Genomic DNA, 57,671 nt, shown 5'->3' with positions numbered 1-57,671 from the left:
CTTTTTTGAGCGTTAAAAGCTGTGAGATCATTCTTATACTCGATTATAAGCGTGTCAGAATCGGATGTGGTAAACATTTTTTTTGCTTTACCTTCATATAATAGCTCTCTTTTTTCCATAGAAAGCACCTCCGGCAAAATTGTTATGCTTACATTATCGTGATAGTTTGTTTAAATGTCAATATAAAATTTCCCCCGGAATGAAGAAGGGAATGATACTATGTTAAAAGAGATGGAGGGATATATGCTATCCACTGCGCTCATTTTTGAGGGTAGGGCTGGCGTTCGTATGGGGATAGCAAAGTTTTGCCTCTATGTATGTGCCACCTTATTGACAAGGAGTATTGTTCGCCTTGGTTCGGGTTTTCAACCCGCAGTAGTTGTATTTTCGTCAAAACGATATGAATATGTGTGTTTCGCCTTTTCAGGTATAATTTCTCAGTATGAAGCTGTAGTTATAGCTGACGTACTTCTTAGGTTGGGTCCATTGGGTGGATTGGTTACTGGATAAATCTATATTGATGAGGGATGTTTTTTCGAGGTGTGACATGCCTGAGATCAATTATCCTGAGCTGTAAGTGATCTTTTTTCAATAGATGGCCCGTTGGATTGAGTTTTTTTATAGAGAATCTTGAGTCTTCGAAAAAGAAGAAGCGGAGGGAATTTTCCTAATATGGATCTTTCAAAAATTCGAAACTTTTGTATTATCGCCCACATCGATCATGGTAAGTCTACATTGGCCGATAGGCTCCTTGAATATACGGGAACAGTCGAAGGGCGTAAAATGCGGTCGCAGCTTCTCGACTCCCTTGATCTGGAGCGAGAACGCGGCATTACTATAAAACTGGTCCCGGTACGTATGAACTATCGCGCGTTAGATGGCCAGGAGTATGTTTTAAATCTCATTGATACTCCCGGACATGTAGACTTTACATATGAAGTTTCTCGTTCAATTGCTTCCTGTGAGGGAGCTCTTTTGGTTGTAGATGCCTCTCAAGGTGTGGAAGCACAGACGGTAGCTAATGCCTACATGGCTGTAGATCATAATCTCGAGATCATTCCTGTAATAAACAAGATAGATCTTCCATCGGCTCATCCAGAAACAGTGAAAGGCGAAATAGAAGAGGTAGTGGGCATTGATGCTGAAGATGCTATCCTGGCCAGTGCGAAAGAAGGAATTGGCATTCAGGATATTCTTGAACGGATAGTAGCATTAGTTCCAGCTCCCACTGGGGATGTAGATGGGGTTCTTCAAGCCCTGATTTTCGACTCTGTTTACGATAACTATCGTGGGGTCATTTGTTACGTTCGAGTGATGAACGGTACGCTGGAAGCCGGGCAGATGGTGAAGTTTATGGCTACGGGGTCTATGTATCAAATAGAGGAAGTTGGGGTATTCAAACCACTTCTTGAGCCTGTAGAGAGTCTTTCTGCTGGAGAGGTAGGTTACGTAGTTGCTAATATAAAAACAGTAGCAGAAGCCCATGTAGGAGATACAATTACAGATGGGAATAATCCATGTGCAATGGCTCTCCCAGGGTATAAAAAAGTTAAACCTGTTGTTTTTTGCGGTTTCTATCCGGTAGAGCGAGACGATTATCCTCAGCTTCGAGATGCGCTGGAAAAATTAACCCTCAACGATTCTTCAATTACCTTCGATCCAGAAACCTCTGTCGCATTGGGGTTCGGGTTTCGGTGCGGATTCCTGGGCCTTTTGCATATGGATGTAGCCAAGGAACGGCTGCGCAGAGAATTTGGAGTGGAACTCGTCGCTACAGCTCCCAACGTTGTCTATGAGATTACGCCCCAAAAAGGAGAGCCAATAGAAGCCCATCGTCCCTCGGATTTCCCGGATGTTTCTGAGATAGAAGAGGTGAGAGAGCCTATCATTCGCTTAACGAGCTTTCTTCCTTCAGAATATGTTGGGAAAGTTATGCAGCTCTGCCAAGATAAGCGAGGTACCTTTATCTCTATGGACTATCTCTCTCCAGAGCGGGTACGGTTAGTGTACGATCTGCCTCTGGCTGAATTTATTCTTGATTTTCATGACAAGCTCAAATCTCAGACTCGTGGGTTCGCCTCGCTGGATTATGAATATCGTGGTTTTAAAGCAGCTGACTTGGTGAGGGTAGATGTGTTGATCAACAACGAAGCGGCAGATGCCTTCTCTTTTATATGTCATAAGGATGCAGCCTATCATCGAGGGCAGGCAGTGGTTCGAAAGCTTAAGGAGCTCATTCCACGTCAACTTTTTGAGATCCCCATCCAGGCGTCCATAGGCAGGAGAGTCATTGTTCGTCAAAACGTAAAAGCCCTTCGTAAAGACGTGTTGGCCAAGTGCTACGGAGGAGATATTTCCCGAAAGAGGAAATTACTTGAGAAGCAGAAGGAAGGAAAAAAGAAGATGAAGCAGATAGGAAGAGTATCCATTCCTCAAGAGGCATTTCTAGCCTTCCTTAAAGTGGATGAGGAGGATGAACAATAACATCTTTATCTGTGTATGTGCACGTGCCTTTCTGTGTACGGAAGTGCCCTTATTGCGCATTTTATAGTATATGGGGCAACGAAGGAGAGAAAGAAGATTTTATAAGTGCTCTTGACGTAGAGTTACGAGGGTGGCAAGAGAAGCTGGGGGGCCCCCTGAACGTATCGACACTTTATATTGGTGGTGGAACCCCTACGCTTTTATCTTCGAAGCAGTGGGAGCGTCTTATTGAGATATTGAAGAAACATATCGTTTTCTCCCCAGATGTGGAAATTTCCGTGGAAGGGAACCCAGATTCTTTAACGGGAGAACATTGCTACATATGGAGAGAGTGGGGAGTGAAACGGGTAAGTCTTGGTGTCCAGAGTCTCCATGACGATGAGCTACGTTGGCTGGGGAGACCCCATTCGGCCTTGCAGGCTTTGCGCGCCTTAGACCTTTTACAAGAAAAAGGTTTTGATGTAAGCGCCGATCTGATGTTTGGACTAGCAAATCAGACGTTGAGAAAGTGGCATGAGTCTCTTTCTTGCCTTGTCCATTTGGAGATACCTCATCTCTCTATTTATCAGTTGTCCATTGAGGAAGGATCCCTCTGGGGGCGGACTCCTCCAACAGGTGTTCAGAATGGGTATGTTCACTATCGATGGGCTCAGTGGTATCTTGAACAGAAGGGGCTTCTTCAGTATGAGATAGCGAGTTTCGCTAGAAAGGGGAAAGAGTGTCGTCATAACCAAGCCTATTGGTTCGAGCGAGATGTATTGCCTCTTGGGCCTTCTGCATGGGGATATTTTCGAGGGACTCGTTTTTGGAACGTGAGAACGCTAGAGGAATATTTGAAACGCATATCATCTGGCATCTCTCCCTTAGCAGGAGAAGAACGCCTGAGGAGGGAGAAGCGGGGAAGAGAGGCAGCTGTTTTGGCATTGCGAACCCGTTATGGAATCCATCTACCGTCTTTTTGCGAGGAATATGGAGAGGTGTTACTCCAGGATATTTTAAATAATTTGGAAAATGTGCCACCAGAATGTCTTGCTTTCAGCGGCGAAACATTGGCACTCTCCCAAAAGGGAATGCGAGTTGCTAACTCTATATGGTCTCTCATCATATAAAGAGTGAGGAAGTGAGGGAATGTATTGGCTTTTAAAAACCTATTCTGGCGATGAAAATTTTTTTGAACATATCCTTTTGCGCATTCCTCGTTTTTATTTTCAAGAATCCCTGTACCCTCAAAGTTATGGAGTTCGGGTAAGCGAGAACCTTCAAGGTGCCCTTAGCTATATGGCGAGGGAGGAAGCTACGCTGTTTTTCCCTCTTCATACGATGGTTCGTATTTATGCTGCAGGGCAGAATAACGAAACCTTTGTTATGTTTGTAGGGCAGGAAGTGGACAAATTGGGGGTATGGTTGGAGAAAGAGAAAAAAGTCCAGGATAGCGCTATGAGTCTGGGAATATCGTCTGATATCCCTGATATGGAATGGACTATTTTGGGGATCACATTCCCTAGATGGATTGTTTTGTTCGACGAAGGGGTTGCTATGGCGTGTCGCGATGAACTTGACGATAACATTGGGGCAATTTATGTTCCAGTTCCTGAAGACCTTTTAGATGAAATAAAGCCAGAGAAGGGAACGGAAGAAGTGGCATCATTTTTAATGAATGCCGTCTTTAGTTCTCTTCCGTTCCGGAACCTCGTCGATTTTATATCGAAATAACTTTTGTTGCCTTGAGCAATGTATCAGTAATTTCAAACATGTTAGAAATAGTTCCCACTCCAACTTGCTCGGTTACTCCAAAGTGATTTGTGCATGTTCCACACACGAGAATAGTTGTCCCCTTCTCCGTCATTTCTAGAAGATGGTCGCACGTAGATGTCCCTTTCAATGCGAGGAGTACACCCTCGTTCATAAAGGCTATAAAACGGGGAGGGCAGTCCATTTGAGCCAAAGTGCCGAGGAACCCTTTAATGAGGACTTCTCCCAATTCTTTGTCGTGACCTCCGAGAATGTTTCTTGTAATAAATATAGCCACTTCTTCTTTGTTCCCTTTTGAAGGGTAAGAAGGGGCAGATTTCTCTTGGGGTCGAGCATGAGTGTTTTCTCCCGCAAGAGCTTCAATGACAATAGTGTCCCCCTCCCTATGAGGGGATACGGAAAAGCCTTCTTTGGTCAAGAACCGTTGAACATTGGAAGCCGCTACGTCATTGTCTACTAAGACGGAAAGTTCTTTTTCTCCTTTTTCAACTGCGGCTTTGGTCATTATAACCGGCTGTGGGCATGCTTTCCCCCGAGCGTCAATTTCAGTTTTCATTATCATATCCTCCGTTCTCTATTTTAAGAAATATAACAGGTCTGTATATCTGCCTGTCTTGCGAGTACAATGATAAAGACTCGTAATTTATAATACCCTTGTTTGGGAATAACAATTATAAATGTATCTCATCCCTCTCTCTTTTTCCAGCACTTCTTCATAGAAAGGTGTTGTGAGGAGCTCGAAATGTTGGATTTGATTGAGACGGTGACGCCGGGCACATTTTCATAGGAAGGTGCTATGGGAAGGGATGAGGCACAGGAAGGCAGGGAGTGCATATGGACGCAAAGAAAAATGAAATCTTAAAAAAACTTCCCGCTATGGACGGGTTGTTAAACCAACCCTGGGTTTTCTTATACGAAAGACAGCTTGGCAGGGAAATGGTAAAAGGTGTTTTCTCACAGATTCTTTCAGAAGTCCGAAAAGCAGTGTTAGAAGACGTGCCAGTAGACGCTTCTCTAGAAGGAGTGAACACGAAAGCTGAGGCCATTTTACAGAGACGAACCACGCCAGGCCTGCAAGCTGTAGTGAATGCTACTGGGGTGGTTGTTCATACTAATCTGGGCCGTTCCTGTCTTCCCCAGGAAGCGGTAGAGGCTGTAAGTCACGTTGCAGCTCGGTACAATACACTTGAGTTTAACTTGCTAGAGGGGAAACGAGGACAGCGGAATGCTCACGTAGAGTGGCTGCTTTGCCAAGTAACAGGGGCTGAGGCTGCCATTGTCGTTAACAATAACGCAGGTGCCGTTCTTTTATGTCTTGCTGCGCTGGCTCGGGAAAAAGAAGTGATTGTCTCTCGGGGGGAGTTGGTAGAAATAGGGGGCTCTTTCAGAATACCGGATATTATGGCTTTCTCAGGAGCCCGTCTTGTAGAGGTAGGAGCGACAAATAGGACGCACCTTCGTGACTACCATCGAGGCCTTTCTGATAATACCGCCATGGTTCTGAAAGTTCACCCATCCAATTTTAAGATAGAGGGTTTTACCGCCATAGTCGATAGAGAAGAATTGAGCTGTTTTGCAAAAGAAAATGGCCTCATTTTCATGGAAGATTTGGGGAGTGGTGTTCTTGTGGATCTCTCTCCTTGGGGGTTGGTGGGAGAGCCTACTGTTCGAGATTGTATTAAGGCGGGAGTAGACCTTGTAACTTTTTCCGGCGATAAGATGTTAGGTGGCCCTCAAATCGGAGCTATTGTAGGGAAAAAAGAGCTTGTGGATACATTGCGAACGTACCCCCTTCTACGAGCATTGCGCGTAGATAAAATGACATTGGCAGCCTTTGAAGTTATTCTCAGAATGTACCTTCAGGATCGGTGGCAAGAGGTTCCCACATTAAAGATGCTTACGTTGGAGTTGGAAACTTTAAAAAAGAGAGCTCGGCGTCTTAGGGGCATGCTGAAAAGAAGATTCCCGCATATAATTGCGACGGTGGTGGAAACCCAAGATGCAGTAGGTGGCGGAGCTTTCCCAACCACAATCATAAAAGGCTATGGGGTGGCGTTGCAGATCCCTGCATTAGGTAGTGCTGGAAGCCTCCAAGCCCTTTTGCGTAATGCAGCCATGCCAGTGGTGGCAGGAGCGTCAGAGGATTGTTTGATACTTCATTGCCGTACATTAATGGAGGGCGATGAGAGTCGGATCGTGGAATCTCTCTCTTCTATTGGGGAGGTGGGAATTTGTGAATAACCGCGAAATTTCTTTAGTTTTGGGCACGGCAGGACACATTGACCATGGAAAAACTACCCTTGTTAAAGCTCTTACAGGGGTGGATTGTGATCGGCTCAATGATGAGAAAAAACGAGGTATTACAATTGAGCTGGGTTTTGCTCCCCTTAAACTTTCAGATGGGCGTATTGTAAGTTTGGTGGATGTACCAGGTCATGAAAAATTTATTCGACAGATGGTGGCAGGAGCTTCTGGTGTAGATGCTGTTATGCTTGTTGTTGCTGCAGATGAAGGCGTTATGCCGCAGACGAGAGAGCATCTTGCCATTCTTAACTTGCTTGGTGTCTCAGATGGTCTTATTGCCATCTCTAAAGCGGATTTAGTAGATGAAGAGCTATTAGATCTTGCTATAGAGGATGTGGCAGACTTTGTACGAGGGACGTTCTTGGAAGGAAAGGCTATAGTACCAGTTTCTTCCGTGACGGGAAAGAATATCCCTAAGCTTATGGAAGAGTTGAGTGCTCTTGTGGATAGAGTGAAAGTCAGAACTCGCCAAGGCCCTTTCTTTATGCCTATCGACAGATCTTTCCCTATCTCTGGTTTTGGAACCGTTGTAACGGGAACGGCCTACCGAGGTCAGATTTCTCCGGGGATGGATGTGTCTATTTTGCCATTGAACCGAGACGTTCGAGTTCGAAGTGTGCAGGTTCATGGGAGCTCCGTAGATGTGGCCTGGGCCGGACAACGAGTGGCCATTAGCCTGTCGGGTGTATCTCTTGAAGAGTTGAGCAGAGGGGATATTGTTTGCGCCAAAGAAATATTCCGCCCCACTCGATGTTGTGATGTGGAGCTTTCTCTTTTATCGTCATCGTCGGAACCTCTCTCCCATTGGCAGCGGGTAAGGCTTCATGTAGGTACAGCAGATGTGCTTGCCAGGGTATCTCTTTTTGACAAGACAAAACTTTTGCCTGGAGAAAAAACGGTAGCGCAGCTCGTAATGGAAGAAGATATTGTAGCTTCCATAGATCAACGATTTGTTATCAGGTTTTACAGTCCCCTTGTCACTATTGGTGGAGGCAAAATACTGTCTCCCTATGGGCACAAGCCGAAAGGGAAAGGCGCCAAGGAAGATTATATGGATGGCCTTAACCATTTCTTGGAAGCTGAGGATTCTGAGAAAAGATTGGAAATTCAAGTTCATTCACACGGAATCCTTAAAAAAAGTGATGGAGTGCTTGCCCTTCAGGAATTACCGGAAGATTTGGATAAACTGGCCCAAAGTTTGGAAAAAAGAAAAAAAATAGTTATTCTTTCAGCTGGGGCCGATTATTATGTCTCGTGGAGCGAGTACAGTGATCTATTAGAGAGGACAGTATCATTCTTGCACTCCTTCCATAAAGAGCGTCCTCATCAGGAAGGAGCCATTATAGATGACTTGTTGACCGGGCCTTTGAAAACTGTAGAGCGCAGATTGGCTCGTACCTTTCTTGATCACTTGCAAGCTGATGGCGTGTTAGTGATAGCAAACAAGAATGTAGTAAGGCTTCCAGATTTCGCACCTCAAGATGATTCTGCTTTTTTTAAGGATCTGGATCGTTTCAATGCCTTTTGTGACGAAAAAGAGTTTCAGCTCCCAATGATAGAAGAAGTTCAGGAAGGGCTAGGTATGAAGGAGAAAGATTTTTCTCGTTTTCTCAAGGATATACGGGAGCGAGGAGAGGCATCTCTTGTGGGAGGGAAATATGTACTGTCACAGCGGGTAGAGAACAAGCTTCTTCATATCCTTAAGGAAATAAAAGATAACATAACGATAGGCACGGTACGTGACATTACGGGGAGCAGTCGTAAGTATATACTTCCTCTTTTGGAATATATGGATGCTAAGGGCTTTACTCGCCGAGTTGGAGAGAAAAGAATTCTACTCTTGCAGCGCTTAGAGAAAAAAAGTCAATGATAAGGTAACAATTTAGCAAGGTTCTAGCCTCATAGTTTGTGTTTTATGCGATTTTGTGTTATAATTCATAAAACTTAATATTAGGGGTGACCCTGGATGGCTGGAAACCTTGCCTCAATTCGGGAGAAAGTAGCATTGTACAAGGGTCTACGTGTGAAATACCGGACATCCAAAGGACGTCGCAAAGTAGAGGAAAAACAAGGGATTGTCCTTGAGACTTATCCGAATCTCTTTACTTTATATGTGGAGTCGCAGGATAGCAAAGTCTCCTTTAGTTATGCAGAGCTTTTGACAAAAGAAGTAGAGCTCGTGCCATTGTCCGGAAACCATAATAAATAGCCTTGTAATGCAGCTTTGAATGCCCTGGCGTACGAAACGCCAGGGCATTTCGTATGTATGTCGAGGCAATATACATAGAGGAGGGTAGGGCTTTGGTAACATATTCCGTGCAATCAGATGCGAAAATAAATCTGACCCTTCGAATAACAGGGGTTCTGCCAAGTGGGTATCATTCGTTGGTCTCTCTGTTTTTACGTCTTCCATCTGCTGAGTTATTGACAATTTCAACTCTGGAAGAAGATAATGTTAAGGATATTGTAACGACTCGAAATATGCAGATAGAAGGGGAAAATATTTTAGAAAAGGCTCTTCGTGTCTTGCGAAGAGAAAAAATGTGTCTATCCCCTTTCAAAATTGAAGTGAAAAAAAACCTTCCTCCAGGAACTGGCTTAGGGGGAGGAAGTGGGAATGCGGCGGCATTTCTTTCTTGGGTCGAGAAGTATTATGGTATAAAAATATCTACAGGTTTGGCCTCTCAGATAGGAGCAGATGTTCCGTTCCTTCTAAGCGCTTCTTCTCTTGCTCTTGTTCAGGGGATAGGAGATCAATGTACACTTTGGCCGGCGTTGCCTTCTTTTCTGGTTGTTACAGCCATACCTAAATGGAGAGTGGCTACGGCGGAAGCATATGCAGGGCTAGATTCCTTTTATGAAAAACAGGGGGGATTCCCTCTTAATACCTCAGAGTGTCTGGATGAAATTCACGGCATATATGAGAAACTTGCACAAAAGAAGAGAGTGGGGTTCCTGCCCAATGATTTCTCTCCATGGCTATTAAAACGGCACCCTGAGTATGAAGATTTTTTTAGGTTTAGCGAGGAACAGAAAGCGTTAGCTTATGGCTTTTCAGGGAGTGGAAGTAGTGTTTTCGCTCTTTTTGATCCAGTAAAATTGCAAGTACGGCTTTCCCGATTTAAAAATTTTAATTGGGTTGAACAAATTCTATTATGGAGTGATGATCGTTGAAAGGACAGAGAACGGAACGTCTTATTCGGACAGTATCCCGTTTTTTGGTAGCACCATCACGGCAAATTTCACTCACAGCTCTCTCTGGAGATTTTGGGGTTTCAAAAACTGTTATCAGTGATGACGTAGTTATGATTGACGCAGCTTTAACTCAGGAGGGGCTTGGTGGAATTCAAGTTGACCGGGGGCGGACTGGAGGAGCTTCTTTTGTCCCAGCCATGTCAGATGAGATGAAGAAGCAGTTTTTTGAAGAAATAGTAGCCTTACTTTCTCACGAGGATCGGATTTTACCTGGCGGTCTCATCTACTATAGCGATATTATTTTCAATCCATACTATGCTTCTCGTTTAGGGCTTGCTATGGCTACTCTTTTTCAGAATGCGAAACCAGATATTGTCATGACGTCAGAAGTGAAAGGTATCCCTCTTGGGCTCTTTACCGCATATTCTTTAGGTGTTCCATTGGCCGTTTGTCGTTTCCGCAATCGACCTAGCGATGGATCTGCTGTGGCTGTGCATTTCCCCACTAAAACTGGAGAGGTTCGGCCTATGTACATGGGTACCAAACAACTAAAACGCGGAAGCCAGGTTCTTGTTGTGGACGATTTTATGAGGGGAGGCAGTACTGCCGCAGGAATGCTGCTCGTAGCAAAAGAGTTTGGTGCTGAAGTTTGTGGCATTGGTGTTTTTCTTGCAGCGGCAGAACCGGAAGAGAAGGCAGTGTCGAATTATACAGCCTTATTGAGGCTTAAGGGGATGGGGAAGTCTTCTCCTGAAGTGTGTATTTGGGAGTGATTTTTCGCAGAGAGTTTGACTCCCTCCCTTACCTGAGATAAAATCCTGTTTCAGGAGGAGGTGACCGGTCTTCATGCATGTGACTTTAGACCGAAATGAGTGCATCGGTTGTGGCGTATGTGCTCAGATTTGTCCCGAGGTGTTTTCTCTCGACGAAGATGCCGGGGTAGCGAAAGTGATGAAGCCGGAAGGTGCCGAGTGTGTGCGTGATGCGGCAGACAGCTGTCCAGTCGGCTGTATTTCTGTAGAGGAATAGATTATTAGATACAGATTTCCCCCCACCTTTTCTCAATAATGTTATAAATAAAGAATTAGGGGCTTGTCATAAAGGGGGAAAGAGGCGTATAATTGGCAGCGTTCTTTTTTGGGCCTATAGCTCAAGTGGCTAGAGCCACCGGCTCATAACCGGAAGGTTCCTGGTTCGAGTCCAGGTAGGCCCACCATTGAAGATAAATGCCGTTTCCCAGCAGGAGGCGGCATTTTTTTATATGCAGCTGGGGGTCTATTATGAATGTTGAGGAAGTGCTTCTGAGGATCGAGTCGTTTGCTCCTTTAGAGAAAGCGGAGTCTTGGGACAATGTAGGTCTCATGGCAGGAGACACTCAATGGTCTGTAACAAAAATAGGCGTAGCCTTAGATCCCTCTCTGTCAGCGGTAGAGGAGGGGGTCCAAAAAGGATGTGACCTTTTAGTAGTCCACCATCCCCTGATCTTTTCTCCCCTTCAGAAAATAGACCTTAAGGAACCTCTCTGCCAAGCAATTCTTTGGGCCCTTGAAAATCATCTGGCTATTATAAGTCTTCATACAAACTGGGACAAAGCGCCGGAGGGAGTTAATGTACAATTAGGCAGAGTTCTTTTTAAAGATGGTTTCCTTCCCTTAGTTCCTGAAGAAAAAACGTGGGGTCTTGGTGCAGTAGGAGAATTGATCCACCCCCTATGTTTGAGGGATCTCATGGCAAGTCTTCGTTCTTTGTGGAATCTCTCTTGGGTAGTTGGATATGGAGATGAGAATAAACCTTTGTGTCATGGTGCTCTCTGTGGAGGATCTGGTGGAGATCTTTGGAAAGAGGCGATGGACAAGGGAGCTCAGGTCTTTATTACAGCTGATATGAAATATCATCAGATATTGGATGCTTGTTCAGCAGGTCTATCTTTGTGTATAGTTGATCATGGAGAAATGGAACGTTTCTCTTTGGCCTCCCTTGCAGCATTATTGAGGACTCCTGAAATAGTTGTTTTTGAATTGGAGGATAAAGGGCCGTTAAGGATTGTAAGCGAATAGTAAAAGAGATTTTTTATAAATAAATGAGGTGGAGAAAACATGGCTAAAAGAGTTTTTAGTGGCATGCGCCCTACAGGAAAGCTTCATTTGGGACATTTAGCCGGGGCTCTTACTAATTGGGTTCGGCTACAGAATGAATATGAATGTCTTTATAGCATTGTAGATTGGCATGCTCTTATGTCAGATTATGCAGATAGTAGCAAAATAAGGGATAACAGTAAGGAAGCCCTTCTAGACTGGCTTGCGGCGGGCCTTGATCCAGAGAAAAGCATTATTTTTGTACAATCTCATGTCCCTCAGCATGCAGAGCTTCATCTAGCCCTGTCCATGGTGGCACCTCTCGGATGGCTTCAGAGAAATCCGACCTATAAAGAGCAAATTTTAAATATACAGAATAAAGATTTAAGCACGTATGCCTTCTTAGGCTATCCAGTGCTTATGGCAGCCGATATTCTGCTTTATAAAGCAGAAATGGTTCCAGTAGGTGAAGATCAAAATGCCCATCTTGAGCTTAGCCGAGAAATGGCACGGCGTTTCAATAATTTCTATGGCAACATTTTCCCAGAGCCACAAACACTTCTGACCCCAACCCCAAAGGTTCCTGGAGTTGATGGTCGTAAGATGAGCAAGTCTTATGGGAATGCCATTAATATTTCAGATACTGCAGAGGAAATGTGGGAGAAAATTCGTACCATGATAACCGATCCCGCACGACAGAGACGTACGGACCCAGGCGATCCTGAAAAATGCCCCGTTTGGGATATTCATAAAGTGTTTAACAACGATATGGAACAGCGTCAGGAGATTATAAAAGGATGTAAAACTGCAGGGATTGGTTGCATACAATGCAAGAAAATGCTTATGGCGCATATTAAGGAAATTATGGCTCCTATCCATGAGCGTCGACGTTACTATGAATCTCATGCAGAAAACCTTCGAGATATTGTTTTATCTGGTGCTGAAAAGGCTAAGGTAATTGCTCAGCAGACTATTGATGAAATAGTAGAAGCTATCGGGTTTGTTCCGAGAAAGTAGAGAACGTATATGGTAGGGAAAGGAACCTTTCCTCTCCAGGTAGAAGTAGAGGGGTTTTCAGGGCCCTTAGATTTGTTATGCTACTTGGTGGAGAGCCGTCAATTTCAAGCGACCCAGATTCGAGTTTCAGATTTAGTGCGGATCTATGGTAGTTACTTGGCTCGCTCACAAAAGACTTCTTTGTACGTTATTGCGGAGTTTCTTTCCCTTGCTGCAGGGCTTGTGTTAGAGAAAGTTTTGGCTCTCCTTCCGGAACAGGAGCAGGATGACTCTTTGTCGTGCAGTGAATCGGAAGAAGAGCCTCTATCAGAGGAAGAGCTTTTGCAACAGCTATCTCGATATCGCCCTTACAGACGAGTATCTTTTTGGCTTATGGAAAGAAAAGAGTATAGGGATCGTTTTTTTAGGAGAATGTTGCTTGAAGAAGCTCCAGTATATGATGTAGGTGATCTCTATAGCTTGTGTCGTTTGTGGTGGGAAATGCTCGCTTCTCATCAAAAAGAGGAATCATTGCAGGCTGCTTTACGGGGAAGAATCGTTGAAGGTTGGCAGGGGATCCCTTCGGCTGTGCCGGAAGAGGTACAGATAGATAAAAAAATAGAGGAACTTTCTACGTATTTGAGGGATCATGCGAGCCTCTCTCTTTCAGTGGTTTTGGAAAAAACTTCTTCCGTGTCAGTGGTGGTAGTAACGTTGTTGGCTCTTCTGGAAATGTCTAGGACAGGGAAAATCGACCTGTTTCAAAAGGAGCTGTTTGGAGATGTTGTCATCTCTTGCCAAACAAATTGAAGCTCTTTTATTTGTAGCGACGACCCCTGTCTCTTCTGAAGAACTGGCTTGCTTTACACGTAGAGAACGAGGAGAAGTAGAGGGCGCGTTACAGGAGCTTTCATTTCATTATTCTGATGGTCATGGCCTCGTTCTGTGCAGAGTGGCGGAAGGCTGGGAGATATGTACAGCTCCAGATCTGGCCGGTATAGTTTCTGATTTTCGAGAGATAGTTTCTCATCAGAAGGTTCGTTTGAGCCGTGCAGCAGTGGAGTGTTTGGCGATTGTCGCTTACAATCAGCCTGTAACGCGAGCGGAGATAGAAGAGATTCGGGGAGTGCGCTGTGAAAGAGTACTAGAAACTCTTCTTTCTTGTGGGGTTATTCGTATTGCCGGGAGACGAAAAGGAACGGGCTCTCCTCTCTTGTACAGGACGACAGACGCTTTTCTAGAGCATTTTGGCCTATCGGCTATATCAGAACTTCCTACGCTAGAAGAAGTGGAAGAATTTGCCCCGCAAAAGGATGAAGGGGAATGAATAATAATGCGGTTAAATCGTTATCTTGCAGCGTGTGGGCTGACATCTCGCCGCAAGGCCGAGAATCTTATTCGTTCAGGGCGAGTGTCTATTAATGGTGAAATTGTTTGTGAGTTTTCCATAATCGTCAATGAGAATGACGTTGTTTGTGTAGATGGTACTCAAGTTGTGCCAGAGAAAAAAGTATATATTGTTATGAATAAGCCACGAGGGGTTGTTTGTGCGGTAGAAGACCCCTTCGATAGAACTGTTATAGAATTGTTGCCGAAAGAATATGAAGAGGTGAGGGTCTTTCCTGTAGGGCGTCTCGACAAAGAGAGTGAAGGGCTTTTAGTATTGTCAAATGATGGGGATTTTGCTCATTTCCTAATGCACCCTTCGTCGAATATACCTAAAAGTTATGAGATTTTTTTGAATAAGAAGGTTTCTGAAAGAGATCTTGTATCTTGGAGAAAAGGGGTCACCATTGAGGGTGGTTTTGTTCGCCCGCTTCTCGTGAAAGTTTTAAAACGAGAACCGTTGGGGATGTGGCTTTTTATCCAGATCGGGGAAGGATTGAAACGAGAGATCCGATTAATGGCCGAAAAACTCGGATTCAGGGTAAGGGTGCTTATTCGTCGAAGAATTGGTAGAATGGAACTAAGAAACCTTAAAACAGGGCACATAGTTAAGCTGTCGCAAGATGTATTATTAAAAAAGATACAACAAGGTGGTTTTGTTTAAGCTCTTTCACATAGATACGGAGGGTGGAATTATGACCTATATGGACGATCGGTCCAGGGAATTGATCAAATCGCGAATAGTCAATCGTGTTAAAGAAATAAAATCATTCCCTCAGTTTGTTATAGAGACCCTCAGATTATTGAATGACCCTGAAAGCAACGCCAAAGATGTAGCGACAAGTCTGGCTCGTGATGAAGGGCTTGTAGTGCGTACTTTGCGTTTAGCGAACTCAGCAGCTTACGGTATGTCTCGAAGGATAAGCAGTGTTGCGGAAGCTATTTCTCTTCTAGGGTATAAAAATATAAGTAATATTGTACTTGCTGCTTCAGTATACTCTTTTATGGATAAAAGTCTTAACGGTTATGCTCTTAATCGGGGGGAATTGTGGCGGCACTCCCTTACTGTAGCTTATGCGTCTCGATATTTGGCCCAAAGGGCAGGAAAAACCACACCAGAAGAAGCGTATGTCGGCGGTTTACTTCATGATATAGGAAAGGTGGTTTTAAACGATTACGTTCGCTTTGGATATAGCCTTATCATGAAACTTATAGACGAAGAAAAAATATCGTTTCTTGACGCTGAAATTCAGGTGTTAGGTTTTGACCACGCTCTTGTAGGTTCGCTCTTGGTAGAGAAGTGGGGATTGCCTGAACAATATCAGTACGTTGCAGCCTGCCATCATACGCCGGATCGCCTTCCTGATGAAGTCAAGCAACATCAACCCCTTATAGATACTGTACATCTTGCCAATTCTTTATGCCTTATGTTAGGGGTTGGTATTGGAGCAGAAGGCCTTCAGTATCCTCTCTATCCGGATGTTTTTGATCGGCTTGGTATTTCTGATTACGAAGCATTACTTTCAGAGATAGTTGATTTTGTGACGGTTGCAACGCAAGAGCTGGAAGAGATGGGAGATTTGTAATCGATGAGAATGAAAAATCTGGTTGTTGCCATTGATGGGCCAGCGGGGGCTGGCAAAAGCACTGTAGCCAGACGGGTAGCGGAGGATCTTGGGCTGGATTATCTTGATACGGGCGCTATTTACAGGGCTCTTGCTTTTTACTTGAATACTATGGGGTTTGAGCCAACGGAAGGTGCAGAATTAGCCATCGTGCTTTCTAAAATTAAGGTTTCTTTAGGAGATGGCTGTGTCTATATTAATGGTGCCGACGTGACAGAACATATTCGGTCACCATGGGTAGATAGCATAGTATCGGGGTATGCGGCACTTCCCGCAGTGAGGGACTGTTTACTTGCCACGCAACGAGAACAAGCCGAAGAGACAGGACTCGTAGCTGATGGCAGGGATATGGGAACAGTTGTTTTTCCCGATGCTGCTGTAAAGATATTTTTAACGGCAAGTGACGTAGTTCGGGCAGAGCGACGCTATCAGCAACTTGTCGAACGAGGAGAGACAGTTACCTTCGAAGAAGTTCTTCGCCAGATTCGATGTCGTGATGAATTTGATACGAATCGTGCAACGGCTCCCCTTCGCAAAGCTCCAGACGCTGTGGTTATCGATACGTCTTATATGACTATTGAAGATGTTGTTGCTAAAATCATTCATATCGTGAAAGAACATACTCAACAGGTGGCTTTATGAACCATTTATTCTACAAGCTGGCAAAACTGTTTTGCTTCTTAGTGTTAAAAATATATAATAGACTTACTGTTATCTGGAAAAAATCTCTTATATCTACTTCGCCAGTAATAGTGGCGGCGAACCATTGCAGTAATCTAGACCCTGTGATTATCGGGGCTGTTTTCCCGAGGCGGCTGAGGTATTTGGCTAAATCCGAGCTTTTTACAATCCCAGGTTTAAGCCTACTTATTCGGATATTAGGAGCCATTCCAGTTGTAAAACAGAATAGTCAAAGTGCCGGTGCGGCATTAAAGGCTTTTTTAGAGCTCTTAGAACAAGGGGAAAATGTTCTTCTTTTCCCAGAGGGGGCTCGTTCCCGAGATGGGGGGCTTCAACCCTTAGAGGGTGGTGTCGCCTTGATAGCTATGAAGAGCGGTGCTCCTATCATACCAGCATATATCCAGGGGAGTTTTCAATCCATGCCTCCTGGCGCCCGTTTCGTTCGACCTACTCGAATTAAAGTAACGTTTGGGCCAGCTATAGTTCCATCGGAGAGGACAATAGGACTCTCTTCCAAAGAGGGCCGACTCAAGTTATTAGAGGATGTTGAAGAGGCGCTGAAAAAACTTGAAGAAACTAATTGATACTCAGAAGAATCAAAGTTACAAGCGAGCTGTTGTGGCAGCTCTCGATTCTCCTGGAGCCCCTTTTGATTATCGAACTTTACTTGATGAACTTGCTATGCTTCTTAAGAACCTTGGGGTAATTGTTGTAGGAGAGATTGTTCAAAAAAAAGAGAAACCGGATCCAGCTTATATGCTGGGGAAGGGGAAGATTGAGGCTGCGGCTTTATTTTGCAAAGAAGTACAGGCCGATCTCTTTGTGTGTAATGAGCGGCTGACTCCAGGGCAACGTTTTAATGTTCAGAAAATTCTAGGGCTGGATGTTTGGGACCGGCCTTTTGTTATCATGAAAATTTTTGAGAAAAGAGCTCGTACTACAGAAGCTCGTTTACAGGTGGAACTTGCTCTTTGTGAATATGAAATTCCACATTTGAAGGGGTTGGGCCGTCAAATGTCCCGACTGGGCGGGGGGATTGGAACTCGAGGGCCTGGAGAAACAGAGTTTGAACGGCATCGACGGAAGCTCGAAAGGCGTGTTCGAGGTATTAATGAGAGATTGGAACGTGTGCGTAAAAGACGAACGTTCCAACGGGATCGGAGGCAAAAGGCTGGGTTCCCTACTGTAGCGCTGGCTGGGTACACAAATAGTGGTAAATCTACCCTTTTGCGGCAGCTAAGTTCGAGTCGGGACCTTTTTGTAGCGGATCAGCTTTTTTCTACACTGGACACGTATGTTCGCAAAGTGTGGCTCCCTCAAGGCCATCAAATACTTTTTTCAGATACAGTTGGTTTTATTCGAGAGCTCCCTCCAGACTTAGTGGCAGCGTTCAGGACAACTCTTGAGGAAATATCTGCCTCGGCGTTGATTCTTCTTGTTCTTGATGGAAGCGCTCCAGATATAATGGAAACTCTTGATGTAGTTGAGGCCACTCTTGCTGAGATACAGTCGGGAGATATCCCTCGACTTATAGTGCTTAATAAAGTAGACAAGATGGATACAGATATAATTCCATATCTTCTGGCTCAGATCCAGGCACGAAGCTCCACCCCAGTGGTTCCTATTAGTGCTTTGAAAGGGGAGGGGCTTCCTCTTTTGCTTGAAGAGGTAGAGCGTTTGTTGTTTGATACGAACTAAAAAGGCAGAAAATGAAGGGGGATTCATCGTGCTCTTAAGCATGACAGGGTTCAGTAGAGAAAGTGAAAGTTTTAAGTGGGGGACGCTCTCTGTAGAGATATCCTCAATTAATCATCGGTACTTGGATGTTTCTATTCGTCTTCCCCGAGAATTATCTTTTTGTGAGCCTTCTATTAACGATCAAGTAAGAAGTTCCCTCAGACGTGGGAAAGTTCGTTTGTCTGTAGATGTCACATGGCCCTCTGATCTGTTGGCCGTGACCGTAAATTCTGATATCTTGAAAAATTATTATTATCAAATTCAAAAGATTCAAGAAGATCTCCACATATCTGATCCAATAAACATTGTTTCTTTGCTTCATCTTCCTGGAGTTACAGATTCTCCATCGAACAGACAAGATATGGAGAAAGAAGTAGAGCAAGCCCTTGAAGACATAGTGAGGAAGGCTGTGTCATCACTGCAAGTTATGCGTGAAAAAGAAGGAGCGCATCTGGAAGAGGATATAAATACGCACCTTTCTTCCTTTCATGGATTTCTAAATAATATTCAAAACAGATGGATAAATGCGCGAGATGAGGCTATGGTAGAAACTCGAGAGCGTATCAAAAAAATCTTAGAAGAAAACGGCCCAGATTTGGATGAAGGTCGCATAGCTCAAGAAATTGCTCTTATGGCGGATAAGTGGGATATATCTGAAGAGCTTACTCGAGCAGAGAGCCATATAAAAAAATTTCAATCTATACTGAAATCTTCAGAATCTGAGGGACGGAAGATGGATTTTCTTATCCAGGAGATGAATAGAGAAATTAACACTATAGGCTCTAAAGTAACGGATTCGGATATTCGTTGGCTAGTAGTAGAAGCAAAAACAGCTCTTGAAAGGATTCGAGAGCAAGTACAGAATGTGGAGTGATGGCCATGTCCTATCGATTAGTTCATATTGGGTTCGGAAACATGATTGTCGCTGAAAGGATCGTTGCGATTATTCATCCGAGTTCAGCTCCTATAAAACGTCTAAAAGAAGAGGCCAAAGATGAAGGGCGCCTTATAGATGCTACTCAAGGCCGAAAAACTCGGGCTATTCTCGTAACGGATAGCAACCACGTGGTCCTCTCCGCTATACAGCCGGAGACGATCGTTAACCGTTTTGAAGAAGAGCCAGACGATGAGGCAACAGAATAAGCGAGGAAGGCTCTTCGTCCTGTCAGGGCCAAGTGGAGCAGGAAAGGGGACAGTCCGCAAGAGGTTGTTTGAATCAATGCCGGACCTTATTTTTTCCATTTCATGCACAACACGAGATCCTCGGCCAGGTGAGGTGGATGGGGCGGATTATCGGTTCATAAGCGAGGGATATTTCAAAAGTCTAGTGGATCAAGGTCTTTTTCTTGAATGGGCTCATGTCCATGATCATCGTTATGGAACTCTGAAATCAGATGTGGATAAAGAGCTGTCCCAAGGAAGAGATGTCGTCCTTGAAATAGATGTGCAGGGAGCTCTTCAGGTTCGGTCCGCATGTCCTGAGTGTGTCCTTATCTTTATTATGCCCCCATCTATAGCGGAACTGGAGCGTCGACTTAAAAAGAGAGGGACGGAAGAGGATTCGGCAGTAGAATTACGGTTGCATAACGCAGTAGAAGAGATGAAGATGTCTGAGAAGTACGATTATGTAGTTGTAAATGATGAAGTAGAGCGGGCAGTTATGGAAATTCGAGAAATAATTTTAAATTACAGAATTAATCGTTAAAAGGAGGTTCCTCTATGAAATTTTATGACATAGATGACTTAGAGAAAAAAGTTGGAGTAAGTAACAAGTACCTCTTAACAGTCCTTGTAGCAAATTGGGCTCGCCGAGTAAGCGAACAGAAGAGCCGTGTACTTGAAGAAAACTCTGAGCAGTATCTTTCTCATGCAATTCGAGATTTTGAAAAAGCTAACATCAAAATTCATCTCCCTGAATCGCGCTCTGAGGGGTTTCTTTCAGGTGGTTCCAATGCTCAAATGGAAGGATAAGCGACGGATAGTATTAGGAGTTACAGGAGGTATAGCTGCATATAAAGCGCCAGAGATTCTTCGAGCCTTAGTAAAAGCTGGCTGTGAGGTAGAAGTTGTTTTGACAGAAAGCGCAGAAGCTTTTGTAAGCCCTATGGTGCTTTCAACCTTGGCAGGAAGACGAGTATGGAGACAAAGGGATTTCCTTTCAGATGAAAATGGTTGGAAGATCCCCCATATCCATCTTGCTGATTGGGCTGAAGTCGTTATTGTCGCCCCCTGTACAGCCGAAACCTTGGCACGTCTTATAGAGGGTAAGGGTGAAATGCTTCTTGATGCTCTCGTTTTGGCCTCAAAAGCTCCAATTCTTCTTTTTCCCGCCATGAATGTGCACATGTTAGAACATCCGGCTACGAAAAATAATGTAAAACGAGCGGCAGAATTAGGCTACAAAGTTATAGATCCGGAATCAGGAACGTTAGCCTGTGGTTATGAGGGGCAGGGGCGGCTGCCTGACACATCGGTTATAGTTGAAGAAGCATGGCGTGCCCTTTCTCCCCTCCGTGATTACGATGGAGTTTCTACTCTCATCACAGCTGGTCCGACATGGGAGTTTTTGGATCCTGTTCGCTTCATCAGTAATCCGAGCAGTGGGAAAATGGGGTTTGCTCTTGCTCGGACAGCTTGGTATAGAGGAGCACATGTACAACTTGTTTCTGGTCCTGTTTCCCTTCCACACCCTCACGGAATATCTTTTCGATCAGTGACGACTGCTCTTGAAATGCGTAATGCTGTAATAGAAGAGATGGAGAATATGGATGTAATCGTTAAAGCAGCTGCTGTAAGCGATTACAGAACAGCTCATACCTCTGAAGAAAAGATAAAAAGGGAGGGGAAGGATACTCTCAGTTTGGAGTTAGTTCAAAATCCCGATATTGCTGCAGAGGTGGGGAAGCGTAAAGGGCCACATCAGATTCTTGTGGGCTTTGCGGCAGAGAGTGGTCATTTAGTAGAACATGCCAGAGGAAAAATGGAAAGAAAGAATTTGGACCTCATCATAGCTAATGATATTACCGCTACAGATGCCGGTTTTGCCGCGGATACCAATCGAGTAAAAATCATTACTAGAGAGGGCGACATTACGGATTTTGAAGGCTCGAAAGAAGAAGTGGCATGGCATATCTGGAACATAGTGGCGGATCTTTGGCAGGGGAGACTGAGCCATTGACCTTAGTGGAGGTATCAGTTCCTGGTCCATGGTGGAACAGCCTTACTTATAGCAGTGAGAATGTGCTTCCAGAAGGAGTCCGTGTTTCTGTTCCCATGGGACCCTCAAAACGTATCGGTTTTTCGTTAGGCGTTGCTTCGGAACAAAAGAATTCTTCTAAGACGTATCGTATTCGTCCTCTCCATTCAGTGATAGATTCGGTTTCTCCTTTCCCCCAAGATCTTTGGCTTCTAAGTGAGTGGATTGGGGCTTATTTTTTTTGTGGGAGAGGAACTGCTCTTAAAGTAATGTCTCCATCTTTTCTCCTTAAAGGTGATTGTATAGACAGTAAGATTCTCGCGAATGGGGGGGGCATAAGACCTGTAAAACGTTATGCAGAAGAGTATTGTTATTTTCCGGAAGATGAGGGGCGTTATAAAAAATATATATCTCACCTCAAGGAAAACCCCGGTCCAGCCCTTCTCCTTTTCCCTGAAGGAAGAGTAGCCGAGCTTTTTTGTGCTCGTATGGAGGCTGAGGGATTCTCGAACGTCGTTTTTTGGCCCTCTAGTGGAGGGAAAAAACAGTGGGAAGCATGGCAGTTGGTTCGTAGCGGTGAAGTTAATACAGTGGTTGGGGGTCCTGGCGCTGTTTTTGCTCCCTTACCCCAGTTAAATACTATTCTAGTGGATGAAGAGAGCAGCCCTGTTTATCGCATGCAAGCTTACCCTCATCTTCATAGTCGTGCTGTGGCTATGCAGAGAGCTCGTATCGCTCAATGCTCTATATTTCTTGGAGGTCGTTTGCCCTCATCTAAAGTGTATCTTTACAAAAAGCTGGGGAGGAATAGCTACTCGCCAAAATCCAGACTTACTTTTGTTGATATGAAATGTTCCGGGCAAGCGGAAATTCCGGGTATTTCTCATTCGATACCTCTAAGTGAATCTTTGGTGAAGGGAACGTTAAACTGTGTTTCAGAGGGACATACGGCCCTTTGGATCCTTGACCGCAAAGGATATGCAGGGGAAATTTCCTGTGAGGAGTGCGGAGGAACACTGACATGTCATCACTGTGGAGTCCTTCTTCGTGCTGAAGAGAAAGCCTCTCGTCTTGTGTGTCCCTTGTGTGGGTATTCTGCGGCAGTGCCCGAGCGATGTCCTCGTTGTGGAAGCCTGCTGCTTATAGGTCGGCGTCCTGGGCTTGAGACCATAACGCCTATTGCTAAAGCCCTAGTTGGCGCCCATATCCCCGTGTTAGAATGGCATTCAGATAAGAATGTAAGCAAAAAGGCTCTTCGCGAAACGCTTTTAAAATTAAAAAAAGGTGGTATCGTTGTCGGTTCAAGGCTTGCTCTTTCTTTAAGTGATGAAGTAATGGTAGGTTTAATAGGCTGGATTGATGCAGATAGCGAATCACGAAAAGTAACGTACCGGTCCCGTTTTGATGCTTTTCGGCTTATATGGGAATCTTGTTGGAGGGGCATAGGAGCCGATGATCGTAAGGTTATTGTTCAGTCGCGCCGACCTGGTAAAGGTTGGCAGCGAGGGCTTATGAGGGGATGGGATATGTTTTGGCACAGGGAATTGAAAGAAAGAAAGGATTTTGATTTCCCCCCTTATAGCATGATGGCTGAGATAACAACTTCTTTGGCTATGAAAAAGCCATTGTTAGAATACATGCAAAACCACGAAGTACAAGTTATGGACCCAGGGGATAAAGATCCTTCTCTCTGGGTTTTTGTCCGTCACCCTAACGCGTTGATGGACATACTGAAACCTTGGTTTCATATTTCTCGATCTAAAGAGGGCTTTCCTAGCGTGGCTCTTTGGATTGACTAGGATATTTTTAAAGGAGGAGCGAGACTATGCCCATTGTTGCTATTGTGGGTCGCCCTAATGTAGGGAAATCATCGCTTTTCAATAGAATTCTTGGACGTCGAGAAGCTATTGTTGACGATATGCCCGGGGTGACTCGGGATCGAATTTATGGAGAAGTAGAGTGGAAAGGAAAAAATTTTTATATAGTTGATACGGGTGGTCTCCTTATTCGTGATGACCATCCACTAGTGGATGGAATTCGTAAACAGGTGACTTTAGCCATCCAGGAAAGCCAGGTTATACTTTTTGTTATTGATGGGATGGAAGGGCCAACGTGGATGGATGAAGATGTGGCGCAGATTCTTCGTCAGTCTGGCAAACCTGTTGTTGTAGTGGCTAATAAGCTCGATGATGGAGTGCATGAAGATCGTGTTTATGATGCCTATACCTTTGGCTTTGAACATGTAATAGGGATCAGCGCTCTTCATAAACGGTATATAGATGATCTTCTCGATATGGTTGCCTCTTTTTTACCAGCGGAAGAAAAAGAAATAGTGAACCCTGACGAAATTCGCGTTTCTATTGTTGGGAGGCCCAATGTAGGGAAATCGAGTATTATTAACGCTCTAGCTGGAGGCGAACGTGTTCTGGTCAGTGATATCCCGGGAACGACTCGAGATGCCACAGATACTGTTATAGAGACAGAGAAGGGAGACTTTCGTCTTATAGATACGGCAGGGCTTCGTAAAAAGAGCCGTTTTGATAGCGATCTTGAATATTATTCTTTTGTAAGAACTCTTCAGGCGGTAGATCGTAGTGATGTAGCTTTGCTTATTATGGATGCTTCCGAACCGGCTACTGATCAAGATAAAAAAATGGCAGCCCAGGTGATAGAAAAGGGGAAGGGAATTATTCTTGTAGTTAATAAGTGGGATACCCTTAAAGTGTCACCTAAACTTGGGGATGAAATGAAGAAAAAAATATATGAAGAGATGCCATTTTTAACATATGCACCTATTCTTTTTGTTTCAGCATTGACTAAACGTGGTCTTCACAAACTTTTAGAAGCTGTTGTTACTGTCCACGGGAATCGTAAGCGTCGCATAGGTACTACAGAATTGAATCGCCTTATGAGAGATGTTTTGGCCTTTCAATCGCTTCCTACCAATAAGCGTGGACGGGCCCTTAAAATTTATTATTGCACCCAAATAGAAATAGAACCTCCAACATTTGTTTTCTTTGTAAATGATCCAGAAATAGTTCCTCTATCTTTTAAGAGACATATAGAAAACAAAATAAGAGAAATGTCTACTTTTGATGGATCCCCACTGCGACTTTTTTGGCGTATAAGGCAATAAAATGAAATTCGGACTTGACCATATGCCATGTTACTGGTAATAATAAATCGTCGCAAAGCGTGTCTGTAACAAGACTTTATATTAAATCAAAAGAAAAGGAGGTAGTTTAGGGTGACAAAGACAGATCTTGTTAATGCGGTTGCCAAAGCAACAGGTTTGAATAAGCGGGAAGCTGGTGCCGCCGTGGGGGCAGTATTGGAGGCTATTGAGAATTCTCTTGCCAAGGGCGATAAAGTTCAACTTGTTGGTTTTGGAACCTTTGAAGTGCGAGAGAGAGCTGCCAGAGAGGGACGAAACCCTCAGGACCCCAAAAAGATTATTAAGATTCCTGCAAAGAAGGTTCCTGTTTTTAGACCGGGTAAGGCTCTTAAAGAAAAAGTGGAGTAGGAATTTTTAAATTTTTTTCGTAAAAATGGAGCCCTTTCTACAGAGAAAGGGCTCCATTTATTTATGTTATTTTTTTATAAAGAGATTTCCAAAGAGCAAGCCATTCTTCTCCTGTTAAATCCTCAGCTCTTAAAGTAGGTGGGAAATGAAGAGTGGAGAAACTTTCTATGAGACTTTCTTTATCAATGCCATTTCGAGCTGCTGAATTTATCAATGTCTTTCTTCTTTGTGCAAAAGAGGCGCGGAGAAGATTTCTCCAACTTTCTTGCCTGGGTAAATCAAAATTTTTCTCAACTTTTATATTTATAACGGCAGATTCCACATTAGGTTGAGGGAAAAATACCTGAGGCGGTACTTTTCGCAATATTTTTTGTACCCCCATCAATTCTAAGGTAATACCTAGCGGATATCTATCTTTAGTTTTAGGAGGAGCAATTAAACGTAAAGCAGCTTCTTTTTGAACCATAAAAAGCATAGACTGTAACCCCTTGCCTGAAAAAGCCTCAAGAAGACGCCATATAAGTGGAGTAGTAATGTGATAGGGGATATTTGCGACAACCTTATTAGGAATAGCCGGCAGATTTTTTTCGTAATCGAATGTTATGGCGTCCGCCCAAAATATGGAAAGGCGAGGTTTATATTGTTCTTCAAGTGGGTCGAGATATTCATGAAGTGTTTTATCTATTTCCAGAGCAAAAACAAACGCACAAGGGGACAACGCTAATTGTTGGGTTAAGACGCCTTGTCCAGCTCCAACCTCCAATATAATATCTGTCTCCTCAATAGAGGCCCACTTGACAATCTGAGCCAGAATGTTTTTGTCTTGTAGGAAATTTTGTCCTAAGCTTGATTTATGTTTAAACGTTTGGTCTTTCATTTTTCCTCCGCATCTATTTTCCTTATTCATCAACCGATTTCGTATTATGCCATAAATTATAGAGAGCGCAAACATTCTTAGAACAAAGAAGTAGGAAATATAGTAGACGCCATCTGCATCCTCCTGAAAAAGGGTCCTCAGAAGTATACTTTGCCTGTCGAATTTATTATCGCCGTTTTTATTGGTAACGGGAAAAAACGGAAAATTTTACCGCACTATTATCGAAAACAGATCTCCTGGTTCTCCTGCCAGGAACACTAGGCTTCCCCCAGGTACGAAGAGCTCGCTGCTGTCTATAATGCTGTCGTAAACTTTCTCCACCTGCCGTCCGGGAAAAACGATCACTCTGCCATTTGCAGGCTTTTCGATGGACATAATACCTCCCTGTTCGACCTTCCTCCATTCGTTTTCGCCTTCAGATCCGATCATTATGGTATTTTCCCCCGGTACTAGCGTTCCTGCGATATCCTCGCTTGAATAAACGAACTGGATTGCCTTCAAACGGATAGCTTCGTCTTTCTTATAGAGCTGGATATTGCACTGATCGCGGAAGCCTGTTGCGGCAATTGCCCCAAAGTCGGGGGTTTCCGCCCTGTTCACTCCAAAGAATTTCACATACCCGGGAAGATCGCCGTATACTTCGGATTTTACCAGCAAAACATCAGGAAGTTGCACATACTGAGAAGCGTTGCGTATCAGCCAAAACCTGCCGTCCATTTCCACTGACAGACTTTTTGTTTTTTCTACTGGATCGATCTTCTGGAACATGGGAATATCTGCCCCGTACCGCGGGATTTTTTCCGCGACAAGATAAACTGTCTTTTCTTTCGTTAGAAAGTAATATCGGTAACCAGTTGCAAAATCATGAAATAAGCCTCCGTTGTGAACCAGTGAAAGAATCGGCTTTTGTTTATTCTCTTTCGACTCTTCGTCTTCCGAAGGAGAAGCGAGGGAGTAGACGTTCAGCGTATGACTCTCATTGTCAAAGACCATGCGAACAGCTTGTTGTGTGTTTACATAGAATCCTTCGAGTTTCAAAAACTCATCGGGAATAGGCTCTGGCTTTTGAGGTTTGACGGGAAAAACCGGTTTCGGTTCGAGGAGCCCCCTGTCTTTCATGAGCGCCTCCATAATACGGAACGTAGCTTCCGCGGCGCTAGCTTGTCCGGAGTAAATCACTGCAACCGCCATCCGTTCCTGTGGAAGAATCTGGAGATTGGTTGAATAGAACAAGGTCCCGCCGCTTTTACCCAGAACCTGGTACCCATTCTCCCGATAGGCCGGAAGGAGTGCATAATCCCACCCAAAGGCGTCCAAAAGGGCATCCCCCTTCAGTAAAGAAGAAAAGGGGGTAGGCTGTCCCTTCAAAACATCCTTTAGCGAGGAATCTGAAAGAATGTTCTTTCCGCCGGGGGCAAAACTGTCCCCAAACCGGCAGAGGTCCTCCGGAGTGGAGGAGAGTCCGCCTGCGCCCAGCACCGTTACTACCTCGGGGGGATATTTATTCCCCTCTTCATCGTAGAATTCGGCAATCTTTCCTCCAGTAACGCCGACACTTTCACTCGAGTTCCACATCTCAAGGGGAGTAAATATTCTTTCGGTGACAAACGAGGCGAATGACTTCCCTGAAACCCGCTCAACGATCATCTCGGCCAGGGTGAAACCGTCATTGCAGTAAATACTCATTTCACCTGGGGTGTGCTTGAGATCCGCATTCTTCAGTGTTTCAAGCAATAGGGTCCGGTGATCCTTGTCAGCCTTGTACCCAAAAACAAATGTGGAGCCAGGCAGGCCTGAAGAATGATTGAAAAGCATCCGCACTGTAATGTCCCGGTATCGGGGATCTTTCATTACGAATTCAGGTATATGCTTTACCACAGGGTCTTCGAGGCTTAATTTACCCTCATCTGCCAGCAGCAGAATTGCCACGGCAGCGAACATTTTGCTCGTTGAGCCTATATTGAACCGAGTGTCTTTGTCCACGAGACGGTTAAGTGAGCGGTCTGCCGGTCCAAATCCCTCCGAATACACTATATTGCCCCTGTCCATCACTGCTACCGATGCGGAGTTTCCCCCTCCAGAGATAATAGTTTCCCATATTATTTCTCTTGCGGCCGAAACTGTGTTCGGGTAATTAGCGACATTGCCAGAACACGGCAGGATGAAGATGATAAGAATTAATATAACACACGGAAGACTCATAAGAACAGGCAACGCTTTACGGGTTCTCATTAATGTTTCCTCCCTTTCACACGTTTTACTGCTTCAAGTTTGAAATCCGGTGTGTAATATTTGCCCATCTTCTGCGGCACCTCTCTGATCTCCAGTATATCGTCTCTTTATACTGTCCATTAATTCGGGGGCGCTACGATCAGGTGTGCACGTAATCCGAGTTTTCGCATTGAGCGCTTTTTTGTGATAGGAAGTCTATAGTAAACGCACCTTGTTTTTTCTCCCAACGTTGACCACCCAACAACGAGGTGTATTACTATCGAGCAAATAACATAATTGTCAATATTGTTCAAACGATCATAGCACCTTCTTGCAGAAAATGTAAGATTTGTGTCTTGTTTGGGGGTGGATGGGAAGGCAAGCGATCAAAAGTAAGCGCAAACAAGCAAAGACGGAGATACAAATGATCGCGTTACCCTTGGGGATATGGCGTAATGTTGAGCTTCAGCGAAATGGGACTTTCCCCCGCCTTATGAGACACAGTATAAAAAAAAAGCGTAAGATCTTTAAACGGACATTGTATGCATTCCGCCAAGTTTTAGGCGGAAATGACTTAATGTTACCCACAGTGGCATATCCCATGTCATCAACCCCCTTGAATGTAAGGCTTTGACATTGAAAATCCGCTTGTTTTTGACCCCCTGCTGGGGGCTTTTTAGCCCTTGGAGAGAAAAAACTAGAGAATGGTTAAAAGACACAAAAAAGGGACGCCTACTAGATTTAGCGCCCCTTGTATATTCATGGTCGGGACGAGAGGATTCGAACCTCCGACCACCTGCACCCCATGCAGGTGCGCTAGCCAGGCTGCGCTACGTCCCGATGACTTGGGTATTGTACCTAATCTTCCTCTCGTGGTCAAGAGTTGAGAAGGTCTTTCTATTAGAAATTGTCCACGTGTTCTGGAGGATAAAAAAGAGGCAGTCTCTTAAGAAGACTGCCTCTCACGTTTCATTTACGTGAAGCTATTTACGCTTCAGTTTTTATTGTTTCCTTACCCATTTCAGCTAACTGCTTGTAGGTTTCATACCTCTCTCTTGCTTCTTTGGCTGCTTTGTCAAAGAGCTGGTCGGCAATGTCGGGGAAGGATTTCATCAAAGAAGAGTATCTGACCTCGCTCATCAAGAACTCTTTGAAATCGGCCTTAGGTTCTTTAGAGTCGAGGATAAAGGGGTTCTTACCCTCCTCAGCAAGAAGAGGATTATAGCGATAGAGATGCCAGTAACCAGCTTCTACAGCTTTCTTCTCCTGAGCCTGAGATTTGCCCATTCCTACTTTAATTCCGTGGTTGATACATGGAGCATAGGCAATGATCAGAGAAGGTCCTTTATAAGCTTCAGCTTCAGTTACAGCTTTCATAAGCTGGTTCTTATCAGCACCCATTGCTACCTGGGCTACATAAACGTAACCATAGGTCATGGCAATACGGCCAAGATCCTTCTTCTTAACTCTCTTGCCGGATGCAGCAAACTTCGCTACAGCAGCTGTAGGTGTGGACTTAGATGACTGCCCACCAGTATTGGAGTAAACTTCTGTATCGAACACAAAGACATTCACGTCTTCTCCAGAAGCCAACACATGGTCAAGGCCACCGAAACCAATATCATATGCCCAACCGTCTCCGCCGAAGATCCAGACAGACTTTTTCACAAGATAGTCTTTCTTTTCAGCTACTTTGGCGAGAAGCTCATTTGCTTCTTTGCTGCCAAGATCCTTATTGAGGATGGAATATATTTTCCCAGCAGCCACTTTAGATTTCTCTCCGTCGTCTTTGGAAATTAGCCACTCTTCAAAAATAGCCTTTATATTAGTAGGAATATCCAGAGCGAGAAGCTCTCGTACAACCGCTGTCAGCTGCTTTACTGTATTTTTCACAGAGAGATACATTCCAAAACCATGCTCAGCATTATCTTCGAAAAGCGAGTTAGCCCAAGCTGGCCCCTGGCCTTTCGCATTGGTGGTGTATGGCATGCTTGGAGCAGAGCCTCCCCAAATGGAAGAACAGCCTGTAGCATTAGAAATGAGCATTCTGTCTCCGTAAAGCTGGGTTATTAATTTTGCGTAAGGTGTTTCTCCACAGCCAGCACAAGCACCAGAGAACTCAAGAAGAGGCTGAGCAAACTGGCTGCCTTTCACCGTGTTTTTGTTTGTGAGATGGGATTTGTCAGATACTGTTATGGCAAAATCCCAATTAGGGACCTCTGCTTCAGTCTGAGAAGCGATAGGTTTCATCTCAAGAGCGCTTACAGGGCAGATATCTGCACAGTTCCCGCATCCTAAACAGTCAAGGGAGTTGACCTGCATACGGAACTTCAGCCCGGCAAACTCTTTCCCTTTAGCGTCTACTGTGACGAAAGTCTTGGGAGCTTTTGTTGCTTCTGCTTCGTCAAGAAGCACGGGACGAATGGCAGCATGAGGACAAACCATGGAGCACTGGTTGCACTGAATACATTTATCTTTCAGCCATTCAGGAACGTTGATGGCCACTCCTCGTTTTTCATAAGCAGCTGTGCCGGAGGGGAAGCTGCCGTCTTCTCTGCCAACGAATGCACTTACAGGAAGTTTATCTCCTTCCTGTTTGTTAATGACATCGCAGACATTTTTAATGAAGTCGGGTCTCTCTTCGCCACAGCAGCAACACTCATCTTCCGCATCTTTCCAGCTTGCAGGGATATCGATTTTTATAAGAGAGTCCTTACCCGCATCTACGGCTTTATTGTTCATCTGGACAATTTTTTCTCCCTTTAGACCGTAGGTTTTCTTGATAGCATCCTTCATATATTTTACTGCGTCATCAATAGGAATGACATTAGCGAGCGTAAAGAATGCGGACTGCATAATCATATTGATTCTGTTACCCAACCCTATTTCTACGCCAAGATCAACTCCATTGATAATGTAGAACTTAATATCATTCTGAGCAAGGAATCTCTTTACATTTCCAGGTAAATTTTTCTCCAGCTCATCTATAGTAGTCCACTGGGTGTTCAGAAGGAAGGTGCCTCCTTTTTTCAAACCCGCCAAGATGTCATAGAGATGTACGTACTCCTGCTTATGGCAAGCAATAAAGTCAGCTTCATCTATGAGATATGTAGAGCGGATGGGTTTTTTCCCGAATCGTAGGTGGGAGATGGTGACTCCACCAGACTTTTTCGAGTCATAGGCAAAATATCCCTGAGCGTACATATCTGTGTTGTCTCCAATGATCTTAATGGAGTTTTTATTAGCGCCAACAGTACCATCAGATCCAAGCCCCCAGAACTTGCAACGAATGGTTCCTTCTGGAGCTGTACTAATGTTCTCTTTTACCTCAAGAGAAGTGTGAGTTACATCGTCTACTATGCCAATAGTGAAATGATTTTTAGGTTCCTCATTCTTAAGATTATCGAATACAGCTTTAATCTGGGAAGGAGTGGTATCTTTAGAACCAAGACCATATCGGCCACCGACAATAATCGGTTGATGGTCTCTATCGTAGAAGAGTGTTCTTACATCTTCATAGAGAGGCTCACCAAGAGCACCTTGTTCTTTAGTACGGTCAAGAACAGCTATTTTCTTTACAGAAGCGGGCAGGGCCTTAAAGAAGTATTTAGCGGAGAAAGGACGATAAAGGTGAACTTCAATGACGCCTACCTTCTCTCCCTTGGCATTGAGATAGTCTACAACCTCTTCTGCCGCCTGACAGGCCGAACCCATAATGACTATGACGCGATCAGCATCGGGAGCTCCATAATAGTTGAAGGGATGGTACTCTCGACCAGTGACTTTTGTGATTTCCTGCATATATTCTTCCACCATGTCAGGAAGATCAGTGTAAAATTTGTTCGCTGCTTCTTTTGCCTGGAAATAAATATCAGGGTTTTGTGCCGTACCTTTCTGATAAGGCCGCTCGGGGTTTAAGCCGCGGGCTTTAAATCGTTTTACAGCATCCCAATCTACTAATTTAGCGAGATCTTCATACTCCATAACCTCTATTTTCTGGATTTCATGAGAAGTTCTGAATCCGTCGAAGAAGTTAACAAACGGGATGCTTGATTTAATAGCTGCAAGGTGAGCCACTCCGCTAAGGTCCATTACTTCCTGAACACTTCCAGAAGCAAGGAAAGCAAATCCAGTTGCTCTGCAAGCTGTTACGTCACTGTGGTCTCCGAAAATGGACAAGGCATGTCCGGCAACAGCTCGTGCAGATACATCAAAAACACCGGGCAACAGCTCTCCTGCTATTTTGTACATATTGGGGAGCATTAATAAAAGCCCCTGAGATGCAGTAAAGGTTGTAGTAAAAGAGCCTGCAGAAAGAGAGCCGTGAACTGCTCCCGATGCTCCGGCTTCTGACTGGAGCTCAACTACATCGACAGTTTGTCCGAAGATGTTTTTCCTTCCATGAGCTGCCCATTCATCGATAACCTCTGCCATAGGTGAAGAAGGCGTGATCGGATAAATTGCAGCAACTTCTGTGAACGCATAGGAAACGTGTGCAGCTGCTGTGTTTCCATCCATTGTTTTCCACTGCTTAGCCATTCATGTACCCCCTCTAAGTATTTTCAATCATGAGCTTTTTCACTACTGGTCCAACCAATAAGTATAAGCCCTTCTATTGAAATATAATAATAATTAAGTGCTAAAAAAGAAATAGGTATTGATAAAGGAAAAATTTTGACAAGAGATGGACATTTTTCACACAAGTGCATTGTTTTTGCATTTTTTACTCTAATCAATTTTTTCTAAATAGAGAGATAAAGGCTCCCTTCTTTGGGGTCATATTATCACAACGAAAGGAGCTGTCAATGTTATTATATTAACATTCTATTCGTGGTTTATCATTGTTATAATAACTAATTCCCAAGGGATTATGAAAGGCTGTTATAATCTATCTGCTTTATTTTTCACGGCGAAGAGAGATGTAAGAGGAGGAGGCGTTTTAGTGATTTCCTTGCCTTTGGAGAGCGTTATATTGCGTCCAGAAATAATGAGCATCCCTTTTGATCTTTCCTCTTTTGGGAAAGGGCAAAATGTTGTTGAAATAGGTTTTGGGAATGGAGAATTTCCTGTCCATATGGCTCGGACATATCCGGACGATACGTTTTTTGGTATTGAGGTTTCCCAAACATGCGTTTTGAAAGCGGCAAAGCGTGTACGACAGTTAGGACTTGAGAATGTATATCTTATGTGTGGAGATGCCCGATTTCTTATGAGGGAATGTTTTGAGAATGGATCTATCCATAAAATATATATGAATTTCCCTTGCCCGTGGCCGAAGTCTCGCCACTCTAAGCGAAGGGTTACTGCTCCGGGCTTTTCTGATGTGCTTGCAGGAGTCTTGGCTCCTAATGGAATTTTTGAGCTTGTTACCGATGAAGAGTGGTATGCTTTGGAAGTACGGGATGTTTTATCTGTTCACCCAGCATTGGTTCTTTATTCTTATGTTAAAAATCCTGTCCGGCCTGTTACTACAAAATACGAACGAAAATGGTTGGCGCAGGGGAAAGATATTTATAGGATACAGATTCGCAAGAAAGAAACATTTTTAATGGAGCGCCTGGTAAAAGAAGGTGAGAGGATGCATACTAAAGTTGATGTTATAGATTGGAGTCGCTCTTTTTTTCAAACAATAAAAGGAGAGAGCGAGAGTGAAAACGAGTGTCATTGGACATATCGAAATTCCTATTTTTCTCCCGAAGGAGTTATTTTACTCGAAACAATTGCTACGGACGGAAATTTTGAGCAAAAATTCTTTTTGAAAATAGTGAAAGAAGAGAAAGAAACTCTTATTAAGCTTGATGGAAGCTGCTTGGTGTATCGTACGCCAGCAGTCAAGAAATCTATATTTTACCTTGCCGAACGATTGCGTCGTGAGGGGTTGAGACAGTGAAGGGGTGTACTTTTTACCCTATAGGGGTTGTTCATTCGCCAGTGAAAGACCCGGTTCACCCTGATCTTTTGAAAGATGTAGAGGCTAAGATCGAGATTAAACCTTTTTATGAGCTGGGATTAGATGACCTTAGGGAGGGACAGGAGATCATAATAGTTTTTCGTTTTCATAGATCTTCGTCTTTCCACTTCCACGTTCATCCCAAAGGAGATCTGGCGCGTCCCTTAAAAGGGGTTTTTGCCACGTGTTCGCCTCGACGGCCTAATTTCCTTGGTGTCAGTCGATGTGTTTTAAAGCGCAAAGAGGGGTGTTGTCTTCACGTCTCTGGCCTTGATGCTATAGATGGAACGCCGGTACTCGACATTAAGCCTTTTGCTCTATATGGAGGAAGGGGATAATGAAAGATGTACGGCCCACATCTTCAAAGGTGCTCCAAGCGTTGTTTAATATCCTTGACTCCCTTAATGGAAAGGCTTTTCTTGACTTATTTGCTGGATCTGGCCGCGTAGGGCTTTATGCTTATGAAAAAGGTGCCAGACCTGTTGTAGAAGTAGAATTGCTGAGAAAAAGAGCAACTGCTATTAGACAAATGTTTCGAGGAGAGGATACAGATTTTATTGTTCTTTCTATGGACATCCGTCGAGCGCTTGGGTGGTTAGCGAGAAGAGAGTTTTCTTTTGATATTGTTTTTGCGGATCCACCTTATGAGGAGGGGTGGCCCTCTAAAATTATCGAACTTATGACCGAATACGAAAGATTATTGAAGGACGATGGAGTGTTAATTATAGAGCACTCAGTAAGAGAGTGTGTTGAAGTGCCATTACATTTATTTGTGCTTGATGACCGTCGTACGTACGGAGATACTGTCCTGACATTTTTAAAAAAGGAGAGGAAGGAGGACTCCCGATGAGGCGCCCTATTAGGGCTGTATACCCAGGGTCTTTTGATCCAATTACTAACGGGCATATTTATATCGCAGAGAGAGCGGCAGCCCTTTTTGATGAGTTGGTAGTCAGTGTTTTATTGAATCCTCAGAAACAGTCTGCTTTTACGGTGGAAGAGCGCCAAGCAATGGCTCGTGAAGCTTTGAGTCATCTCCCCAACGTGAAGATAAGCTCTTTTAATGGGCTGCTTGTTGATTTTTTGCGTCAGGAGCGGAGCCGCATTATTATTCGGGGACTTCGTGCCCTTTCTGATTTTGAGTATGAATTCCAACTTGCTTTAATGAATCGTCAGCTAGCCCCGGATATAGAAACGCTCTTTATTGTTACTGACGCTAAATATTCTTATCTTTCAAGCAGTGCCGTGAAAGAGATTTTCAATTTTGGGGGGCCAGTACAGGAGATGGTTCCACCTGGAGTTTACAGGAGGCTTCGAGAGCGGTTTCCTCGTCCCATCCAAAGTCAGAGGTAAAAAGGATACCCTAAAAGCGTAAAGGGGTGGCTTTGATTTCGTGGTTAACTATAGAGTTGGGAACTAGGTTTTCCCATAAAATCGAAGCTTTATTTTCTATCTGGAGGAGTTGGGCTGCTGGCCCTTTGGATGAAGGCATATGTCCCCTCGTTATAAGAGGGATGGAGCCGTGTTTCTTTATTTCTCGTAGTATATCCTGTCCACGATCTGAGAATCCTAATATTCTGATATATTGTGGCCCCAAACGTTGAAAAGCTCGATTTTCCCAATGAGTCAGTCCAAGAAGGAAATGAATGGCTAAGCGTTGCAGAGTACTTCTTGTGTAACGTCGAGATGTTGCCCTTGAGAAAAAATCATCCCAAGAGGAACTAGTGAAGGCCAGTTTGTAGAAGAGATTTTCCAGCCCTTCCCGCATCTCTGCGTATTTCGCTATTTCCTTAGGGGTAGATCTAATAAGGGATACTTGAAGAAAACGCCATAGGTTTTCGAAAGAAAGAAGACACCGGCCGCTTTTAAGAGACGTATTAATGATCTTTCTGGAGAATTCTGGAATTCCTTTCTCTCCCTGTTTGTAGTTACCGCTCCAGTAAGCTTTTCTGATAGCTGTTGCGCTGGCCCATGTTCCTGAATGGGGATCATGATAACCATACCCCACCCGTTCTATGGCGAGAGGATATAAAGGGTATTTTTGGGTTTTAATGCGGCGGAGATAGGCCAGAGCTAGAGAATTATTAGGTAGAGAAATGAATTGTCCGCCTCCGGCTACAATGCTATCCAGAGCCATAGCTCTAGCCTGGACATAAGAATATCCTTCATCCATGAGGTTGCGGAGTTCTCTCTTGAAAGGTTCGGGTTCGTGAATTAGAATGTCAAGGATTGTGGAGATATGGCAGTTGCTGTTTTCCATACCAAAAGCAAGGTGAGTTACGCACTTGCAAGCAGCGAGAATGTCTACAGCTCCTGCTGCAAAAATGCCGGCATTATGGCACGAAAAGAAAACTGGAAGTTCTATAACGACATCAGCTCCGGCTTCAAGAGCAGAAGCAGCTCTTTGCCACTTATCGATGAAAGCCGGTTCTCCTCGTTGTGTGAAATGAGAGGAGAGAACAACGACAACCCCTGAAGCTTCTGTTCGCTTCACGGCTTCTTTTAAATGGTAGAAGTGTCCATTATGGAACGGATTATATTCAGCGATGATTCCCACAATTTTGGGATTCATACGTCATCACGCTTTCTTTGATTATGATCCATTTAAGATACCTTGTAGAATACTATCAGGTCAAGAAGAGGGAGGAATCTAGAAATAATGAAAGTCTTAGTTATTAACTGCGGCAGTTCTTCGTTGAAGTACCAACTTTTTGATATGGAGACAGAGGACGTACTGGCTAAGGGGCTTGTAGAGCGTATAGGGATAGAGGGATCTCGTATTAAACATACGAAAGTTGGCATGGATCCCATCGTTCAGAACGTAGATATTCCCAACCACAAGGTTGGTATAAAGTTAGTTCTCGATGCCCTTCTCGATGAGAAACATGGTGTGCTCAAGAGCCTTGACGAGCTTGGAGCCGTAGGCCATAGAGTGGTACATGGTGGTGAAAAATTTGCAAGTTCTGTCTTGATCGATAAGGCTGTTGTTGATGCGTTGCAGGAATGCGTGCCTCTTGCGCCTCTTCACAACCCGGCTAACCTTATGGGAATTGAAGCGATGCAGGAAGTACTCCCCAACACGCCTCAGGTGGGGGTATTTGATACGGCCTTCCATCAGACGATGCCTGGCTATGCCTATATGTATGGTGTCCCCTATCATTACTATGAAAAATATAGAGTTCGCAGATATGGTTTCCACGGTACGAGCCACTATTACGTTTCTCGCAGAGCTGCTGAGTTCCTTGGGAAGAAAGTGGAAGATCTTAAAATAGTTACCTGTCATTTAGGTAACGGGAGCTCTATTGCGGCAGTAGATAAAGGTAAATCTATCGATACAAGTATGGGCTTTAGCCCTCTTCCTGGAGTTATAATGGGAACACGAGCTGGAGACGTTGATCCTCTTCTCTTGACGTTCCTTGCCGAACAGGAAAATATTGATCCTAAGGCAATGAGCCATATTCTCAACAAGGAAAGCGGCCTTCTTGGCATCTCTGGAGTGAGCAGTGATCTTCGTGATATTGAAGAAGAAGCTTCTAAGGGAAATAAGAGGGCAGAGCTTGCAGAGTCCATGCTTTACTATGGCATTAAGAAATATGTTGGTGCCTATGCAGCAGCTATGGGCGGTATAGATGTACTTGTATTTACTGCTGGAATTGGTGAAAATAGCGCAGCAGCCCGAGAAAAGGTTTGTAGTGGCTTGGACTTTTTGGGTATTTCTATTGACCCGGAAAAGAATAATGTTCGAGGGAAAGAAACTCTTATCAGCACCGATGACTCTCGGGTCAAAGTGCTTATTATTCCTACGAACGAAGAGTTGGTTATCGCCCGAGATACTCAAAGCATCGTAGAAACACTTAAATAAGGAGTATTTTAGGGGCTGTATGAGGAGGGTTTGCTGTGCCTATTAGTGATCTGCCATCTGACTGGTCGCTGCGAATGCAAATTCCAGAGCAGGATGTGCATCTCGGTACCACAGAAATGGATTGGGACGTGGCTATTCGAGATACAATCTCTTATGTGGGGGAGCTTTATTCTTTTAAAACGCCCCTTCATGTACACGCCGAGTCTCGTTGGGCTGATGAGTCGTTGATGGTGGATATATATTTAGATTCGACTATTTCAGTTCCCTGTATTCGATGTCTTGAGATGACAGATATTGCATTGAAGACACATTTCATGTATCTTTACTCTTTGCGAGATAAAGAAACTGCTGCTGGAAAAGATGACGAGCATCTTGTAAGGGTTGATATGCTGGAGAAGCAATTGGATATTATGCAACAAGTGTGGGAAAGCTTGATTTTAAGTCTCCCCACTAATCCTTTGTGCAAAGAGGACTGTCGAGGACTTTGTCCTATTTGCGGAGCTTCTCTGAACAAGGGCGATTGCGGTTGTCGCCAAAACAATATCGATCCACGTCTCGCGGACTTGCTGAAGTTTAAAGACGAAGATTCTGAAGTTTAAAGTAAAGGAGGGAACTGACATGGCAACACCTAAAAGAAAAGTATCACATGCGCGTACACATAAACGGAAGGCTGTTTGGCTTGGTTCTGCTACTGCTCCAGGGCTTACCACATGTCCTCATTGTGGGGAGATGATTATGAACTATCGTGCTTGCCCCGAGTGCGGATATTATCGTGGCCGCAAGGTTGTCTCTACATCTGAAGAAGTAACGGAAGAAGCATAAGTTTGCTACAGTAACGAATATAAAAGCAAAAATGATGGCGGAAGGCATTTATAGTGTAAGCCTTCCGCTTTATTCTTTTTCTGTCCTTGATAGTTGCTCATGGTGAGGTATATGCACGCTAACTGCGAGCTTTCGCTTTGTCCTTTTCTGCCCTCTATAGGCGAAAATCTTCTTGACCGGCAGGAAGAAAAATATTATACTGACCCAGTCATCAGATCAGATGTTGATACCTGGTCTTAAAACTGGAGGGAGTTTGTTATCCGTTCAAAAAAAAAGAAACTCAGGCAGGAAAAACTATTGAAACTCCTTGAACAAAATCCGCTTTATACAGACAAAGAACTGGCACAAGCCTTAAAGGCTAGTGTCAGCACTATTCGCCTTGACCGGGCATTGCTTGGCGTTCCAGAGTTGCGAGAGAGGACCAAGCATATGGCGCAGCGGGCAACAAGTAAGCTCCGTTCTTTAAAACAGAGTGAGGTTGTAGGCGATCTCCTCGAGCTCGAACCTAATAAATGGGCTCTATCTGTTCTTCAGACGAAAAAAGAAATGGCGTTCCGTCACACGGATTATGTTTGCGACCACTATGTCTACTCTCAAGCCAGCTCTATAGCTATAGCTGTAGTGGAAGCAGACATGGTTATAATCGACTCTATGAGAGGCGAGTATAAGAGGCATGCCAAAGTGGGCGATGTGTTAATTGCTCGGGCAAAAGTCGGTGTTCATAAAGACAATAAATATATAGTGAGCGTAAGAACTCGGGTTGGCGATCAGGAAATTTTTGTCGGCCGTTTTATTGCTGTTGCCATCGACTCCCTCGAGCCACAAGATTAGAGGGGAGGACTTTTTATAATGTTGCTAGCTCTCGATGCAATGGGGGGCGACAACGCTCCTCGTGAGCTTTGTAAAGGTGCTTTGTTAGCCTGTAAAGAATTTGAGGATCTTGAGATTATTCTGGTGGGGAATCAACGCCAAATTGAACCCTACGTTACTAACGCTGAAAATTCGGTACGGAAAAGAGTATCTATTGTTCATACTGAAGAGTATATTGCTATGGATGATCACCCTAGTCAAAGTATTCGCAAGAAGAGGCATTCTAGTTTGCGTCTTGCCATGGAAATGACGAGAAGTGGCGAAGTGGATGGCTGTGTTTCTGCAGGAAATACAGGAGCCATAGTGGCTGGCGGTGTTCTTGTAGTAGGACGTATTTCTGGAATTGATAGGCCTGCTTTGGGTGTTGCTCTTCCCACTCTAAATAAATATACCTTTTTGCTTGATGTAGGCGCCACAGTGCGGGCAAAACCAGTAAATCTTTTTCAATTTGCTCTCATGGGAGATATTTATTCAAAATGTATTCTGGGTGTTACTTCTCCAGAAGTGGCGCTTCTCTCTAACGGATCAGAAGATATAAAGGGCGATGAGGTTATAGCGAGCGCAAGAGAAATATTAAGAGCGAGCGCTTTGAATTTTACCGGCTATATAGAAGGAGACGAAATTCCCTTTAGTAAGGCTGATGTAGTTGTTTGCGATGGGTTTTCTGGAAATGTTGTCTTGAAATTTGCTGAAGGTGTTATCCAGGCAGTGTATTCCATCGCTAAAGATGAGATCGATCGGAGGATGTTGCCTAAAATAGGACTTCTTTTTATGGTTCCGATGTTAAAAGATCTCTGGAGTCGTTTTGATTATGAAAAGCATGGAGGGACACCCCTTCTAGGCGTAAATGGAGTTGTAGTGAAAGCCCATGGACGATCAAAAGCTCCGGCTGTGGCCAGTGCTATACGAGTTGCACGTAACTTTGTGCTTCAGAAAGGCGTTGATCTGATATCTAACGAGCTTAACAGGGAGGTATAACAAATGGGCCTGTTTAGTGGACGTGAGGTTTCAATTTTGGGGACAGGCATGTATGTCCCAGAGCGTATTATGACTAACGACGATCTGTCGAAAATGGTGGAAACGAGTGACGAGTGGATACGAGAAAGAACTGGCATTCGGGAGCGTCGTATAGCAAGAGACGATGAACTAACAAGCGATCTGGCATATAATGCCTCCCTGGTGGCGTTAAAGGACAGTGGCGTCCTTCCATCAGAACTAGATATGGTTATTGTAGCTACCAATACTCCTGATACTCTTTTCCCTGGAGTAGCTCCTAAATTGCAGGGAAAACTTAAAGCATCTCGGGCCGGCGCTTTTGACGTGCAGTCGGGATGTACCGGATGTATTTATGCCATAACGGTGGCGGTTTCCGGGATAGCATGTGGACTTTGGAACAAAGTCCTTGTGGTAGGAGCAGAGGTGTTATCCCGTATTATAAACTGGCAGGATCGCAATACCTGTGTTCTTTTTGGGGATGGAGCAGGAGCTCTTGTCTTAGGCCCTTCTTTATCGGGGCAGGGGCATTTTATATCAGCAGAACTCCGTTCTGATGGTGCGAGGTCGGATCTTATAACTCTTCCAGGAGGTCTGATAGAACATCCTGCCTCAGAAGAGACTCTCCGTGAAGGGCTTCATTATGTTCATATGAAGGGGAATGACGTCTTTAAGTTCGTGAACAGACTGCTCCCTTCTTTTTTGAAGAAAATGGTACAGACTGCTGGTTATCAGTCCGATCAAATTGATTGGTGGCTTTTCCATCAAGCGAACCTCCGAATTGTAGAGGGCGTTTTGCGACGTCTGGATGTGGACATGGATAAAGCTTTCGTTAACCTTGATCGTTATGGAAATACATCAGCAGCATCTATATTTTTAGCATTGGCGGAGCTTTTTGATAGTGTAAATTTGGTAAAAGGCCAAAAATTAGTTTTATCGAGCTTCGGGGCAGGCATGACTTACGGAGCGATTTTGTACGAGATGTGAGGTGAACATATTTTGGTTTGGAATAACAGAGTAACTCAACTTCTCGGCACCAAATATCCTCTTATTCAGGGGGGAATGGCATGGGTTGCAAATTCTACCCTTGCCGCAGCGGTGAGTAATGCTGGTGGCTTGGGACTTATAGGGGCAGCCAATATGCCTCCTGAGATACTAGATCAAGAGCTCCAGAGAATAAAGACGTTAACTGATAAGCCTTTCGGCCTTAATATTATGCTGATGTCTCCTACGGCTGATGACGCAGTAGAATTAGCAGCTAAACATAAGGTTCCTATAGTCACTACAGGGGCTGGAAGTCCAGGTAAGGTAATAGAAAAGCTTAAACCCATGGGAACTGTAATTATACCGGTTATTGCTTCAGTAGCTCAGGCTAAAAGGGTAGAAAAGCAAGGTGCAGATGCTGTAGTGGCAGAAGGGACAGAGGCAGGTGGCCATATTGGTGATTTAACGACTATGGTGCTTGTCCCACAAATTGTGGATGCTGTGCAACTTCCCGTTATTGCGGCTGGTGGAATTGCAGACGGGAGAGGGATAGGTGCGGCTTTTTGTCTTGGAGCAGAAGGAATTCAGATAGGGACTCGTATGGTGTGTTGCACTGAGTGTACGGTCCATCAAAACTACAAACAAGCAATTATCAATGCAAGAGATCGTAGCAATGTGGTTACCGGACGTAGCACGGGACATCCAGTTCGTTGCTTGCGCAATAAATTGACAGCTCGGTTTGAAGAACTAGAAACAAGCGGAGCTTCGGTTGAAGATATAGAAAAGCTGGGAACAGGGCGACTTCGCGCCGCAGTGGTAGATGGAGATATAGAGTGGGGATCTCTGATGGCTGGCCAAAGTTCAGCCCTTATTCATGATGTGAGGCCAGCTGCCGAAATTTTGCAGAATATGTTCGCAGAGGCAGCTGATGTTATTACTCGATTACCCCGTTTTGAGAGCTAGAGAGTCGAGGTGACCGTATATTGAAATATGCATTGGTTTTCCCAGGTCAGGGAGCGCAGGAAGTTGGTATGGGGAAATCCCTTTTCGATATGTTCCCAATAGCAAGAGAAATCTTTCAAAGGGCTGATAGTTCTTTGGGATTTCATTTAAGCCAGTTGATATTTGACGGACCTGAAGAGAAGTTGACACTGACAGCTTATACTCAGCCAGCTATTTTGACAGTAAGTGTGGCAGTCTATGAGATTCTTTCTCAAGAATTTGGGTTGCACTTTTCTCCAGCCTATATAGCGGGCCATAGTTTGGGAGAGTATACAGCTCTTGTTGTGGCAGGAGCTCTATCTTTAGAGGATGGAGTTCGTCTTGTCCATCTCCGAGGTTCTCTTATGCAAGAGGCGGTTCCGGAGGGAGAAGGAGCGATGGCTGCCTTGCTTGGTTTAGAGTCAGATATAGTAGAAGATCTGTGTAAAACTATCGCTCCTCATGGAGAATGCCAGGCTGCAAATTATAATTCCCCAGGGCAGGTTGTTATTTCTGGAGCAACGGCCTTTGTGGAAAAAGCGGTTGAGGAAGCGAAGGAAAGAGGTGCTCGTAAGGCAGTGATGTTGAAAGTGAGTGCTCCTTTCCACAGCAAAATGATGAGGCCAGTGGCAAATAAATTGAAAGAGGCTTTTAACGGCTGCCAATGGGAAGCCCCCCAGTGGCCTGTTGTGGCTAATGTTTCCGCACAACCTGTTTCCACTGTGCGGGAAGTGCAGAATGCATTGTTCCATCAGACATATATGCCTGTTTTATGGGCAAAATCTGTTGAATATATGGCATCTCAAGGAGTTGATACTTATTTCGAACTCGGACCGGGAACGGTTCTAGCCGGTCTTATCAAGCGCTGCCAAAAAGGGTCTAAAACCTATTCTGTAGCTACAGAAGAAGATATAAAGACCATCACTTCTCTTTTTAAGGAGGTGGTAGAGTGATGGGTATGGGTCGAGTTGCTCTCGTCACTGGTGGGGGGAGAGGAATAGGCAAACATATTGCGCTGGAACTTGCTGCCCGCGGATATCATGTGGCTATTAGCTATAACAAGAGCGGCACAAGTGCTATGGATGTGTGCGATATGATGCAACATTTGGGAGTAGATGCTTTCGCTGTACAATGTGATGTAACGAATCCGGAGCAGGTAGCAGAGATGTTTGTGCAGATAGAGGGGAATCTCGGGGCGGTAGACATTTTGGTTAATAATGCAGGTATTACTCGAGACAACCTCCTCATGAGAATGAAAGATGAAGAATGGCAAGACGTTATAGCTGCTAACCTGACATCAGTTTTTTATTGTACAAAGCAAGCTATTAAGAAGATGGTAAAAGCACGATGGGGAAGGATTATTAACATCTCATCAGTGGTGGGGCTCATTGGCAATCCAGGACAGTCTAATTACTGTGCTTCTAAAGCGGGTATTGTAGGTTTCACGAAAGCTGTTGCCAGAGAGTATGGCGCTAGAGGGATCACTGCAAATGCCATTGCTCCTGGATTTATTGAATCTGATATGACTTCGGTCTTGAAAGATGAGATTAAACAGTCTATGCTGGCTCAGATTCCTCTTGGTCGGGCAGGGACTCCTGATGATGTGGCCAGAGTTGTGGCTTTTCTAGCTTCAGATGATTCTGCATATGTAACTGGTCAAGTTATTGCCGTAGATGGCGGAATGACCATGTGTTAAGAAGAGTAGTGGAAGGGGGTGAAGGAGAATGAAGAAAGAAGAAGTTGTTGCTCGCTTAAAAGAAATTATTATGGACAGACTTGATGTTGAAGATGGCCAGATTGTTCTCGAGGCTTCCTTCGTGGAGGATCTTGGTGCTGATTCTCTTGACATCGTTGAGCTCATTATGGGTATTGAAGAAGAATTTGATATTGAAATACCTGACGAGGATGCTGAGAAGCTCACTTCCGTAGGGGAAGCTATGAAGTATACCCTCGAAAAGCTTGGAGTAGAAGAGTAATTTGGAATAAAGGCATTTCTGGGCCGGAGGAATATAGATCCCCCGGCCTATTGCAACATCGCGGTGCCCTATCCCTGAACGGTGAGGAGTGACGTGATTTGAGAAGGGTAGTTATTACAGGGCTTGGAGTAGTGAGCCCAATCGCGAATGGAAGAGTAGATTTCTGGAAAGCTCTTGAAGAAGGACGAAATGGCGTCGGTCCTTTAACGACCTTTGATGCCTCTGACCTTCCTGTAACTTTCGGAGCTGAGGTCAGAGACTTTGACCCAACTCATTGGCTTGACAATAAAGAGGTAAAACGCTCCGATCGGGTGATCCATTTTGCTGTAGCTGCTTCAGATATGGCTCTTGAGGATGCCCATCTGGATGTAAAAAGCCTGGATTCTAATAAATTTGGTGTTTATATTGGAACTGGACAAGGCGGCATAGAGACGACTTTTAATAATTTTCAGACCCTTATTGAAAAGGGCCCAAGGCGAGTAAGCCCCTTTTTCATTCCTATGATGATCAGCAATATGTCTACGGCTTACGTAGCTATTCGGTACGGCGCAAAGGGGCCCAATCTATGCGTTGTCACAGCATGTGCTACAGGAACCAATAGTATAGGAGAAGCTTATTACGCCATACAGCGAGATGACGCAGATGTTATTTTAGCTGGGGGCACGGAAGCTGCTCTTCGTTCTATCAGCATAGCTGGCTTTGCTGCTATGAAAGCTCTTTCGACCCGCAATGATGAGCCTCAGCGAGCATCTCGTCCTTTCGATCTGGACCGAGATGGCTTCGTAATGGGCGAGGGTGCGGGCGTTCTCGTGCTGGAAGAACTGGACCATGCTCTTCGTCGTGGAGCCCATATATATGGCGAAGTTGTGGGATATGGATCTACGTGTGACGCTAGCCACATTACAGCGCCAGATCCAAAAGGCGAAGGAGCCGTACGAGCGATGCGCCAAGCAATAAGTCAGGCAAAATGGCTTCCAGAAGATGTGGAATATATTAACGCTCATGGAACCTCTACCGGTCTAAACGATAAAATGGAATCTATGGCGATTCGTACCGTCTTTGGAGAATATACACCCAAGATTTTGGTTAACTCTACAAAATCTATGATTGGACACTGTCTCGGTGCCGCTGGAGCTCTTGAGACGATAGCTGCAATTCAATCTATTGTAGAGAACGTTGTCCATCCTACTGTTAACTATGAAACGCCAGATCCGGAATGTGATATTCATGTGGTAGGGCCTCAAGCGGTGCATAAACCAGTTTCTCGAGTGCTCGTCAACAGTTTTGGTTTTGGTGGGCACAATGCTGTTGTTGCTGTCCAGAAGTACGAGAGGTAAGAGGTCCTGTGAAGAATAGTCCTGAAAAAGAACAATGGTGGAATCAGAGTCTTCTCTCTTTTCAGGAAAAATTAGGATACTCTTTTTTAAGAAGAGAACTTTTAGAAGAGGCCCTCACCCACGCTTCTTATGCTTATGAAGAGGGCCTCCCTTATTATAATGAGCGTCTTGAATTTTTAGGAGACGCTGTGTTAGAGCTTGTGGTTTCAGCAGAACTCTATGGTGAGTATCCTGATCTTGACGAGGGGAAGTTAACTCAATTTCGCTCAAATCTTGTTCGAAAAAAAGCTCTTTTTATATGGGGGAAAAGTATGGAATTACCCCGACTTATTCGGGTGGGGAAAGGAATAGAACATCAAGGCATTAACTCTTCTATTATTGCCGATGCAGTTGAGGCAGTGTTTGGTGCTGTTTTTTATGATGGTGGATTTCAGGTAGCACAAAAAGTAATACGCAGATATCTTTTTTTCCAGTCTACTGTTAATCCTTATGAAGAAAATCAGGATCCTAAATCTCTTCTGCAAGTTGAAACTCAAAAAAGAGGAATGGGACATCCTGACTATGTAGTGGCCTCCTCTGAAGGGCCTTCGCATTTACCTAAGTTCACCGTACATTTAAAAATAGATGGAGTTATCTTTGGATGTGGAACGGGGCACTCGCGAAAACTAGCGGAGATTCAAGCAGCTGCCCAGGGGTTGAGCAAAATATCCCTCCTCAAAAGAGAGGGTATAGAGGGGGGGGAGGAAAAGGAGATTGGCCATGGATCTTATGCAAAAAGCAATTATAATGACCAAAGATGATATAAAAAGAGTGTTAAAGAGGATTGGCAATGAGATCATAGAGTGGAACAGGGGAACAGAAGGGATAGCATTACTCGGAATACAAAGGCGCGGAGTGTATTTAGCTAAGCGACTTCAGGATGTGTTACTCCAGCAAGAAAAAGTAAAAATTCCCACAGGAGAACTTGATATAACCTTGTATAGAGATGATTTAACGTTGCTTCACGAGCAACCTATGGTCCATAGCACTTCCATTCCTTTCGATGTCAGTGGCATGAATCTTATTTTAGTAGACGATGTGATCTATACGGGACGGACTGTGCGGGCGGCTTTGGATGCTCTTATGGATCTTGGGCGTCCTTCCTCTGTGCAACTTGCAGTATTAATAGACCGAGGACATCGTGAGCTGCCAATACACCCGGATTTTTGTGGTAAAAAGGTTCCAACTTCCTCTGATGAAATTGTGGAAGTAAGAGTGGAAGAGCTTGACGGCGTAGATGATGTGGTTATTTGCGAAAAACAAAGTGAATGAAAAATTCTCCCCCACGAGAAAAGTGAGGTTGTTTTTTGCCTTTTTGCTCCTATTGTTCCTCGTCCCTTGCAGAGCTTTAGCTATGGACTTGTGGGTATCATCTCCATGGTTGTCTGTTATGTCCAATTTTATGGGGGGCGTATATGTAACAGTCCATCCTATGGTAGTGTGGTCTGAAGATGGATTGGAAAAAAGAGTGGCGCCAAAAAAAATGTCAGAAGATCTCCCCTTACTGGTATTAGATTATTCAGACGCTCAAAAATATGGAATATCTGAAAAAAGGAAGAATCTGTATGTTCTTTATCGAAATCTTCCTTTCCCTAGAGAGAAGTTAGATAGCTATTTTGCCGATCCCTCAGTGCTTCCCTTTATTGCTCAACGAATTTTGAATGTTTTTTCCAGCCTCGACACAGAGCATTATTTTTTCTACCAACGGCGACTAGCGGAGTTTCAGGGGCGTTTAGAGAGCACAGTCCTTCTTGGGAGACAATTACTGCAAGGTAAAAAAGTCTACGACCTCTCAGCTTCATATGGGGAGCTTTTACGGGCAGCCCGATGTGAAATATTGCGTCCTTCGGGGGAGAATGTAACTCTTTGGAAAAATGGAGAGTCTTTGGATAGCTTCAAACAAAAAGTAGAGGAAATTATAAAACAAGGTATTCCAGTAGTTTACGATGCACAAACACCTCGATGTATGCAAGATACGTTGCTAAAGATCAAATCTTCTCAAATTATTCTCCTTAAGCGACCTACTATAGAGGAAGATCTTATTATTTCTTTATATGACCAATATCTGTCTATATGGAATATAGCAGCTTCTTCCGCTACATCTAATTAGCTCTTAACAGCGGATTCTTTACACCGTCTCGACTGTCTGTCCCTTTTATCTCACAGGATTTCTAGTTAACAGCAGATTCTTTACCGCTAGCTGTCTTTTTAGGGAAAAAGAGGAATGGAATTGTAGCGGAAAAGATCATAAAACTTAAAATATGAAAGGGACTAACTTTTAGCCCAGACTCTACTACAAATCCGTCAAGAATTGGGCCAGTCATCATTCCCAGACTAAAGAAAATATTAAAAATACTCATAGTTCTCCCACTTCCGAATTCAGCGCTGTTTTCTGCTGTGATGGCAGCTAAAGAAGGAGAGGAAAGAGCGTGTCCGACCCCGAAAATGATACTGGCTACTGTAAGCCCTAAAAAGCTGCGGAAATAGGGTATAACCAGGAAAACAACTCCAGATAAAATGCCACCAAATACAATCAGACGATGTCGTTCTATGGTATCGGAAAGAGGGCCGAAAAACCGCTGCAGAGCTCCAGTTGCTATGGAGTTAAGAGAAAGTATTATCCCAATTTGGGAAAAAGATAGAGAGTATCCTTGAGCTAGAAGAGGAATAAGCATAAGGATGGTTCCCCGGCACATGGCAAAACAGAATTGATAGTAAAAACAAATTCGGAGTGCCCAATTTCGTAGCATTCCTTTTATAGCAGGGAACATCGTTTGACCAGTAGCTTGGGCTCGAGTAGGTATCCTGTGAGGAAGTTTCCGTATAACCATAAACAGAGCAAGACTTGTTAGGACTGTCATGAAGTAAAAAGGGAGTTGCCATCCCCATCGATCGGTGAGTATGCCGCTGATGAGAGGACCAAAGCCTACTCCTAAAAAATGAGCTCCTTGCAAAGTCCCAAAAAGACGACCTTCATTTCCCTCTTCAGCAATGTCGGCGCCAATAGCCATAGCTATTGGTATAACAAAAGCGGAACCTAAGCCGTGAAAGAACCTTATGGCTACTAATGCTACTGTATTGTCGGCTCTTACGTAAGCGAGAGATGCTAAAGAGTAGACCAATAGGCCTGCACCAAGAAGGAGTTTTCGATCAAAGCGCTCAGCTAACTCACCAGAGATGAGCATCCCTCCGGTTCGGGCAAAAGAAAAGGTTCCAAAAACAAAGCCAAGAACAATACCACTGGCGCCAAGTTTGGAAGCATATATAGGTAAAATAGGACTAATGACGCCTACGCCAAGCATGGCGCAAAAGAGAGAAAGAGAAAGTGTTAACAGAATATAATTATGAGATGTTTGAGAATTTGTCATGAGTTGCCCCTTCAAAAGATCCCCTCGCATATGTGAGGGGATCTTTGGATAACTTTATTGTACTAAATATTATCAACGATTTCAATCATACCTTCTCCCGGTTTGAATCTACCTATACATATACTTCTTTCAAAACCAGCATTTTTTAAAGATTGTATTATCCCTTCTGCCTTGTCAGGGCTCACAGCCAACAAAAACCCACCAGATGTCTGAGCGTCATAGAGGATATCTACTTCCTCATCGGGGAAAGCCTGCATTCCATGAACCATATCTTCGTATTGAATGCGGTTATTGTATGTTCCTGCTGGAATCAACCCGCTCTCTGCCAGCTCTATTACACCTGGAAGTAAAGGAACATTGTGAAGTCCAAGAACTAAATTAAGATTCTTCAGGGAAAGCATATCCAATGCATGTCCGATCAGACCAAAGCCTGTGACGTCGGTACAGGCATGGATAGCTATTTTTTGGTCTTCTGAAAGAATCATAGGAACATTGTTAAGGGTTGACATCCATCGAATGGCCTCTGACGGGCCTTGAGGATCTTCAATCATGTCAGCTTTAATGCCAGTAGCTATAATTCCTGTCCCAACAGGTTTTGTAAGAATAAGAAGATCTCCAAGCTGAGCTCCTACAACTTGCCATGGGTGCTCTCGTGCCACTTCTCCATATACAGCGAGCCCATATTTAGGTTCTTCGTCTTCTACGCTGTGTCCTCCCACTAGAAAAGCACCGGCTTCTCTTACTTTAGAATACCCACCTTCTAAGATTTCCCTTAATATTTCTATATCGAGTTTTTTTACAGGGAATCCTACTATGTTCAAAGCTACTATTGGATGTCCTCCCATAGCAAAAACATCACTGATAGAGTTACATGCAGCTATTTCTCCCCACTTTCTCGGATTATCTACGATTGGCGTGATAAAATCCAAAGTGAGAATACCGAGTCGTTTTTCATCTATAATCCAGAGAGCAGCATCTTCACCAGAAGCCCAAGTAGAAATGATCCTTTCATCATGAACTGGAGGAAGATTTCGTAGTATTTTTTCCAGGTCCGCCGGACCTATTTTAGCAGCTCACCCACTTGTTCTTGATAGTTCAGTTAATCGCATGGTCAATCCTCCTTTTCTTCGAAAGAAATTATAACAAATTTCAATCGAAATTATTCGATGAAGCTATGAGATACCACAAATAATTTACAGCGGAATTATTTGTGTTTTCCCTTATTAGGTCGATGAGAGAAGGGCTCTGGATGATATAATGAAACACTTGAATAAGAAACTGAGGGTTGTATATTGATGAGGAGGCTCATTATTTATGGTTAATATCCCGAACTCTACAGTATTGGAGGAACTGCGTTCCCTTAAAGAAGAACTGCAGGAAAGCCTTTGACCTCGTTTTTTTGGAATCTCGTTTGCAAGAGCTTGAAAAAAAGACAGTTGCTCCTTCTTTTTGGGGGAGTGGAGAGGCACGAGGCATAACCCAGCAATTGTCTTGGATACGAGACAAACTAGGCTCATGGAGTCAGGTCGTCTCTGAGTTTCAGGATTTAGAAACATTGGAAGAGATGTTACGAGAGGGAGATGACAAGGAACTCCAGAGTGAATTTGATAGTCGGTCGGTGGCTTTGAAGAAAGAAATAGAAAGGATGCAACTTTTGGAGCTTCTTAACGAAGATTATGACCATGGTAATGCCATTCTTTCGATTCATGCTGGTTCAGGAGGGCTTGATTCTCAGGATTGGGCCGACATGCTTTATAGAATGTATGTTCGATGGATAGAACAAAAGGACTTCCACATAAAAATCTTGGATTTGTTGAAAGATGCGGAGGCTGGAATTAATAGCGTTACACTGCTTGTGGAAGGGAACTATGCCTATGGGTATTTAAAATCAGAAAAAGGGGTACATCGTTTAGTCCGTATATCTCCTTTTGATTCAGCGGGGAGACGACATACAAGTTTTGCTTCAGTAGATGTGGTTCCGGAGCTTCCAGAGGATGTGGATATAGAGATTCGCCCTGAGGATATTCGTATCGATACATTCAGATCTAGCGGGGCTGGTGGGCAATATGTGAATATGACCGATTCTGCAGTGCGAATAACTCACTTCCCATCTGGAATTGTGGTCAGCTGTCAAAATGAGCGTTCTCAACATATGAATCGAGCAGTAGCCATGCAAATTTTAAAAAGCAGGCTTTATCAGCGGGCTCTTGAAGAACGCCACAATGAATTAGAAACCATAGGAGGAGAAAAGAAGGAAATTAGCTGGGGAAGCCAAATTCGGTCATATGTGCTCCATCCATATACATTAGTTAAAGATCATAGAACTGGCTGCGAGACTGGAAATGTCCAGGCAGTTTTAGATGGGGAGTTGGAAGACTTCATTATGGCCTATCTACGCTGGAAGAAACAAAGCCGCAAATAAGTAAGAGGAGGATGGTTCCGATGGAGAGAAAATATAGTTGGCACATTTTATACGTTCCTATCCTAACCTTTTTAATTGTTTTTTATGCAACTGCGGGGATAGCCGCTTCGGCTCCTTTTTCTCCAAAAACTCCCATTCTTCCTTTACAAGAACTTCGTCCGGGTATGAAGGGTACAGCGTTGACGGTTGTACGTGGGGAAGAAGTAGTTTCTTTTCCCGTGGAGATTGTTAGCATTGTCCCCCAAATGGAAAGTCGGCCTCGCCACCTTATTATGGTTCGGGTCAGCGGTAACGTCATAGAGAAGACAGGTGGCATAGCCGCAGGTATGAGTGGAAGTCCGGTTTATATTAATGGGAAATTGATAGGAGCTATTGGTTACGGGTTTAATTTTAGTGAGCACAACATAGGATATGTGACTCCTATTAAAGATATGGAGTCTATCTGGGCGTGGCCGGAGGACCCCCCCTCTTTTCCTCAGCCTCTATCCTTGAAGGAAGATGGAAAAGATGCAGAAAAAGGGGTTGAAGAGGAGGAAGCAGAAAACAACGAGGAAACTGCGGAAGAGAATAGTGTTGAAAATGAAAATACGGAAGAGACTACAGAAGGAAACGCAGAAAATACGAATTTATCTTCAGGTAGTGAAAAACGAGCTCTTCCTCTCCAGGTAGGAGGAGTAAGCCAGAGGATAGCGAATCGGGTAGGGGAACGTCTGGGGGAAAAAGTGTTTTTGGCAGGTGGCCTCAACGGGAATGAGCAATTGGTGGATTATAAAGGGACCTTTGCGCCTGGAGAGGCCATAGGAGTTTTGTTAGCGTGGGGCGATGTTACCATAGGTTCCATTGGCACCATCACATCTGTTGATAAGGATGGTCGATTTCTTGCTTTTGGGCACCCTTTTCTGGGGAGAGGGGCTGTGGCGTTCCCTGCTGTGAAGGTGAAAGTCCATAATGTAGTACCCAGCTTAGAGTCTCCCTTTAAAGTGGGGAGTTTTTCTCATATTGTCGGAACAGTAACCCAAGATCGTGCCGAGGCCATAGGGGGGCGCTTAGGATATTTTGCTCCGTCCATTGAAGCATCCCTACGCTTTAAAGATATAGATAGAAATGAAAGAGATATGAAACGCTTCCATGTCGTACAAGATCCTTTCCTTGGCATGGATCTTGCCAGTACCCTTTTCACAGGACTTATTGACAGGTTATGGGGGCGAGTAGGGGAGGGGACGGCCCGAATTTCTCTCCAGGTAGAAGGGAAAGAAATTTATAAGGGCTGGACGAGAAGTAATATGTATTTCTCCGAAACTGACGTAGCTGATGAAGCCTTGCAAGAAGTGAGAGATTTAATGAAAAACATAGCCATGAATCCCTTTATGGAAATTTCTCCGATGGGAATCCATTTATCTGTGGAAATTACCCGCCAACCGAAGCTTATTTTTATAGAGGGATTGAAAATAGATGGAGAAATCTTTGTTCCCGGCCAGAAAGTACCTGTAGAAGTTACCCTCAGGCCGTACCGAGGTAAGCAGTCGAAGAAGAAATTAGAGCTTACAGTACCCCAAGATGCTTCTGGGCCCGTAGAAATAGTTGTTCGAGGGGGAAATATAATGGCTCTTGAAGAGGATGCTATTGTACAGGGCTGGAAAACTATAGATAATTTTGATCAAATGTTGAAAGAAATGAGCTCTTTGGAAACAAATAATGAGGTTATAGTAGAACTAAACTATGCAAAAATTCCTGATAGTCCTGAGGATATGATACCCACCAAGGAAGACACGGAGCTTTTGAGCCAGGTTAAGGAGAGGCGCCTTAATGAAGGAACAATGCGTATCTTTAAGACTGATTCTGTGGTGGAAGGGCTCTTAAGGAAAATAATACAGGTTCAACCTTCTGATGGGCAAGAAGTGGCTGTAGAAAAGGAAGAAGGTTAGAAATGTTTATTACCCTGGAAGGCATCGATGGGTGTGGCAAAAGCACTCAGGCCGCCATTTTGAACGAGAAAATAGCAGCGTCTACGGGGAAAAATGTTTTTTGGACCCGAGAGCCTGGCGGATGGGCACAAGGAGGGCTTATTCGTTCTCTTTTACTCGAAGAGGATTTTTATCACCCCTTGAGCGAATTATTTCTTTTCGTAATTGACCGCTGCGAGCATGTGAGGCAGGAAATAGTACCGGCTCTTTCACGGGGAGATATAGTTGTATGTGAGCGTTACTCAGATTCAACGCGAGCTTATCAAATTTGGGGAAGAGGTATTCCGGAAGAAAAAGTAGAAACTCTTTTTTCTTGGTGTGAATTTCCTGAGCCAGACCTAACGTTATGGATGGATGTTCCTCTGGAAATGGCTTTTGCTAGGATAGAGTCTTCTAGAAGTTCTCTTGATCGCATAGAGTCAGGGACAAAAAGTTTTTTAGAGCGTGTATGCCGTGGGTACGAAGAATTGGCTCTTCGCTATCCTAAAAGAATTGTTCGCATTGATGGAACGCAATCGTTAGAAAATGTTGCCAATCAGATTTGGAACTCTCTGGAGGTGTTTCTGAACCAGTGAAAGTACGAAGGAGTTCTGATAGGAAATTAGATACAGGGATAGATAAATCTTTGACAGGCCACTATAAGGTGGAACGGCGGGCAGATGAAGTTTTCCCTTGCTTTGACGAATCTTTAGAAGACGCAGAAATTCAGGAACTTTTTGATCGTTTAGAGAAGCTGGGGGAACAGCTATCTCGTTTCCCTGCGGAAAGGCTATTAAGCACCTACAGAACTGTTGTTAAAGAACTGCTTCGCCGGGCTACTGGTCGACTACGATTGAAGAAAGATCTTCGCTGGAGACGATATGATAAAAATATTTTTGTTTTGATGGAAAAAACAGAAACAGATTTACAGGAGCTCTCTGCGGTTTTAAGCAGAGAGGGAAATCGTATGAGAGCTTTACGATTAGTGGAGGAGATTAAAGGATGTCTCATCTCCCTTTTTTTATAATATCAAGTATTATGTGGGCAGAACTATCAAGGGCTCTTGAGGCAAACCGATTCCCTCAAAGTTTGGCTTTACGTGTACCCCAACAGTATCATTTTACGGTGGCGACCGAACTTGCCCATTTGATTTTATGTGAGAAGAGATGTAACTGTGGAGTATGTGATGCATGTTTAGCTTGGCATGAAGGCGTCCATCCAGACCTTCTTTTGGCTGGGACAACGGATAAAGCGCCTCGCATTGAGGCTTGTCGGCAATTGACAGAGGAGCTTACCCTTCGTCCCGTGGCTTCCCCCCGTCGTTTAGCTGTTGTTTTTGCTGCTGATACCCTTCCGTTAGGTGCAGCTAACAGCTTGTTAAAAGTGGTAGAGGAGCCTCCGAGTTATGCTGTCATTCTTTTTATACATGAAGGAGAAGGGCTGCTACCCACACTCAAAAGCCGGTGCTGGAACCTTTCAACTATACATGAATCAGTGCCTGAACAAGAAGTCATGCCAAACTCTGAAGAGTCTTGGTTTGCCTGGGTTCGAAATAGCGGGAAAATTTCGGTAGAAGAGTTAGAAATGCAACTTGGTCGGTGGGGTTCTTGGGCTTTGGCAGAGGGGCATTTTCATCTTATAGAACCTATTGAACGTCTTCGTCTTTTAAGCCAGACAGGGCGTCTTTCTCAGTCCATGCTTTTGGATTATATAGTATTAGTACTCAAGGAGGGTTTTGCGTTTGAGCATATATTTGACGATTTTCGGTAAGCCTAGATATTTAGGACTTGTAGAGATTGAGACCCCTTCTCCCGAAAGAGGATCCCGTATAGTTGCCGAAACCATGCGAGGGCTTGAGTTGGCCGTTGTTGGAGGGCCGCTCTCATTGGAACAAGAAGATCGTTATAGGAACACGTGTACGGAAGATACTTCAGAGGGCCAGCCTAAGGGCGGAGAGCCTATGCTTCAGAATATAACTTTTGTCCGTATGGTTACAGTTGAAGATTTAGAAATAGATCGGAACCAGAGGGTTGAGGAAGAGCTCGTGCTTATAAAAGCCAGAGAGATTCTTTCGCAACACGATCTTCCTATGAAGCTTGTAGATGTCGAGTACCTTCTTGATCGAAAGAAACTTTTCTTTTATTTTACGTCTGAGCAGCGAGTAGATTTCAGGGCCTATGTTCGAGATCTTGCCCGTGAATTCAAAACAAGAATCGAATTGCGTCAGATAGGAGTACGTGACGAAGCCAAAACAGTAAGAGGGCTTGGTCCCTGTGGTAAAGAATGTTGCTGTGGATACTGGCTCCATAAATTTGATCCTATTTGTATCAAAATGGTAAAGGAACAGAATTTAGCTCTGAACCCTACAAAAATATCAGGGATTTGTGGGCGTCTTATGTGCTGTATGGCCTATGAGCATGAGACGTATGGTTCTATTTGGAAAGACCTTCCAAACCCAGGCTCGAAAATTAAGACCCCTACTGGTAACTACGTTATTCTTGGCGTTGATTTGCAGCATGAGGCTTTTCGGGCTAAGACTCCTGAGGGGACGGAAATACTAGTTCTAGCCCGAAATTTTGAAGCTTTTAAAGAGACGGTAATGAGAGGGGAAGTATGGGATAGTACCATTGGTGAGAGCGGTATACCGGCCCTTCCTGTCTTGGGAGAGGACGAATCTGGCGAGTCCCTTGTTTTCTCTGAGAACGATGTTATGGCAACAGTCATAACGGATGTCTCGTCAATTGGGATATTGAAAGTTGAAGGAGAAAATGATCATTCTGTCTTAGAAAATTTGGAAGATGTTCCATGCCCGCCTTATCGTGAATCGGAAGAAAAGAAAGGCGACAATAGGAAGGGAACGGGAGCTGTTTCTAAATCAGGAGGAATAAAACGTCGGCGGCGACGTAAAAAGAAACCCCAAAATAATAAGTTAGCGACTCCAGATCGTGAAGGAACAAGATCGGAGGAACAGAGCACTGAAAATAGCGTAGCTAAACGAAATAGGCCTGTGCGGAAGAAAGGACGGCGTCCTTTTCGAAGGGGAAAAAACTCCAAAAACGAGAGCTCTTCTAGCGAAAAAGAAGGGCCCAACGGTGAATAGCTTAGGATAGGGGGGATATCATGTTTCTTTGGGATAAACTTAAGAATGGGCTTAAAGGAGTAAAAAATCGTTGGAGTGGGGGGCTCATTTCTCTCTTTTCTGGAACCTCTATCGATGATGAGTTTTGGGAGCAAATGGAAGAACTTCTCATTTCCGGGGATGTAGGTTTAGATTTGACGGAAGAGCTCATAGAGTCTCTTCAAAAAGTAGTAAAAAAAGAAGGGCTCAAGACATCGGATCAATTAATAGATTATTTTATAGATATGCTTACAAGCCATCTTGAAAAAATAGAAGGCATGGGGAAGGAAATTGTTCTTGATGTAAAGCCTAAAGTAGTAGTGCTTGTTGGCGTAAACGGAAGTGGCAAGACCACGACAGCTGCTAAATTAGCAGAACAATTTCGGCGCCAAGAGAAAAAGGTAGTGTTGGGAGCAGCAGATACCTTTAGAGCAGGCGCTATAGAACAGCTGAAAATTTGGGGAGAGCGAACAGGAAGTCGAGTTATAGCCCAACAACAAGGGAGTGATTCTGCTGCAGTAGCGTATGATGCGTTACTGGCAGCTCGGGCATCCTCGTCAGATCTCCTGATAGTGGATACAGCTGGTCGTCTTCATTCGAAGCATAATCTTATGGAGGAACTATCTAAAGTTATACGAGTTTTAGCCCGGGAAGTGGATCAAGAAAATATAGAGATTCTTCTCGTCTTGGACGCAGTTATGGGACAGAATGGCTTTGCACAAGCACAGGCTTTCCATGAAGCCCTTCACTTAACTGGCGTCATCTTATCTAAATATGATAACACGGCAAAGGGAGGCATTATTCTAGCTATAGCCCATCACTTAGGCCTTCCAATTCGGTACGTGGGACTGGGCGAAGGAGTTGATGATCTACGTCGTTTTGAGCCTAAGCTTTTTGTATCTGCTTTGCTGGAGAGAAATAGTGATGAAAACTGAGGAAGAGCAGCTTCTTAATAGTCTCTCTT

Annotated in this window: 60 protein-coding genes and 2 tRNA genes (1 of these 62 cut by a window edge); 53 read left to right on the top strand and 9 right to left on the bottom strand. The window is 44.1% G+C overall.

What is annotated here, in order from left to right:
* Nucleotides 1–119: the start of a phosphoribosylaminoimidazolesuccinocarboxamide synthase gene (gene purC / locus B4J50_RS01775; protein ID WP_024822102.1), read on the bottom strand. It extends 601 nt beyond the left edge of the window; 119 of the gene's 720 nt are visible here — the first part of the coding sequence; the start codon lies at nucleotides 117–119; its stop codon lies beyond the left edge, outside the window.
* A gap of 100 nt (nucleotides 120–219) precedes the next feature.
* On the opposite strand from purC, the gene B4J50_RS01770 reads away from it, so the two are divergent.
* The 4 genes from B4J50_RS01770 (at nucleotide 220) to B4J50_RS01755 (ending at nucleotide 4,197) form a co-directional block, all read left to right on the top strand.
* On the top strand, nucleotides 220–510 hold the full coding sequence (locus tag B4J50_RS01770) for a hypothetical protein (protein ID WP_286847660.1): 291 nt from the start codon (nucleotides 220–222) through the stop codon (nucleotides 508–510).
* 162 nt (nucleotides 511–672) lie between these two features.
* The gene (lepA, locus tag B4J50_RS01765; protein WP_024822104.1) at nucleotides 673–2,484 is read left to right on the top strand and encodes a translation elongation factor 4; all 1,812 of its coding nucleotides are present in this window, start codon (nucleotides 673–675) and stop codon (nucleotides 2,482–2,484) included.
* 11 nt (nucleotides 2,485–2,495) lie between these two features.
* Entirely contained in the window at nucleotides 2,496–3,593 is a 1,098-nt protein-coding gene (hemW, locus tag B4J50_RS01760; RefSeq protein WP_288959258.1) for a radical SAM family heme chaperone HemW, read from the top strand.
* Between the two features lie 19 nt (nucleotides 3,594–3,612).
* A complete protein-coding gene (locus tag B4J50_RS01755) occupies nucleotides 3,613–4,197 on the top strand; it encodes a hypothetical protein (protein WP_024822106.1) in 585 nt (194 codons plus the stop codon).
* On the opposite strand, the gene yedF is transcribed toward B4J50_RS01755, so the two are convergent.
* Nucleotides 4,184–4,792: a sulfurtransferase-like selenium metabolism protein YedF gene (gene yedF, locus B4J50_RS01750; RefSeq protein ID WP_024822107.1), complete on the bottom strand. Its 609-nt coding sequence runs from the start codon at nucleotides 4,790–4,792 to the stop codon at nucleotides 4,184–4,186. The two genes, B4J50_RS01755 and yedF, sit on opposite strands and share 14 nt — an antisense overlap.
* Nucleotides 4,793–5,070: 278 nt before the next feature.
* Between yedF and selA the strand changes: the two genes are divergently transcribed.
* The 24 genes from selA (at nucleotide 5,071) to B4J50_RS01630 (ending at nucleotide 24,954) form a co-directional block, all read left to right on the top strand.
* Nucleotides 5,071–6,477, top strand: coding sequence for an L-seryl-tRNA(Sec) selenium transferase (gene selA, locus B4J50_RS01745; RefSeq protein WP_024822108.1), 1,407 nt, complete (start codon nucleotides 5,071–5,073; stop codon nucleotides 6,475–6,477).
* Nucleotides 6,470–8,410: a selenocysteine-specific translation elongation factor gene (gene selB, locus B4J50_RS01740; protein ID WP_286847659.1), complete on the top strand. Its 1,941-nt coding sequence runs from the start codon at nucleotides 6,470–6,472 to the stop codon at nucleotides 8,408–8,410. Before selA ends, selB begins: the two co-directional genes overlap by 8 nt.
* A gap of 96 nt (nucleotides 8,411–8,506) precedes the next feature.
* Nucleotides 8,507–8,749: a Veg family protein gene (locus tag B4J50_RS01735; RefSeq protein WP_024822110.1), complete on the top strand. Its 243-nt coding sequence runs from the start codon at nucleotides 8,507–8,509 to the stop codon at nucleotides 8,747–8,749.
* A 92-nt stretch (nucleotides 8,750–8,841) separates the two neighbouring features.
* Nucleotides 8,842–9,714 (top strand): 4-(cytidine 5'-diphospho)-2-C-methyl-D-erythritol kinase, encoded by an 873-nt coding sequence (locus B4J50_RS01730; protein WP_286847658.1) that lies wholly within the window; start codon nucleotides 8,842–8,844, stop codon nucleotides 9,712–9,714.
* Entirely contained in the window at nucleotides 9,711–10,508 is a 798-nt protein-coding gene (locus tag B4J50_RS01725) for a phosphoribosyltransferase family protein (RefSeq protein WP_024822112.1), read from the top strand. Before B4J50_RS01730 ends, B4J50_RS01725 begins: the two co-directional genes overlap by 4 nt.
* Nucleotides 10,509–10,581: 73 nt before the next feature.
* A complete protein-coding gene (locus B4J50_RS01720) occupies nucleotides 10,582–10,764 on the top strand; it encodes a ferredoxin (RefSeq protein ID WP_024822113.1) in 183 nt (60 codons plus the stop codon).
* Nucleotides 10,765–10,874: 110 nt separating this feature from the next.
* Nucleotides 10,875–10,951 (top strand) — tRNA-Ile (locus B4J50_RS01715).
* 64 nt (nucleotides 10,952–11,015) lie between these two features.
* On the top strand, nucleotides 11,016–11,792 hold the full coding sequence (locus tag B4J50_RS01710) for a Nif3-like dinuclear metal center hexameric protein (RefSeq protein ID WP_024822114.1): 777 nt from the start codon (nucleotides 11,016–11,018) through the stop codon (nucleotides 11,790–11,792).
* A 39-nt stretch (nucleotides 11,793–11,831) separates the two neighbouring features.
* The gene (gene trpS / locus B4J50_RS01705; protein WP_024822115.1) at nucleotides 11,832–12,827 is read left to right on the top strand and encodes a tryptophan--tRNA ligase; all 996 of its coding nucleotides are present in this window, start codon (nucleotides 11,832–11,834) and stop codon (nucleotides 12,825–12,827) included.
* Between the two features lie 9 nt (nucleotides 12,828–12,836).
* The gene (locus tag B4J50_RS01700; protein ID WP_024822116.1) at nucleotides 12,837–13,616 is read left to right on the top strand and encodes a segregation and condensation protein A; all 780 of its coding nucleotides are present in this window, start codon (nucleotides 12,837–12,839) and stop codon (nucleotides 13,614–13,616) included.
* Nucleotides 13,588–14,133 carry an SMC-Scp complex subunit ScpB gene (gene scpB / locus B4J50_RS01695; RefSeq protein ID WP_024822117.1) on the top strand — a complete coding sequence of 182 codons (546 nt, stop codon included), beginning with the start codon at nucleotides 13,588–13,590 and terminating at the stop codon, nucleotides 14,131–14,133. The genes B4J50_RS01700 and scpB overlap by 29 nt, the downstream gene beginning before the upstream one ends.
* A 6-nt stretch (nucleotides 14,134–14,139) precedes the next feature.
* Nucleotides 14,140–14,856 (top strand): pseudouridine synthase, encoded by a 717-nt coding sequence (locus B4J50_RS01690; RefSeq protein ID WP_286847657.1) that lies wholly within the window; start codon nucleotides 14,140–14,142, stop codon nucleotides 14,854–14,856.
* Between the two features lie 31 nt (nucleotides 14,857–14,887).
* On the top strand, nucleotides 14,888–15,778 hold the full coding sequence (locus tag B4J50_RS01685) for an HDOD domain-containing protein (RefSeq protein WP_024822119.1): 891 nt from the start codon (nucleotides 14,888–14,890) through the stop codon (nucleotides 15,776–15,778).
* 3 nt (nucleotides 15,779–15,781) lie between these two features.
* A complete protein-coding gene (cmk, locus tag B4J50_RS01680; protein WP_024822120.1) occupies nucleotides 15,782–16,459 on the top strand; it encodes a (d)CMP kinase in 678 nt (225 codons plus the stop codon).
* Nucleotides 16,456–17,082: a lysophospholipid acyltransferase family protein gene (locus B4J50_RS01675; RefSeq protein WP_286953888.1), complete on the top strand. Its 627-nt coding sequence runs from the start codon at nucleotides 16,456–16,458 to the stop codon at nucleotides 17,080–17,082. Before cmk ends, B4J50_RS01675 begins: the two co-directional genes overlap by 4 nt.
* Nucleotides 17,066–18,196: a GTPase HflX gene (gene hflX / locus B4J50_RS01670; protein WP_024822122.1), complete on the top strand. Its 1,131-nt coding sequence runs from the start codon at nucleotides 17,066–17,068 to the stop codon at nucleotides 18,194–18,196. Before B4J50_RS01675 ends, hflX begins: the two co-directional genes overlap by 17 nt.
* 28 nt (nucleotides 18,197–18,224) lie before the next feature.
* On the top strand, nucleotides 18,225–19,109 hold the full coding sequence (locus tag B4J50_RS01665; RefSeq protein ID WP_024822123.1) for a YicC/YloC family endoribonuclease: 885 nt from the start codon (nucleotides 18,225–18,227) through the stop codon (nucleotides 19,107–19,109).
* A gap of 5 nt (nucleotides 19,110–19,114) precedes the next feature.
* Complete coding sequence (locus B4J50_RS01660; RefSeq protein WP_024822124.1) at nucleotides 19,115–19,378, top strand: DUF370 domain-containing protein; 264 nt, start codon at nucleotides 19,115–19,117, stop codon at nucleotides 19,376–19,378.
* Nucleotides 19,362–19,940, top strand: a complete 579-nt coding sequence (gmk, locus tag B4J50_RS01655; RefSeq protein ID WP_024822125.1) for a guanylate kinase — start codon at nucleotides 19,362–19,364, stop codon at nucleotides 19,938–19,940. The genes B4J50_RS01660 and gmk overlap by 17 nt, the downstream gene beginning before the upstream one ends.
* 14 nt (nucleotides 19,941–19,954) lie before the next feature.
* A complete protein-coding gene (locus tag B4J50_RS01650; protein ID WP_024822126.1) occupies nucleotides 19,955–20,206 on the top strand; it encodes a DNA-directed RNA polymerase subunit omega in 252 nt (83 codons plus the stop codon).
* A complete protein-coding gene (coaBC, locus tag B4J50_RS01645; RefSeq protein ID WP_286847655.1) occupies nucleotides 20,187–21,413 on the top strand; it encodes a bifunctional phosphopantothenoylcysteine decarboxylase/phosphopantothenate--cysteine ligase CoaBC in 1,227 nt (408 codons plus the stop codon). The genes B4J50_RS01650 and coaBC overlap by 20 nt, the downstream gene beginning before the upstream one ends.
* Nucleotides 21,359–23,230, top strand: a complete 1,872-nt coding sequence (locus tag B4J50_RS01640) for a prephenate dehydrogenase (RefSeq protein ID WP_286847654.1) — start codon at nucleotides 21,359–21,361, stop codon at nucleotides 23,228–23,230. Before coaBC ends, B4J50_RS01640 begins: the two co-directional genes overlap by 55 nt.
* A 26-nt stretch (nucleotides 23,231–23,256) precedes the next feature.
* On the top strand, nucleotides 23,257–24,567 hold the full coding sequence (der, locus tag B4J50_RS01635; RefSeq protein WP_024822129.1) for a ribosome biogenesis GTPase Der: 1,311 nt from the start codon (nucleotides 23,257–23,259) through the stop codon (nucleotides 24,565–24,567).
* A 111-nt stretch (nucleotides 24,568–24,678) separates the two neighbouring features.
* A complete protein-coding gene (locus B4J50_RS01630) occupies nucleotides 24,679–24,954 on the top strand; it encodes an HU family DNA-binding protein (RefSeq protein WP_024822130.1) in 276 nt (91 codons plus the stop codon).
* Nucleotides 24,955–25,015: 61 nt separating this feature from the next.
* Here B4J50_RS01630 and rsmA read toward each other — a convergent pair whose 3' ends face one another.
* The 4 genes from rsmA to nifJ form a co-directional block, all read right to left on the bottom strand.
* A complete protein-coding gene (gene rsmA / locus B4J50_RS01625; protein WP_024822131.1) occupies nucleotides 25,016–25,831 on the bottom strand; it encodes a 16S rRNA (adenine(1518)-N(6)/adenine(1519)-N(6))-dimethyltransferase RsmA in 816 nt (271 codons plus the stop codon).
* A gap of 207 nt (nucleotides 25,832–26,038) precedes the next feature.
* Nucleotides 26,039–28,063, bottom strand: coding sequence for a serine hydrolase domain-containing protein (locus tag B4J50_RS01620; protein WP_286847653.1), 2,025 nt, complete (start codon nucleotides 28,061–28,063; stop codon nucleotides 26,039–26,041).
* Nucleotides 28,064–28,804: 741 nt separating this feature from the next.
* Nucleotides 28,805–28,882: transfer RNA gene (locus tag B4J50_RS01615), tRNA-Pro, on the bottom strand.
* A 147-nt stretch (nucleotides 28,883–29,029) separates the two neighbouring features.
* A complete protein-coding gene (nifJ, locus tag B4J50_RS01610) occupies nucleotides 29,030–32,581 on the bottom strand; it encodes a pyruvate:ferredoxin (flavodoxin) oxidoreductase (RefSeq protein WP_286847652.1) in 3,552 nt (1,183 codons plus the stop codon).
* 403 nt (nucleotides 32,582–32,984) lie between these two features.
* Here nifJ and trmB point away from each other — a divergent pair, with 403 nt between their 5' ends.
* The 4 genes from trmB to coaD are packed head-to-tail and all read left to right on the top strand — an operon-like array spanning nucleotide 32,985 to nucleotide 35,345.
* Complete coding sequence (gene trmB, locus B4J50_RS01605) at nucleotides 32,985–33,932, top strand: tRNA (guanosine(46)-N7)-methyltransferase TrmB (RefSeq protein ID WP_051461106.1); 948 nt, start codon at nucleotides 32,985–32,987, stop codon at nucleotides 33,930–33,932.
* Complete coding sequence (gene tsaA, locus B4J50_RS01600; protein ID WP_024822136.1) at nucleotides 33,929–34,330, top strand: tRNA (N6-threonylcarbamoyladenosine(37)-N6)-methyltransferase TrmO; 402 nt, start codon at nucleotides 33,929–33,931, stop codon at nucleotides 34,328–34,330. Before trmB ends, tsaA begins: the two co-directional genes overlap by 4 nt.
* Nucleotides 34,330–34,842, top strand: coding sequence for an RsmD family RNA methyltransferase (locus B4J50_RS01595; protein ID WP_024822137.1), 513 nt, complete (start codon nucleotides 34,330–34,332; stop codon nucleotides 34,840–34,842). Before tsaA ends, B4J50_RS01595 begins: the two co-directional genes overlap by 1 nt.
* A complete protein-coding gene (coaD, locus tag B4J50_RS01590; protein WP_024822138.1) occupies nucleotides 34,839–35,345 on the top strand; it encodes a pantetheine-phosphate adenylyltransferase in 507 nt (168 codons plus the stop codon). Before B4J50_RS01595 ends, coaD begins: the two co-directional genes overlap by 4 nt.
* 10 nt (nucleotides 35,346–35,355) lie before the next feature.
* On the opposite strand, the gene B4J50_RS01585 is transcribed toward coaD, so the two are convergent.
* Nucleotides 35,356–36,564, bottom strand: coding sequence for a tRNA(Met) cytidine acetate ligase (locus B4J50_RS01585; RefSeq protein ID WP_024822139.1), 1,209 nt, complete (start codon nucleotides 36,562–36,564; stop codon nucleotides 35,356–35,358).
* 87 nt (nucleotides 36,565–36,651) lie between these two features.
* Here B4J50_RS01585 and B4J50_RS01580 point away from each other — a divergent pair, with 87 nt between their 5' ends.
* From B4J50_RS01580 to B4J50_RS01515, 14 genes are all read left to right on the top strand, one after another.
* Nucleotides 36,652–37,854, top strand: coding sequence for an acetate/propionate family kinase (locus tag B4J50_RS01580; protein WP_024822140.1), 1,203 nt, complete (start codon nucleotides 36,652–36,654; stop codon nucleotides 37,852–37,854).
* A 35-nt stretch (nucleotides 37,855–37,889) separates the two neighbouring features.
* Nucleotides 37,890–38,453, top strand: a complete 564-nt coding sequence (locus B4J50_RS01575) for a YceD family protein (RefSeq protein WP_024822141.1) — start codon at nucleotides 37,890–37,892, stop codon at nucleotides 38,451–38,453.
* Nucleotides 38,454–38,472: 19 nt separating this feature from the next.
* Nucleotides 38,473–38,676: a 50S ribosomal protein L32 gene (gene rpmF / locus B4J50_RS01570; RefSeq protein WP_024822142.1), complete on the top strand. Its 204-nt coding sequence runs from the start codon at nucleotides 38,473–38,475 to the stop codon at nucleotides 38,674–38,676.
* A gap of 297 nt (nucleotides 38,677–38,973) precedes the next feature.
* Nucleotides 38,974–39,507, top strand: a complete 534-nt coding sequence (gene fapR, locus B4J50_RS01565) for a transcription factor FapR (protein WP_245587083.1) — start codon at nucleotides 38,974–38,976, stop codon at nucleotides 39,505–39,507.
* A gap of 18 nt (nucleotides 39,508–39,525) precedes the next feature.
* Nucleotides 39,526–40,524, top strand: coding sequence for a phosphate acyltransferase PlsX (gene plsX, locus B4J50_RS01560; protein WP_024822144.1), 999 nt, complete (start codon nucleotides 39,526–39,528; stop codon nucleotides 40,522–40,524).
* Between the two features lie 3 nt (nucleotides 40,525–40,527).
* On the top strand, nucleotides 40,528–41,526 hold the full coding sequence (locus B4J50_RS01555; RefSeq protein WP_024822145.1) for a beta-ketoacyl-ACP synthase III: 999 nt from the start codon (nucleotides 40,528–40,530) through the stop codon (nucleotides 41,524–41,526).
* Between the two features lie 12 nt (nucleotides 41,527–41,538).
* Nucleotides 41,539–42,486, top strand: a complete 948-nt coding sequence (gene fabK / locus B4J50_RS01550; RefSeq protein ID WP_024822146.1) for an enoyl-[acyl-carrier-protein] reductase FabK — start codon at nucleotides 41,539–41,541, stop codon at nucleotides 42,484–42,486.
* 20 nt (nucleotides 42,487–42,506) lie between these two features.
* Entirely contained in the window at nucleotides 42,507–43,457 is a 951-nt protein-coding gene (fabD, locus tag B4J50_RS01545) for an ACP S-malonyltransferase (protein ID WP_286847651.1), read from the top strand.
* A 5-nt stretch (nucleotides 43,458–43,462) separates the two neighbouring features.
* On the top strand, nucleotides 43,463–44,200 hold the full coding sequence (gene fabG / locus B4J50_RS01540; RefSeq protein WP_286847681.1) for a 3-oxoacyl-[acyl-carrier-protein] reductase: 738 nt from the start codon (nucleotides 43,463–43,465) through the stop codon (nucleotides 44,198–44,200).
* Between the two features lie 28 nt (nucleotides 44,201–44,228).
* Nucleotides 44,229–44,480, top strand: coding sequence for an acyl carrier protein (gene acpP / locus B4J50_RS01535; protein ID WP_024822149.1), 252 nt, complete (start codon nucleotides 44,229–44,231; stop codon nucleotides 44,478–44,480).
* Nucleotides 44,481–44,578: 98 nt separating this feature from the next.
* Nucleotides 44,579–45,817 (top strand): beta-ketoacyl-ACP synthase II, encoded by a 1,239-nt coding sequence (gene fabF, locus B4J50_RS01530; protein WP_024822150.1) that lies wholly within the window; start codon nucleotides 44,579–44,581, stop codon nucleotides 45,815–45,817.
* Nucleotides 45,818–45,825: 8 nt separating this feature from the next.
* On the top strand, nucleotides 45,826–46,617 hold the full coding sequence (gene rnc, locus B4J50_RS01525) for a ribonuclease III (RefSeq protein WP_286847650.1): 792 nt from the start codon (nucleotides 45,826–45,828) through the stop codon (nucleotides 46,615–46,617).
* Complete coding sequence (gene pyrR / locus B4J50_RS01520) at nucleotides 46,577–47,128, top strand: bifunctional pyr operon transcriptional regulator/uracil phosphoribosyltransferase PyrR (RefSeq protein ID WP_034326657.1); 552 nt, start codon at nucleotides 46,577–46,579, stop codon at nucleotides 47,126–47,128. Before rnc ends, pyrR begins: the two co-directional genes overlap by 41 nt.
* Nucleotides 47,129–47,171: 43 nt before the next feature.
* Nucleotides 47,172–47,966 carry a hypothetical protein gene (locus B4J50_RS01515; RefSeq protein ID WP_286953887.1) on the top strand — a complete coding sequence of 265 codons (795 nt, stop codon included), beginning with the start codon at nucleotides 47,172–47,174 and terminating at the stop codon, nucleotides 47,964–47,966.
* Between the two features lie 61 nt (nucleotides 47,967–48,027).
* Here B4J50_RS01515 and B4J50_RS01510 read toward each other — a convergent pair whose 3' ends face one another.
* Nucleotides 48,028–49,224: an MFS transporter gene (locus B4J50_RS01510; RefSeq protein ID WP_024822153.1), complete on the bottom strand. Its 1,197-nt coding sequence runs from the start codon at nucleotides 49,222–49,224 to the stop codon at nucleotides 48,028–48,030.
* 62 nt (nucleotides 49,225–49,286) lie between these two features.
* Nucleotides 49,287–50,333, bottom strand: a complete 1,047-nt coding sequence (gene selD / locus B4J50_RS01505; protein ID WP_084043884.1) for a selenide, water dikinase SelD — start codon at nucleotides 50,331–50,333, stop codon at nucleotides 49,287–49,289.
* Between the two features lie 205 nt (nucleotides 50,334–50,538).
* Between selD and prfB the strand changes: the two genes are divergently transcribed.
* From prfB to ftsY, 7 genes are all read left to right on the top strand, one after another.
* A protein-coding gene (prfB, locus tag B4J50_RS01500; RefSeq protein ID WP_211235519.1) for a peptide chain release factor 2 occupies nucleotides 50,539–51,646 on the top strand; the annotation gives its coding sequence in 2 pieces (ribosomal slippage) (nucleotides 50,539–50,610 and nucleotides 50,612–51,646; 1,107 coding nt in all).
* 20 nt (nucleotides 51,647–51,666) lie between these two features.
* Entirely contained in the window at nucleotides 51,667–53,571 is a 1,905-nt protein-coding gene (locus B4J50_RS01495; RefSeq protein ID WP_286847648.1) for a SpoIVB peptidase S55 domain-containing protein, read from the top strand.
* A gap of 2 nt (nucleotides 53,572–53,573) precedes the next feature.
* Complete coding sequence (tmk, locus tag B4J50_RS01490; protein ID WP_286847647.1) at nucleotides 53,574–54,185, top strand: dTMP kinase; 612 nt, start codon at nucleotides 53,574–53,576, stop codon at nucleotides 54,183–54,185.
* Entirely contained in the window at nucleotides 54,182–54,616 is a 435-nt protein-coding gene (locus B4J50_RS01485) for a DUF327 family protein (protein WP_286847646.1), read from the top strand. The genes tmk and B4J50_RS01485 overlap by 4 nt, the downstream gene beginning before the upstream one ends.
* Complete coding sequence (locus B4J50_RS01480) at nucleotides 54,592–55,359, top strand: hypothetical protein (protein ID WP_024822158.1); 768 nt, start codon at nucleotides 54,592–54,594, stop codon at nucleotides 55,357–55,359. Before B4J50_RS01485 ends, B4J50_RS01480 begins: the two co-directional genes overlap by 25 nt.
* Nucleotides 55,331–56,689, top strand: coding sequence for a PSP1 domain-containing protein (locus tag B4J50_RS01475; RefSeq protein WP_286847645.1), 1,359 nt, complete (start codon nucleotides 55,331–55,333; stop codon nucleotides 56,687–56,689). The genes B4J50_RS01480 and B4J50_RS01475 overlap by 29 nt, the downstream gene beginning before the upstream one ends.
* Before the next feature lie 20 nt (nucleotides 56,690–56,709).
* Nucleotides 56,710–57,642 (top strand): signal recognition particle-docking protein FtsY, encoded by a 933-nt coding sequence (gene ftsY, locus B4J50_RS01470; protein WP_024822160.1) that lies wholly within the window; start codon nucleotides 56,710–56,712, stop codon nucleotides 57,640–57,642.
* The last annotated feature ends 29 nt before the right edge of the window (nucleotides 57,643–57,671 follow it).

The organism is Aminobacterium sp. UBA4908 (assembly GCF_002398115.1).
Classification (GTDB): Bacteria; Synergistota; Synergistia; order Synergistales; family Aminobacteriaceae; genus Aminobacterium; species Aminobacterium mobile.
This window is presented reverse-complemented; position numbering and strand designations above follow the sequence as displayed.

Bases quoted from the DNA above. Each gene is read 5' to 3' on its own strand.
- coaD (WP_024822138.1), top strand. From the start codon at position 34,839: ATGAGGCGCCCTATTAGGGCTGTATACCCAGGGTCTTTTGATCCAATT.
- cmk (WP_024822120.1), top strand. From the start codon at position 15,782: ATGAGAATGAAAAATCTGGTTGTTGCCATTGATGGGCCAGCGGGGGCT.
- B4J50_RS01480 (WP_024822158.1), top strand. From the start codon at position 54,592: ATGTCTCATCTCCCTTTTTTTATAATATCAAGTATTATGTGGGCAGAA.
- B4J50_RS01555 (WP_024822145.1), top strand. From the start codon at position 40,528: ATGGGCCTGTTTAGTGGACGTGAGGTTTCAATTTTGGGGACAGGCATG.
- selA (WP_024822108.1), top strand. From the start codon at position 5,071: ATGGACGCAAAGAAAAATGAAATCTTAAAAAAACTTCCCGCTATGGAC.
- B4J50_RS01685 (WP_024822119.1), top strand. From the start codon at position 14,888: ATGACCTATATGGACGATCGGTCCAGGGAATTGATCAAATCGCGAATA.
- B4J50_RS01580 (WP_024822140.1), top strand. From the start codon at position 36,652: ATGAAAGTCTTAGTTATTAACTGCGGCAGTTCTTCGTTGAAGTACCAA.
- pyrR (WP_034326657.1), top strand. From the start codon at position 46,577: ATGGATCTTATGCAAAAAGCAATTATAATGACCAAAGATGATATAAAA.
- B4J50_RS01710 (WP_024822114.1), top strand. From the start codon at position 11,016: ATGAATGTTGAGGAAGTGCTTCTGAGGATCGAGTCGTTTGCTCCTTTA.
- der (WP_024822129.1), top strand. From the start codon at position 23,257: ATGCCCATTGTTGCTATTGTGGGTCGCCCTAATGTAGGGAAATCATCG.
- coaBC (WP_286847655.1), top strand. From the start codon at position 20,187: ATGCTCAAATGGAAGGATAAGCGACGGATAGTATTAGGAGTTACAGGA.
- ftsY (WP_024822160.1), top strand. From the start codon at position 56,710: ATGTTTCTTTGGGATAAACTTAAGAATGGGCTTAAAGGAGTAAAAAAT.
- gmk (WP_024822125.1), top strand. From the start codon at position 19,362: ATGAGGCAACAGAATAAGCGAGGAAGGCTCTTCGTCCTGTCAGGGCCA.
- scpB (WP_024822117.1), top strand. From the start codon at position 13,588: ATGTTGTCATCTCTTGCCAAACAAATTGAAGCTCTTTTATTTGTAGCG.
- B4J50_RS01770 (WP_286847660.1), top strand. From the start codon at position 220: ATGTTAAAAGAGATGGAGGGATATATGCTATCCACTGCGCTCATTTTT.
- rpmF (WP_024822142.1), top strand. From the start codon at position 38,473: ATGGCAACACCTAAAAGAAAAGTATCACATGCGCGTACACATAAACGG.
- plsX (WP_024822144.1), top strand. From the start codon at position 39,526: ATGTTGCTAGCTCTCGATGCAATGGGGGGCGACAACGCTCCTCGTGAG.
- B4J50_RS01650 (WP_024822126.1), top strand. From the start codon at position 19,955: ATGAAATTTTATGACATAGATGACTTAGAGAAAAAAGTTGGAGTAAGT.
- B4J50_RS01495 (WP_286847648.1), top strand. From the start codon at position 51,667: ATGGAGAGAAAATATAGTTGGCACATTTTATACGTTCCTATCCTAACC.
- acpP (WP_024822149.1), top strand. From the start codon at position 44,229: ATGAAGAAAGAAGAAGTTGTTGCTCGCTTAAAAGAAATTATTATGGAC.
- B4J50_RS01720 (WP_024822113.1), top strand. From the start codon at position 10,582: ATGCATGTGACTTTAGACCGAAATGAGTGCATCGGTTGTGGCGTATGT.
- B4J50_RS01620 (WP_286847653.1), bottom strand. From the start codon at position 28,063: ATGAGAACCCGTAAAGCGTTGCCTGTTCTTATGAGTCTTCCGTGTGTT.
- rsmA (WP_024822131.1), bottom strand. From the start codon at position 25,831: ATGAAAGACCAAACGTTTAAACATAAATCAAGCTTAGGACAAAATTTC.
- B4J50_RS01595 (WP_024822137.1), top strand. From the start codon at position 34,330: ATGAAAGATGTACGGCCCACATCTTCAAAGGTGCTCCAAGCGTTGTTT.
- B4J50_RS01585 (WP_024822139.1), bottom strand. From the start codon at position 36,564: ATGAATCCCAAAATTGTGGGAATCATCGCTGAATATAATCCGTTCCAT.
- trpS (WP_024822115.1), top strand. From the start codon at position 11,832: ATGGCTAAAAGAGTTTTTAGTGGCATGCGCCCTACAGGAAAGCTTCAT.
- B4J50_RS01690 (WP_286847657.1), top strand. From the start codon at position 14,140: ATGCGGTTAAATCGTTATCTTGCAGCGTGTGGGCTGACATCTCGCCGC.
- B4J50_RS01735 (WP_024822110.1), top strand. From the start codon at position 8,507: ATGGCTGGAAACCTTGCCTCAATTCGGGAGAAAGTAGCATTGTACAAG.
- B4J50_RS01660 (WP_024822124.1), top strand. From the start codon at position 19,115: ATGTCCTATCGATTAGTTCATATTGGGTTCGGAAACATGATTGTCGCT.
- tmk (WP_286847647.1), top strand. From the start codon at position 53,574: ATGTTTATTACCCTGGAAGGCATCGATGGGTGTGGCAAAAGCACTCAG.
- B4J50_RS01675 (WP_286953888.1), top strand. From the start codon at position 16,456: ATGAACCATTTATTCTACAAGCTGGCAAAACTGTTTTGCTTCTTAGTG.
- lepA (WP_024822104.1), top strand. From the start codon at position 673: ATGGATCTTTCAAAAATTCGAAACTTTTGTATTATCGCCCACATCGAT.
- B4J50_RS01700 (WP_024822116.1), top strand. From the start codon at position 12,837: ATGGTAGGGAAAGGAACCTTTCCTCTCCAGGTAGAAGTAGAGGGGTTT.
- B4J50_RS01510 (WP_024822153.1), bottom strand. From the start codon at position 49,224: ATGACAAATTCTCAAACATCTCATAATTATATTCTGTTAACACTTTCT.
- B4J50_RS01640 (WP_286847654.1), top strand. From the start codon at position 21,359: ATGGCATATCTGGAACATAGTGGCGGATCTTTGGCAGGGGAGACTGAG.
- B4J50_RS01755 (WP_024822106.1), top strand. From the start codon at position 3,613: ATGTATTGGCTTTTAAAAACCTATTCTGGCGATGAAAATTTTTTTGAA.
- fabG (WP_286847681.1), top strand. From the start codon at position 43,463: ATGGGTCGAGTTGCTCTCGTCACTGGTGGGGGGAGAGGAATAGGCAAA.
- nifJ (WP_286847652.1), bottom strand. From the start codon at position 32,581: ATGGCTAAGCAGTGGAAAACAATGGATGGAAACACAGCAGCTGCACAC.
- yedF (WP_024822107.1), bottom strand. From the start codon at position 4,792: ATGAAAACTGAAATTGACGCTCGGGGGAAAGCATGCCCACAGCCGGTT.